The organism is Cyclobacterium sp. SYSU L10401, from assembly GCF_010993705.1.
Classification (GTDB): Bacteria; Bacteroidota; Bacteroidia; order Cytophagales; family Cyclobacteriaceae; genus Cyclobacterium.
In genome coordinates this window covers 1-57,671 of sequence record NZ_WOFO01000007.1, presented here as the reverse complement: position 1 = coordinate 57,671, position 57,671 = coordinate 1, and the positions used below count along the sequence as shown (strand labels likewise).

General features: G+C 43.5%; 56 protein-coding genes (1 of these 56 running past the window's edge). 33 read left to right on the top strand and 23 right to left on the bottom strand.

The window, feature by feature from the left end:
* A protein-coding gene (gene purU / locus GL182_RS16300) for a formyltetrahydrofolate deformylase (RefSeq protein ID WP_163381034.1) crosses the window boundary here: on the top strand, nt 1-636 show its 3' portion. Its footprint begins 219 nt before the window's first position; the window shows 636 of its 855 coding nt (coding positions 220-855); its start codon lies off the left edge, out of view; the stop codon is at nt 634-636.
* Nucleotides 637-679: 43 nt separating this feature from the next.
* Here the strand turns inward: purU and GL182_RS16295 are convergent, their stop codons facing one another.
* The 4 genes from GL182_RS16295 to GL182_RS16280 form a co-directional block, all read right to left on the bottom strand.
* On the bottom strand, nt 680-1,084 hold the full coding sequence (locus GL182_RS16295) for an META domain-containing protein (protein ID WP_163380846.1): 405 nt from the start codon (nt 1,082-1,084) through the stop codon (nt 680-682).
* A 77-nt stretch (nt 1,085-1,161) separates the two neighbouring features.
* Nucleotides 1,162-2,316 carry an alanine racemase gene (gene alr, locus GL182_RS16290; RefSeq protein ID WP_163380845.1) on the bottom strand — a complete coding sequence of 385 codons (1,155 nt, stop codon included), beginning with the start codon at nt 2,314-2,316 and terminating at the stop codon, nt 1,162-1,164.
* Nucleotides 2,317-2,320: 4 nt separating this feature from the next.
* Nucleotides 2,321-3,457 (bottom strand): amidohydrolase, encoded by a 1,137-nt coding sequence (locus tag GL182_RS16285; RefSeq protein WP_163380844.1) that lies wholly within the window; start codon nt 3,455-3,457, stop codon nt 2,321-2,323.
* A gap of 19 nt (nt 3,458-3,476) precedes the next feature.
* Entirely contained in the window at nt 3,477-4,151 is a 675-nt protein-coding gene (locus GL182_RS16280) for a peptidoglycan DD-metalloendopeptidase family protein (protein ID WP_240469862.1), read from the bottom strand.
* 157 nt (nt 4,152-4,308) lie between these two features.
* Between GL182_RS16280 and GL182_RS16275 the strand changes: the two genes are divergently transcribed.
* Entirely contained in the window at nt 4,309-5,265 is a 957-nt protein-coding gene (locus GL182_RS16275; protein WP_163380843.1) for a pyridoxal-phosphate dependent enzyme, read from the top strand.
* Nucleotides 5,266-5,284: 19 nt separating this feature from the next.
* On the opposite strand, the gene GL182_RS16270 is transcribed toward GL182_RS16275, so the two are convergent.
* Genes GL182_RS16270 through GL182_RS16260 form a run of 3 tightly spaced genes read right to left on the bottom strand, consistent with a single transcriptional unit; the run spans nt 5,285 to nt 8,117 of the window.
* Complete coding sequence (locus GL182_RS16270; protein WP_163380842.1) at nt 5,285-6,430, bottom strand: cysteine desulfurase family protein; 1,146 nt, start codon at nt 6,428-6,430, stop codon at nt 5,285-5,287.
* Between the two features lie 14 nt (nt 6,431-6,444).
* Nucleotides 6,445-7,836 (bottom strand): phosphoglucosamine mutase, encoded by a 1,392-nt coding sequence (gene glmM / locus GL182_RS16265; protein ID WP_163380841.1) that lies wholly within the window; start codon nt 7,834-7,836, stop codon nt 6,445-6,447.
* A gap of 50 nt (nt 7,837-7,886) precedes the next feature.
* Nucleotides 7,887-8,117, bottom strand: coding sequence for a hypothetical protein (locus tag GL182_RS16260; protein WP_163380840.1), 231 nt, complete (start codon nt 8,115-8,117; stop codon nt 7,887-7,889).
* Between the two features lie 74 nt (nt 8,118-8,191).
* Between GL182_RS16260 and mazG the strand changes: the two genes are divergently transcribed.
* On the top strand, nt 8,192-9,013 hold the full coding sequence (gene mazG, locus GL182_RS16255) for a nucleoside triphosphate pyrophosphohydrolase (protein WP_163380839.1): 822 nt from the start codon (nt 8,192-8,194) through the stop codon (nt 9,011-9,013).
* A gap of 338 nt (nt 9,014-9,351) precedes the next feature.
* On the opposite strand, the gene GL182_RS16250 is transcribed toward mazG, so the two are convergent.
* The 6 genes from GL182_RS16250 to GL182_RS16225 form a co-directional block, all read right to left on the bottom strand.
* The gene (locus GL182_RS16250) at nt 9,352-10,869 is read right to left on the bottom strand and encodes a GH3 auxin-responsive promoter family protein (RefSeq protein WP_163380838.1); all 1,518 of its coding nucleotides are present in this window, start codon (nt 10,867-10,869) and stop codon (nt 9,352-9,354) included.
* A 16-nt stretch (nt 10,870-10,885) separates the two neighbouring features.
* Nucleotides 10,886-11,617 (bottom strand): LPS export ABC transporter ATP-binding protein, encoded by a 732-nt coding sequence (gene lptB / locus GL182_RS16245; protein ID WP_163380837.1) that lies wholly within the window; start codon nt 11,615-11,617, stop codon nt 10,886-10,888.
* 1 nt (nt 11,618) lies between these two features.
* On the bottom strand, nt 11,619-13,319 hold the full coding sequence (gene recJ / locus GL182_RS16240) for a single-stranded-DNA-specific exonuclease RecJ (RefSeq protein WP_163380836.1): 1,701 nt from the start codon (nt 13,317-13,319) through the stop codon (nt 11,619-11,621).
* A 108-nt stretch (nt 13,320-13,427) separates the two neighbouring features.
* Complete coding sequence (locus tag GL182_RS16235) at nt 13,428-14,024, bottom strand: SPOR domain-containing protein (RefSeq protein WP_163380835.1); 597 nt, start codon at nt 14,022-14,024, stop codon at nt 13,428-13,430.
* 133 nt (nt 14,025-14,157) lie between these two features.
* A complete protein-coding gene (lipA, locus tag GL182_RS16230) occupies nt 14,158-15,036 on the bottom strand; it encodes a lipoyl synthase (protein ID WP_163380834.1) in 879 nt (292 codons plus the stop codon).
* Nucleotides 15,037-15,097: 61 nt separating this feature from the next.
* Nucleotides 15,098-15,832, bottom strand: coding sequence for a hypothetical protein (locus GL182_RS16225; protein ID WP_205603670.1), 735 nt, complete (start codon nt 15,830-15,832; stop codon nt 15,098-15,100).
* A gap of 290 nt (nt 15,833-16,122) precedes the next feature.
* On the opposite strand from GL182_RS16225, the gene GL182_RS16220 reads away from it, so the two are divergent.
* The 3 genes from GL182_RS16220 to GL182_RS16210 are packed head-to-tail and all read left to right on the top strand — an operon-like array spanning nt 16,123 to nt 18,960.
* The gene (locus GL182_RS16220) at nt 16,123-16,671 is read left to right on the top strand and encodes an RNA polymerase sigma factor (protein WP_163380833.1); all 549 of its coding nucleotides are present in this window, start codon (nt 16,123-16,125) and stop codon (nt 16,669-16,671) included.
* Nucleotides 16,652-17,974, top strand: a complete 1,323-nt coding sequence (locus GL182_RS16215) for an outer membrane beta-barrel protein (protein WP_163380832.1) — start codon at nt 16,652-16,654, stop codon at nt 17,972-17,974. Before GL182_RS16220 ends, GL182_RS16215 begins: the two co-directional genes overlap by 20 nt.
* 29 nt (nt 17,975-18,003) lie before the next feature.
* Nucleotides 18,004-18,960 (top strand): FKBP-type peptidyl-prolyl cis-trans isomerase, encoded by a 957-nt coding sequence (locus GL182_RS16210; RefSeq protein ID WP_163380831.1) that lies wholly within the window; start codon nt 18,004-18,006, stop codon nt 18,958-18,960.
* A 43-nt stretch (nt 18,961-19,003) separates the two neighbouring features.
* Here GL182_RS16210 and GL182_RS16205 read toward each other — a convergent pair whose 3' ends face one another.
* The 4 genes from GL182_RS16205 to GL182_RS16190 all read right to left on the bottom strand — a co-directional run bounded on the left by GL182_RS16205 (nt 19,004) and on the right by GL182_RS16190 (nt 22,394).
* The gene (locus tag GL182_RS16205; RefSeq protein ID WP_163380830.1) at nt 19,004-19,462 is read right to left on the bottom strand and encodes a hypothetical protein; all 459 of its coding nucleotides are present in this window, start codon (nt 19,460-19,462) and stop codon (nt 19,004-19,006) included.
* The gene (locus GL182_RS16200) at nt 19,462-20,385 is read right to left on the bottom strand and encodes a calcium/sodium antiporter (protein WP_163380829.1); all 924 of its coding nucleotides are present in this window, start codon (nt 20,383-20,385) and stop codon (nt 19,462-19,464) included. Before GL182_RS16200 ends, GL182_RS16205 begins: the two co-directional genes overlap by 1 nt.
* 14 nt (nt 20,386-20,399) lie before the next feature.
* Entirely contained in the window at nt 20,400-21,050 is a 651-nt protein-coding gene (gene upp, locus GL182_RS16195) for a uracil phosphoribosyltransferase (RefSeq protein ID WP_163380828.1), read from the bottom strand.
* A 69-nt stretch (nt 21,051-21,119) separates the two neighbouring features.
* Nucleotides 21,120-22,394 carry an OmpA family protein gene (locus GL182_RS16190; protein ID WP_163380827.1) on the bottom strand — a complete coding sequence of 425 codons (1,275 nt, stop codon included), beginning with the start codon at nt 22,392-22,394 and terminating at the stop codon, nt 21,120-21,122.
* A gap of 181 nt (nt 22,395-22,575) precedes the next feature.
* Between GL182_RS16190 and GL182_RS16185 the strand changes: the two genes are divergently transcribed.
* From GL182_RS16185 to GL182_RS16135, 11 genes are all read left to right on the top strand, one after another.
* Nucleotides 22,576-23,487 (top strand): M20/M25/M40 family metallo-hydrolase, encoded by a 912-nt coding sequence (locus GL182_RS16185; RefSeq protein WP_240469861.1) that lies wholly within the window; start codon nt 22,576-22,578, stop codon nt 23,485-23,487.
* A gap of 75 nt (nt 23,488-23,562) precedes the next feature.
* Nucleotides 23,563-24,096: a hypoxanthine phosphoribosyltransferase gene (gene hpt, locus GL182_RS16180; protein ID WP_163380825.1), complete on the top strand. Its 534-nt coding sequence runs from the start codon at nt 23,563-23,565 to the stop codon at nt 24,094-24,096.
* Nucleotides 24,097-24,123: 27 nt separating this feature from the next.
* Nucleotides 24,124-24,696 (top strand): adenylate kinase, encoded by a 573-nt coding sequence (locus tag GL182_RS16175; RefSeq protein ID WP_163380824.1) that lies wholly within the window; start codon nt 24,124-24,126, stop codon nt 24,694-24,696.
* 113 nt (nt 24,697-24,809) lie between these two features.
* Nucleotides 24,810-25,799 (top strand): GTPase ObgE, encoded by a 990-nt coding sequence (gene obgE, locus GL182_RS16170; protein ID WP_163380823.1) that lies wholly within the window; start codon nt 24,810-24,812, stop codon nt 25,797-25,799.
* A gap of 80 nt (nt 25,800-25,879) precedes the next feature.
* Complete coding sequence (locus GL182_RS16165) at nt 25,880-26,467, top strand: nucleotide exchange factor GrpE (RefSeq protein ID WP_163380822.1); 588 nt, start codon at nt 25,880-25,882, stop codon at nt 26,465-26,467.
* A 6-nt stretch (nt 26,468-26,473) separates the two neighbouring features.
* On the top strand, nt 26,474-27,583 hold the full coding sequence (dnaJ, locus tag GL182_RS16160) for a molecular chaperone DnaJ (RefSeq protein ID WP_163380821.1): 1,110 nt from the start codon (nt 26,474-26,476) through the stop codon (nt 27,581-27,583).
* Nucleotides 27,584-27,653: 70 nt separating this feature from the next.
* Nucleotides 27,654-28,541, top strand: coding sequence for a hypothetical protein (locus GL182_RS16155; protein WP_163380820.1), 888 nt, complete (start codon nt 27,654-27,656; stop codon nt 28,539-28,541).
* A gap of 57 nt (nt 28,542-28,598) precedes the next feature.
* Nucleotides 28,599-29,501 (top strand): ABC transporter ATP-binding protein, encoded by a 903-nt coding sequence (locus tag GL182_RS16150; RefSeq protein ID WP_163380819.1) that lies wholly within the window; start codon nt 28,599-28,601, stop codon nt 29,499-29,501.
* A complete protein-coding gene (locus GL182_RS16145; protein WP_163380818.1) occupies nt 29,491-30,804 on the top strand; it encodes an ABC transporter permease in 1,314 nt (437 codons plus the stop codon). Before GL182_RS16150 ends, GL182_RS16145 begins: the two co-directional genes overlap by 11 nt.
* Before the next feature lie 124 nt (nt 30,805-30,928).
* Nucleotides 30,929-32,131 carry a sensor histidine kinase gene (locus GL182_RS16140; RefSeq protein ID WP_163380817.1) on the top strand — a complete coding sequence of 401 codons (1,203 nt, stop codon included), beginning with the start codon at nt 30,929-30,931 and terminating at the stop codon, nt 32,129-32,131.
* Between the two features lie 117 nt (nt 32,132-32,248).
* On the top strand, nt 32,249-33,754 hold the full coding sequence (locus tag GL182_RS16135; RefSeq protein ID WP_163381031.1) for a glycoside hydrolase family 32 protein: 1,506 nt from the start codon (nt 32,249-32,251) through the stop codon (nt 33,752-33,754).
* A gap of 42 nt (nt 33,755-33,796) precedes the next feature.
* Here the strand turns inward: GL182_RS16135 and pruA are convergent, their stop codons facing one another.
* The 3 genes from pruA to GL182_RS16120 all read right to left on the bottom strand — a co-directional run bounded on the left by pruA (nt 33,797) and on the right by GL182_RS16120 (nt 36,593).
* On the bottom strand, nt 33,797-35,431 hold the full coding sequence (gene pruA, locus GL182_RS16130) for an L-glutamate gamma-semialdehyde dehydrogenase (protein WP_163380816.1): 1,635 nt from the start codon (nt 35,429-35,431) through the stop codon (nt 33,797-33,799).
* A gap of 76 nt (nt 35,432-35,507) precedes the next feature.
* Nucleotides 35,508-36,203, bottom strand: coding sequence for a YjjG family noncanonical pyrimidine nucleotidase (locus tag GL182_RS16125; protein ID WP_163380815.1), 696 nt, complete (start codon nt 36,201-36,203; stop codon nt 35,508-35,510).
* A 6-nt stretch (nt 36,204-36,209) separates the two neighbouring features.
* Nucleotides 36,210-36,593, bottom strand: coding sequence for an ArsR/SmtB family transcription factor (locus GL182_RS16120; protein ID WP_163380814.1), 384 nt, complete (start codon nt 36,591-36,593; stop codon nt 36,210-36,212).
* Between the two features lie 158 nt (nt 36,594-36,751).
* Between GL182_RS16120 and GL182_RS16115 the strand changes: the two genes are divergently transcribed.
* The 8 genes from GL182_RS16115 (at nt 36,752) to GL182_RS16080 (ending at nt 43,130) form a co-directional block, all read left to right on the top strand.
* Nucleotides 36,752-37,387, top strand: coding sequence for a carboxypeptidase-like regulatory domain-containing protein (locus GL182_RS16115; protein WP_240469872.1), 636 nt, complete (start codon nt 36,752-36,754; stop codon nt 37,385-37,387).
* A gap of 123 nt (nt 37,388-37,510) precedes the next feature.
* A complete protein-coding gene (gene pafA, locus GL182_RS16110) occupies nt 37,511-39,151 on the top strand; it encodes an alkaline phosphatase PafA (RefSeq protein ID WP_163380812.1) in 1,641 nt (546 codons plus the stop codon).
* A 661-nt stretch (nt 39,152-39,812) separates the two neighbouring features.
* Entirely contained in the window at nt 39,813-40,058 is a 246-nt protein-coding gene (locus GL182_RS16105) for a helix-turn-helix transcriptional regulator (protein ID WP_163380811.1), read from the top strand.
* Entirely contained in the window at nt 40,045-40,380 is a 336-nt protein-coding gene (locus GL182_RS16100; RefSeq protein WP_163380810.1) for a HipA N-terminal domain-containing protein, read from the top strand. Before GL182_RS16105 ends, GL182_RS16100 begins: the two co-directional genes overlap by 14 nt.
* Complete coding sequence (locus GL182_RS16095) at nt 40,373-41,365, top strand: HipA domain-containing protein (RefSeq protein WP_163380809.1); 993 nt, start codon at nt 40,373-40,375, stop codon at nt 41,363-41,365. Before GL182_RS16100 ends, GL182_RS16095 begins: the two co-directional genes overlap by 8 nt.
* Before the next feature lie 102 nt (nt 41,366-41,467).
* A complete protein-coding gene (locus GL182_RS16090) occupies nt 41,468-41,962 on the top strand; it encodes a hypothetical protein (protein WP_163380808.1) in 495 nt (164 codons plus the stop codon).
* Between the two features lie 183 nt (nt 41,963-42,145).
* Entirely contained in the window at nt 42,146-42,613 is a 468-nt protein-coding gene (locus tag GL182_RS16085; protein ID WP_163380807.1) for an N-acetyltransferase, read from the top strand.
* Nucleotides 42,606-43,130: a hypothetical protein gene (locus GL182_RS16080; protein WP_163380806.1), complete on the top strand. Its 525-nt coding sequence runs from the start codon at nt 42,606-42,608 to the stop codon at nt 43,128-43,130. Before GL182_RS16085 ends, GL182_RS16080 begins: the two co-directional genes overlap by 8 nt.
* A 594-nt stretch (nt 43,131-43,724) precedes the next feature.
* Here GL182_RS16080 and GL182_RS16075 read toward each other — a convergent pair.
* Nucleotides 43,725-46,118: a glycosyl hydrolase family 95 catalytic domain-containing protein gene (locus GL182_RS16075; protein ID WP_240469860.1), complete on the bottom strand. Its 2,394-nt coding sequence runs from the start codon at nt 46,116-46,118 to the stop codon at nt 43,725-43,727.
* A 203-nt stretch (nt 46,119-46,321) separates the two neighbouring features.
* On the opposite strand from GL182_RS16075, the gene htpG reads away from it, so the two are divergent.
* From htpG to GL182_RS16035, 8 genes are all read left to right on the top strand, one after another.
* Complete coding sequence (gene htpG, locus GL182_RS16070) at nt 46,322-48,202, top strand: molecular chaperone HtpG (protein ID WP_163380804.1); 1,881 nt, start codon at nt 46,322-46,324, stop codon at nt 48,200-48,202.
* Nucleotides 48,203-48,369: 167 nt separating this feature from the next.
* Nucleotides 48,370-48,612 carry an endonuclease domain-containing protein gene (locus tag GL182_RS16065; protein WP_163381030.1) on the top strand — a complete coding sequence of 81 codons (243 nt, stop codon included), beginning with the start codon at nt 48,370-48,372 and terminating at the stop codon, nt 48,610-48,612.
* A 300-nt stretch (nt 48,613-48,912) separates the two neighbouring features.
* The gene (locus GL182_RS16060) at nt 48,913-49,836 is read left to right on the top strand and encodes an endonuclease/exonuclease/phosphatase family protein (RefSeq protein WP_163380803.1); all 924 of its coding nucleotides are present in this window, start codon (nt 48,913-48,915) and stop codon (nt 49,834-49,836) included.
* Between the two features lie 222 nt (nt 49,837-50,058).
* Entirely contained in the window at nt 50,059-50,475 is a 417-nt protein-coding gene (locus GL182_RS16055; protein ID WP_163380802.1) for an RrF2 family transcriptional regulator, read from the top strand.
* A 119-nt stretch (nt 50,476-50,594) separates the two neighbouring features.
* On the top strand, nt 50,595-51,332 hold the full coding sequence (locus GL182_RS16050) for a phosphoadenylyl-sulfate reductase (protein ID WP_262889345.1): 738 nt from the start codon (nt 50,595-50,597) through the stop codon (nt 51,330-51,332).
* Nucleotides 51,333-51,371: 39 nt separating this feature from the next.
* Complete coding sequence (locus GL182_RS16045; RefSeq protein ID WP_163380800.1) at nt 51,372-53,474, top strand: HEPN domain-containing protein; 2,103 nt, start codon at nt 51,372-51,374, stop codon at nt 53,472-53,474.
* On the top strand, nt 53,474-54,250 hold the full coding sequence (cobA, locus tag GL182_RS16040; RefSeq protein ID WP_163380799.1) for a uroporphyrinogen-III C-methyltransferase: 777 nt from the start codon (nt 53,474-53,476) through the stop codon (nt 54,248-54,250). Before GL182_RS16045 ends, cobA begins: the two co-directional genes overlap by 1 nt.
* 4 nt (nt 54,251-54,254) lie before the next feature.
* Nucleotides 54,255-54,830, top strand: coding sequence for a bifunctional precorrin-2 dehydrogenase/sirohydrochlorin ferrochelatase (locus tag GL182_RS16035; RefSeq protein WP_163380798.1), 576 nt, complete (start codon nt 54,255-54,257; stop codon nt 54,828-54,830).
* 597 nt (nt 54,831-55,427) lie between these two features.
* Here the strand turns inward: GL182_RS16035 and GL182_RS16030 are convergent.
* Together GL182_RS16030 and GL182_RS16025 are read right to left on the bottom strand one after the other, a co-directional pair.
* Nucleotides 55,428-56,957, bottom strand: a complete 1,530-nt coding sequence (locus tag GL182_RS16030; RefSeq protein WP_163380797.1) for a cryptochrome/photolyase family protein — start codon at nt 56,955-56,957, stop codon at nt 55,428-55,430.
* A 92-nt stretch (nt 56,958-57,049) separates the two neighbouring features.
* On the bottom strand, nt 57,050-57,262 hold the full coding sequence (locus tag GL182_RS16025; RefSeq protein ID WP_240469858.1) for a hypothetical protein: 213 nt from the start codon (nt 57,260-57,262) through the stop codon (nt 57,050-57,052).
* Nucleotides 57,263-57,671: the final 409 nt, after the last annotated feature.

Below are 57,671 nucleotides of genomic sequence, written 5' to 3'. Positions count from 1 at the left end.
CGGTTTGGAATGGATTATTCCTTGTTTTTCAACTTCCCCAAACCCAGAATGGCATTATTTGTTTCAAAATTATCGCATTGCCTCTTTGATATTCTGAGCAGGTATTACTCAGGGCAGTTTGATGTAGACATTCCTTTGGTGATTTCAAATCATCCGGATCTGGAACCTGTAGTAAAGGCTTTCGGAATTCCCTTTATCTATCTTCCCATCGACAAATCCAACAAAGCATCGCAGGAAGAAAAGCAGATTCATTTGCTGAAGGAAAATGGTGTTGACTTTATTGTCTTGGCCAGATACATGCAAATATTGTCTGCTGAATTTATTAAAAATTATCCCAATCGGATCATTAATATACACCATTCCTTTCTGCCGGCATTTGTGGGGGCCAAACCTTACCATGCAGCCTACAAACGTGGGGTGAAAATCATCGGTGCCACTGCCCATTATGTTACGGAGGAGCTTGATGCGGGGCCCATCATTGAGCAGGAAGTCGCCAGGGTCCGACACCACAATACCGTAGATGAGTTGGTGCAGATCGGACAGGATGTGGAGAAGGTGGTCCTTTCCAAAGCCATCAAATACCACTTGGCACAAAAAATAAAGGTAGTGGGAAACAGGACAATTATTTTTAGCTAATTGGTCCCTCCCATACCTTTAAAAGCAGAGATTGAGGGCTGCTTTAGCTCTTTTCCATTTCTACCAGAATATTTCCTTCCTCATCATAAAGTATCAATATACCGGCACTGTAGGTATACCTGACACTGGATTCAAGATTGGAGAGGAACCTTTTTTCTAAAGTGCTGTCGTCACAGGATTCATTATCTGCATATAAGGTGGAAAATTTGATTTGTTCCCTGTTATAGGTTGCTCCTCCCCTATAGTCATTACATCCGGCAAAACCTCCAATTTCCTGTCCTTCCTCAAAGATAAGGGATAGGTTTCCGAGTTTTTCTTTGGTAGCTGATGATCCCGTCAGGTTAGTCACCTTCCAATCATGTTCAGATAACTCTACAGGCTCTGAACCGCAGGAAAACAAAAGGCTGACAATGGAGAACAATACGAAAGATTTTTGAAGGTATTTCATAATGATATAGACTTTGGTTAACATGTAAAAAGATCTAAATTTCACTATGATCCCACAAATACCATTCTAAAAAGGGGTCAGGAAATAATTTTTCTTGGAATATCGTGTGGAAGCCTGGTCAGAAGTTCGTAATTCACCTGTTGGACTGACTCCCCAAAGGAAGCCACGGTAATTTCATTTCTCCTTTGCCTTCCAATAATGACCACCTCATCTCCTTTTTTGACGGATTTCAAATCTGTTGCATCTACCGAGATGGCATTCATGGTAACCGTACCCACTACGGGCAGAATTTTACCCTGAATCAGGACCTTGCCTAAGTTGCTCAGGTTGCGGCTAAAACCATGACAATACCCTATGGGTACCAGGGCAATGGTCATGTTTCTGGAAGCCATGTAGCTGTTGCCATAACCAACAAAATCCCCGATTTTAACTTTTTTGATACTCATGACATGGCTTTTCCAGCTGATCAGTCTTTTTAGCGGATTTTTCATATTTGGGGCCAGCTGTTTGAATTTAAGCATATAGGTCTCCTGGCTGGGCCAGAACCCATATTGAGCGATGCCGATCCGGACCATATCCATGATGGTCTCCGGATAGCTCAGGGATGCTGCAGAACAGGCGGTATGGTACTTGTCAAAATACAAGCCCTTTTCATGAAACCATTGTTTAAATTCATGATAGGTTTTGATCTGTTCCTGTATCCTTACGTAATTGGCAATGCTTTCTGCACCAGCATAATGGGTGCAAAGACCGCAAAGTTGTAAACTCTCCTTATTTTTAAGCAGCGTTTCAGCCAATACAGTCCGTTCTTCCCATTCGAACCCAGTTCTGTGAAACCCGGTTTCTACCTCTACATGGATTTTAGCTTTCTTTCCCAATACCTTACTGGTATGGATGGCAGCCTGTAGTCGGTCCATTTCGAAAACATAAAAACTGATCTCATTGTCGATTAGATAAGCCATGTTTTCGTTCTCCACCATGCCCATGATCATGATGTCGCTTCCTTTGGTAGACGAATCTTTCACACGAATGGCTTCATCGGTGCTGAAAGTACTGAAATGCCGTATTCCTGCAGCTTCAGCTATTTTCACTGCGTTTTCTATCCCATGCCCATAAGCATTCCCTTTCACTACGGAGGATATGGTCACATGAGATCCGATCTGGCTTTTAATAAATTTGATATTGTTTCTATAGGCACTTTTGCTGATTTCAATGTAGGAGGTATGCACCATGCGGTTAGTGGTTTAATTTTTCGATTACCCTGTTAAAGATGGCTATACCTGCCGGAATAATTTCATCAGGGAAGTCATAATGCCCCTCGTGCAATTGGGGTTGCTTTTTTCCTGCTCCAATGCCAAACAGCAGGCTGTTGGTGAGGTTAGAAAATTTGCCGAAATCTTCAGACCAACGGAAGGGGTTCCGGATATGTTTCGTTTTTAATTGCAATTCCTTTGCTGCTTCATTGACCAATTCCCAGGGGGCAATGTCATTGACCACGGCTTCAAATTCCTCACAATAGCTGATGGTATGTTCAAGTCCACTTTCTTTAACGATCAGTTCGGTGAGTCTTTCGGCATGATGGGTCAGGCTGGCCATGGCTTCGTTTTCAAAGGTCCTTAAGGTGGCCATTACCCGGCCATTACCCGGTGTAGTACCAAAGGCTACTTCACCCAATTGGGCATGAATGATGGTAACCAGAGAAAAATCCGGTAGGCTCTCAGGTATTTTTTGCAGGCCGATGATCAACTTACACATGGCTTCCGCGGGGCTCAGGCCATCCTCAGGATGGGCTGCATGACTGGTTCGGCCTTTGAGTTGTATGGTCATGCCTTTAGATGCAGCTGTAAAAGCCCCTTTTTTTAAAACAATTTCATTTTTTTCATACCCGGGCAAGTTATGCAAGGCAAAAGCATAATCCGGTTTGATCTTTTTGTAATTTTCAGAGCGAATAACCTGCGCTGCACCCAAACCCGTTTCTTCTGAAGGTTGAAAGACAAGTACCACCCGCCCTTTCTTTGGGCGGGTTTTGGCCAGGTGCATCCCTACCCCACAAACAATGGCCATATGACCATCATGGCCACAAGTATGAGATATCCCGGGATTGATACTCTTATGAGCAATTTTCCCTTCTTCAGGGATGGGAAGTGCATCCAGTTCCGCCCTGAGAAGGGTGGTGGGTCCTTTTTGTGTACCATTGAAAACTGCAGCAATACCATATGGACCAAGATCTTCAATGAGGGCATCCGGTTTCAAATCCTGAAGGAAGCCTTTTATGGTAGCAGAAGTGTTCTTTTCACCACCTGAAATTTCAGGTTCCTGATGGAGTTTTTTTCTAAAGGCAATTATTTTTTTTAAAATATCAGAATCTTTCATCAACCATTCATTTTAATTTTTAAAAAGAAAGTACCGGAGGCCCAAGCCATAGGTTAGGGTCAGGGCAATTGTTCAGGTACTTTTCGATTTCTTTTTCCGCACACACACCAGGGTAATCTCCTTCCATATTTTGCATATCATGGATCAGTTGGAAGTGTAAATGGGGAGGCCAGTGGCCATTTTCTTCCGTATCACCCAAATGTCCGATTTTTTCTCCGCCGAAAAAAACCTGACCGGGTCTAAGGTGTTTTAAGTCTTTTCTGCTGAGGTGGCCGTAAAGACTGTAGATAACCTTTTGCTGCCATTGGTGCTCCAATATAAGGGTTGGGCCGTAATTTCCAAAACCCATGTTATCTTTAAAACTATGAACCCTGCCTTCCAGTGGACAATAAACGCTGGTACCGGATCCTGACCATATGTCCACCCCCAGGTGGATGTTTCTGAAAAGGGAATCAGCCTGAGCAAAAACCTGGCTTCTCCTGTATATGGCCCTGTTTTCAGCATATCCACCCAAGGCGTATTTTTTTTGTTTACTTGCCAGAATTCGTTGGATATGAGAAGAAAAAGCATGGCTATCCATCAGATCGATTTCCTGCAATGCCATATTTCCGGCACTCATGTCCATATACATGGCGTTGGATTCATTCAGGCATTCTCCCATGACAGGGAAAAAGGATGAAGTAATTTGGTGCATTTTACCTTTTAACAATTCAGCTGTTTGCTGGTTGAAAATAAATTGTCAATATAGGGATTATAGTCAAATCAAAATATTCCGGCCCTATCTTTTTGCTCGGATTACATAATCTCCTCTTGCTATTGTTGGTTATTCAAATTATATGCAATTTTGGTCAATGGGAAAATGGCAAGATATAGACAAGCAAACTATAAAAGAAACCAGGGCCAGAATTGACCACATGATTCACTGGACACCCTTGTTGCGCTCTTCGGCAATAAACAAACTGGCGGGATGCCAGGTTTTTTTTAAATGTGAGAATTTTCAGAAAGTGGGTGCTTTTAAAGCCAGGGGGGCAGCTAATGCGGTCCTGAATTTATCCGCTACTGATCGTAAAAATGGGGTAGCCACCCACTCTTCGGGAAACCATGCAGCGGCCCTGGCCAGGGCCGCTGCCGAAGCCGGGATTCCTGCTTATATCGTCATGCCTTCTACGGCACCTGAAATCAAGAAACAGGCCGTAAGAGAATATGGAGGACAGATTTTTGAATGCGCCCCAAGCCTTCAGGCAAGGGAAGATCGCCTGAAAGCATTGGTCAAAAGTTATCAGGCCATCTTTATTCCCCCGTACAATCATTGTGACGTTATCGAGGGTCAGGCCACCTGTGCTTTTGAAATTTTCGAGGAGGGTTTGTCTTTGGATGTCTTGATGGCACCGGTTGGAGGGGGAGGCCTGCTATCGGGCACTGCTTTGGCCAGTCAGTTTTATTCCCCTGAGACAGCGGTGATCGGTGCTGAACCAGAAGGTGCTGACGATGCCAAAAGATCCTTTAAGGCAGGAAAAAGAATTCCCATGGAAAATCCCGATACCATTGCCGATGGCTTACTTACCTCTTTGGGCGAAATTAATTTTGAAATTATTTCCCAATATGTGGCGGATATCCTCACGGCAAATGATGAGGAGATAATTGCAGCCATGAAATTGATTTATGAAAGGATGAAGATAGTGATCGAGCCCAGTTGTGCGGTTCCCCTGGCTGTTTTATTGAAAAACAAATCCCTTTTTCAGGGCAAGGAAGTTGGGATCATTTTATCCGGAGGAAATGTGGATTTAAGTAAGCTGCCTTTTGGGTAAAACACGTGTAAACCATGCATCAAGCATATAATTCCCTCAATTTGTTGATGGTATAATCAATTTCTTCCCGGGTATTGAAACGGCTGAAGGAAAAACGAACATTTTCACGGGAAGGGTCGGCTCCAATCTCCTGCAATACATGTGAACCCAGCCTGGCTCCACTACTGCAGGCAGATCCTCCTGAAGCAGATATCCCTGCCAAATCCAGCTGAAACAACAACATGCCTTGGTTGTTGTCGGATGGAGGAAAACTGACATTTAATACCGTGTAAAGGCTTTTTGACAGGTTTCCTGACAAGCCGTTGAACGATACTCCTGGAATGGCCGCCTTTATTTTTTCCTTAAAATATTGTTTCAATGCTTCTACTTCTTTTCGGTGATGTTCCTGGTTTTGCCCGGCAATTTCCAAGGCCTGGGCCATGCCGATAATGGCGGCGATATTTTCAGTACCACCCCGCATGTTTCTTTCCTGCGACCCACCACCGATCATCGGGGGGATTTTTTTGTTTTTATTGGTATACAAAAATCCAACTCCCTTTGGCCCATGAAACTTATGGGCAGAACCCGCAATGGCATGAACGCTGAGCTGCTGCAAATCCAATGGGTAATGTCCTATGGTCTGGACAGTGTCGGAGTGAAAATAGGCTGAATACTGCTGACACAAGTCAGATATGGCTTTGAGGTCCAGTATATTTCCTATTTCATTGTTACCGTGCATCAGGCTTACCATGGTGCTGACCTTTTGGTCAAGCAATTTTTCCAATTCATTCAGGTCTATGCTGCCCTGTGCATCCACCTTCAGTAGGCTCAGCTTGATGTTGTTGCTTTTTGCAGCCTGCTCTACTACATGCAATACAGCGTGGTGCTCCAAAGGTGAAGTGATGATATGCTGAATGTCATATGCTGCAATGGCACCCCAAATGGCTGTGTTATCTGCTTCGGTGCCACCGGATGTAAAAGTTATTTCCCCCGGGCTTACGTGGAGCAGCCCGGCGACCTTCTTTCTGGCTTTTTCCAATGCTACCCTGGCATTTCTGCCGTGACTGTGTACAGAGGATGGGTTGCCAAAATGAGAAGTAAAGAAGGGCAGCATGGCTTCCAGTACACGCTCATCCATTGGGGTGGTAGCCGCATTGTCTAAATAGATGGATGGTTGGATGGGCATAAAAAAGAATCTGTTTAGTCTTTTTCAGCAATTATTTCCTTGATATCCAGCATGATTTTCATGGCAAGGTGTTCTGCTGTAGAAGCTGTTTCTGATTCCGAATAGATGCGTATGATGGGTTCGGTATTGGATTTTCTAAGATGAACCCATTCTTTATCAAACTCTATCTTAACCCCATCTATGGTATTGATGGGGTACTTTTGGTATTTGAGTTTCACCTTCTCCAGGATGTGATCCACATTGATCCCCGGAGTCAGTTCTATTTTGTTTTTGGAAATAAAGTAGTTGGGGTAGGTCGCCCTTAAACGGCTGGCTGTTTTACCAAATTTGGCCAGGTGGGTAAGGAATAAACCTATCCCTACCAAAGCATCCCTACCATAATGGGAGGCCGGGTAAATGATACCACCATTTCCTTCGCCACCGATAACAGCATCTACCGCCTTCATTTGGTTGACTACATTTACTTCCCCTACGGCGGATGCATGATAGACGCCTTTGCGCATTTCTGTAACGTCTCTAAGTGCCCGTGTGGAGCTCAGATTGGAGACAGTATTTCCCGGACGTTGGGAAAGTACGTAGTCAGCCACGGCTACCAGGGTGTATTCTTCTCCAAAAAAACTACCATCCTCGTTCAGAAAGGCCAACCTATCTACGTCCGGATCAACCACAATACCCAGGTCATAACTCCCATTTTTTAGTTTTAAGGAAATATCCCTAAGGTGTTCCGGAAGGGGCTCAGGATTATGAGGGAAATTACCGTTGGGCTCGCAGTACATCTCCTCGATGATTTCGACACCCAAAGCCTGAAGCAATTTAGGTACCACCAAACCACCCGTGGAATTGACTCCATCGACCACAATTTTAAATTTTCGATTAGCAATGGCTGCCGGATCCACCAGTTCCAGATCCAGTACATGTTGAATGTGTAAATCCAGGTAGTCTTCACGCAGGTTGTAACTGCCTAATTTCCGGACTTCAGCAAATTGAAAATCCCCAGCATCAGCCTTTTCTAATATATCTTTGCCTTCCTGGTCGGAGATAAATTCCCCATCAGCATTTAGCAGCTTTAGGGCATTCCAGTGAATGGGATTGTGGCTGGCGGTGACGATGATGCCTCCCCCTGCAGCTTCTCTGGGTACGGCTAGCTCTACGGTAGGAGTGGTGCTAAGCCCCAGGTCAACCACCTGTATGCCCATTCCCTGAAGAGTACTGGCTACCAGGCTGGAGACCATTTCCCCTGAAAGCCTTGCATCCCTGCCGATGACTACCTTTTTGTTATCAGATTTTTCCAAAACCCAGGCGCCATAGGCAGCAGAAAATTTGACGATGTCCAATGGAGATAAGCCTTCACCGGGTTTTCCCCCAATGGTTCCCCTGATACCAGAAATTGATTTGATTAATGCCACGTAAAAGAATTTGGTGAGAAAATATAAAAATAGGCTACAATGGGGATGATTTATTTGAATTTAGCCAATACTTTGTCTACTTCATTGTCAGGGTTGCCACAGGAAGCATCGGTATCTACTTTCTTGCCGCAGTAGCCACATGTTTCCCCTTCTTTGTTCAAGTATGGGTTTTGAGAGGCACAGGTCCCTTTAAACTGCCCGTTTTTTAGAAAGATCAATCTTACGGACATTAAAATGAAAAACAAAGCCAGAAATGCCAATGTTAAATATACGGTTGTCATATCAATATTATTTCTGCAAATTTACGTATTACTTTCAAAACGTTGATACCCAATTTTAAGTTTCCTGCCAATTTATGAACAAGTCCGAAAAAAGGAAATCCCAACTGGCTGCCTTTGACCGTTTGCTCACCATCATGGATGAACTCAGAGAGCAATGCCCCTGGGATAAAAAGCAAACCATTGAGAGCCTGAGGCACCTGACCATAGAAGAAACCTTTGAACTTTCTGATGCGATTCTGGATAATGACCTGGAATCAGTAAGTAAGGAACTGGGTGACATTTTATTGCACATCGTTTTTTATGCCAGGATAGGGTCAGAAAGTCAGGTATTTGATATAGGAGATGTGATCCATCAGCTCAACGAAAAGCTCATCAGAAGACATCCCCATATCTATGGGGATACCCAGGCAGATGATGAAGAAGCGGTCAAACAAAATTGGGAGAAAATTAAGCTGGGGGAAAAAGGAAATAAAAGTGTATTGGGTGGCGTGCCCAGGTCATTGCCCGCCTTGATCAAAGCCATGCGGATACAGGAAAAGGCCAGGGGAGTAGGGTTTGATTGGGAAGAAAAGAAGCAAGTATGGGAGAAGGTAGAGGAGGAAATGCAGGAATTTAAAGCGGCTTTTGATGAGGTGCCTGATGCAGACATGGAAAAGGAGGAAGCCAAAGGGGAATTTGGAGACTTGCTTTTTTCACTCATCAATTACGCCAGGTTTATCGATATCAATCCGGAGGAAGCACTGGAGCGCACCAACAGAAAATTTATCCATCGCTTCCAGTTTCTCGAAAAAGCGGCAAAAGCATCCGGCAAATCTTTGGCTGATATGACGCTGGCCGAAATGGACATTCATTGGGAAAAAGCGAAAAGTGAACCTTTTGAAAGCAAGAGCAAATGATGGTAGCATCAAAAAAAAATTACTTGAATACACTTGCAATTTGCCTGTAACATAAGCTTTTACAAAATGTCCATTTTAAACTTTGTCCACAAATTGTATTTTTTTAATTTGTAGTAAGTAATTAAAAATCAATGAGTTAAATCAATGTTAAAAACCTCTGTGGATAACTATGTAAAAATGTGGATAAAAAACTTGCTTTTTTCATTCCTCAAATGCAGCCAAATAACCCCCTTTTTTTGGTGCATTTGGGTTAAAAGGTGGGTGCCTGTCTGTATATTTATAGGCCTGGATTGATGGACCTTCAAATTCAGAAAAAGGATCTTGTATCGAAGTGTGCTTTACAGCAATTTGGAGATTTCTTCCAGGTAGTCCCGGTTGTTGGACAGTCGGGGCACCTTATTTTGCCCACCCAATTTTCCTTTGGATTTCAGCCATTTTTCAAAAAGACCCTCGGCAGCGAAGTGGACGATTGGAAGTTTGAGCACCATGTCACGGTAACGCTTGGCATCGTAATCCGAATTTACCTTTCGCAGCTCTTCATCCAGCAAGCGGGTAAAAAGTTCATTATCCTCAGGGAATTCGACGAATTCTATGATCCATTCATGGGTGCCCTGTTCCTGATTTTCTCCAAAATAAATGGGGGCAGCAGTAAAGTTACTGATGCTTGACCGGGTAAGTTTGCAGGTGGTTTCTATGGCTTTTTCTGCATTTTCCACGATCAACTCTTCCCCAAATGCATTGATGAAATGCTTGGTTCTACCGGAAATTTTAAAACGGTAGGGACGTGTGGAAGTAAACTTTACGGTATCTCCTATTTTGTAACGCCATAGCCCAGCATTGGTGCTGATCAAAATGGCATAATTTTTACCGGTTTCCACCTGATCCAATGGGATGATTTCCGGCTCATGGCTATTGTGCCCATCCATGGGGATAAATTCATAAAAGATCCCGTAATCCAACATCAACAACAGCTCCTCACTGTTTTTCTGGTCTTGAATTCCAAAGAAGCCCTCCGATGCATTATAAGTTTCCATGTAATGCATGTTTTTTGAGTTAATGAGGTTTTGGAAGAGGTTCCTGTAGGGACCAAATGCCACTGCGCCATGGAAAAAGACCTCTAAATTGGGCCAAATCTCCAGGATGTTGTTGCTCTTGGTAATTTCCAAAACCTTTTTAATGAGGACCAGGGTCCAGGTAGGTACTCCTGTGAGGCTGGTAACGTTTTCCTTGATGGTTTCCTGCGCCATTTTTTCAATTTTCTCTTCCCATTCACTCATCAAAGCGACCTCCAGACTTGGGGTTCTGGCCAGTTGGGCCCATTTGGGGAGATTGCGCATGATGACGGCAGATATGTCCCCGGAAGAACTATTTTTATTAAAATCCAGCGGGTTTGTTTGCAGGCTTCCTCCTATAGAAAGGCTTTTTCCAGTAAATAATTTTGTTTCCGGGTAATTGTTCACATATAAGGAAAGCATGTCTTTTCCTCCTTTGAAATGGCAGTCCTCCAAACTTTCAGGGGATACGGGTATAAACTTGCTTCTAGAGGAGGTAGTACCAGAAGATTTAGAAAACCAATGAATGGGTGTGGGCCATATTACATTTTGCTGACCTTTCATGGTTTGTTGAATATAAGGCATGATGGCTTCATAGTCATGCACAGGGATCCATTGGTTATAATCTTTGTAGGAGGAGATCTTCCTGAAATGGTATTTTTTGCCAAATTCGGTGTCTTTGGCGGTATGAACCAATTTAAATAAAATTTCCCGTTGTATTTCCAGGGGGTTATTTTTGAATTTTTCAATCTGGCCTATCCGGTTTTTGAATATCCAGGTCATAAAAGTATTGATGACTTCCATTAGTGAGGATTTCTGTTTAAATCTTTCTTTTCAACTCGAAATTCTTACCGAGATAAACTTTTCTGACTTGTTCATCGGCGGCAAGTTCTTCCGCTGTCCCTGCTTTTAGAAGTCTTCCTTCAAACATCAGGTAAGCACGGTCTGTAATGGAAAGGGTTTCATTGACATTATGATCAGTAATCAGAATGCCTATATTTTTATCCTTTAGTTTGGCTACGATAAATTGGATTTCTTCTACAGCTATGGGGTCCACTCCGGCGAATGGTTCATCCAAAAGCACGAATTTCGGATCTACCGATAGGGCCCTGGCGATCTCAGTTCTTCTCCTTTCTCCACCCGAGAGCACCATGCCCAGGTTCTTCCTTACATGGGTAAGGCTAAATTCCTCCAACAACTGATCCACTTTTTCTTTTTGCTCTTTTTTGGGAATTTTGCTCATTTCCAAAACAGCCAAAATATTTTCTTCTACGGTAAGCTTACGGAAAACAGAAGCTTCCTGAGCCAGGTAGCCAATCCCAAGTTTTGCCCGTTTGTACATGGGCAAGGGGGTAATGTTTTCATTGTCCAGGTAGACGGTTCCGGCATTGGGTTTGATTAAACCTACTATCATGTAAAATGAGGTCGTTTTTCCTGCCCCATTGGGTCCCAGTAAACCCACGATTTCCCCTTGGGATACGGAAACGGATATGTCGTTGACTACCCGTTTTTTCTTGTAAATTTTAACCAGGTTTTCTGCCCTTAAAATCATTTTAATCAAATTTGATATCTTTCACATACAGCTGAAGGCTGCTTGTGTTCCTGAAGGTGTTTTCTCTGATTTCGAATGCGATATTAAAACGCATTTTACTGTTTAGCATTTCATAATATTTCGCAAAACCAAAACCGATACATACCGGTCTGGTATTTTGCCCGTCCTGTATGATCTCAAAACGAAGGTGTTTGTCTTTTAATATCCTTACATTTTCGGCATGCACCTGATTGACACAGAATACTGGTTCCGGATTGCCCGGTCCAAAGGGTGCCATTTGCTTGAGGATATTATAAAACTTATAATTGATCTGATCCAATATCAGCTCATCATCAATTTCAAGTATGGGTTTCAGGTGAATTTCCTTTACCCGCTCACTGACTACCTGCTCAAATTTTTCCTGAAATGCCGGTACATTTTCAACCGAAAGGGTGAGTCCTGCTGCATATTTATGACCACCGAATTGTTCCAGTAAGTCGCTGCAGGCCTCTATTGCCTCATAAATATCGAAATCGAAAACGGACCGTGCACTGCCGGTAGCTTTATTGTTGGATTCGGTCAATATAATCGTCGGTCGGTAAAATTTTTCTATGCACCGGGAAGCCACTATGCCTATCACTCCCTTGTGCCAGTCTTCTTTAAATAAAACCGTACTTTTAAAAACACCTGAATGCTCGCGGTTCTCTATCATTTCCAGGGCCTCCCTGGTAATGTTTTCATCAAAATTTTTTCGTGCCGCATTGACGTCTTCTACCAATTCTGCTCTCCTGACACCCTCATCAAGGTCTTTGGATATCAATAAGGCTACTGATGCTTTGGCATGTTCCAATCTTCCAGAGGCATTGATACGGGGACCTATCTTGAATACAATATCTGTGATATTCAGTTCTTTTTCTATTCTCCCTTTTAATATCAATGCCTTGATACCTGGCCTGGGATTGTTGTTTAGCCGGTCCAAACCATAATAGGCCAGTATCCGGTTTTCACCTGTAATCGGTACAATATCTGAAGCTATACTGATGGCAACCAGGTCAAGGTAGGTATAAAGGTTTGCCTGGCTCTTTTTCGTGTATTCCGAAAAGGCTTGCACCAGCTTGAAACCCACTCCACAACCACTCAACTCTTTGTATGGATAGGAGCAGTCTTTTCGTTTTGGATCCAGCACCGCAACTGCCTCTGGGAGCTTTTCGCCCGGAGTGTGGTGATCACATATGATAAAGTCTACGCCTAATTCATTGGCCAGGTTGATTTTATCTATGGCCTTTATTCCGCAGTCTAAGGATACTACCAGACTGTAATGGTTTTCAGCAGCATACCTGACTCCTTTATCAGAAATCCCATATCCCTCCTTGTAGCGGTCCGGAATATAGAATGCCACCCTGTCATAAAAGGCTTTGAAAAAACCATAAAAAAGGGCGACTGAAGTGGTCCCATCCACATCATAGTCACCGTAAACCAATATGTTTTCTTGATTTTCAATGGCTTTCACCAGCCTTTTTACCGCCTTATCCATGTCTTTCATGAGCATGGGATCATGGAGCTTATCCAAATCCGGGCGAAAAAAATCCTTTGCCTGCTGAAAATCATGGATATCCCTATTGACCAGCATGTTGGCCAAAGTAGTATTTACATTTATTTCATGGCTGAGGTAAGCGACTGTTTCGGCTTTTGCTTTGTCCTTAAGCTTCCATCTAAAATCCATAGGGCGTAAATTACAAAACAAACAGTCGTTTAAAGATAAAACAGCTTTATTAGTTTTAATAAAAAAATTCCAGGGATACCTAAATGTCAGTTTATGAACAGATTGCCATTAGTCAATGGCTTCCGTCAAAACATCTTTTAGGGGAACCCTTTGTCCATCCTTGTAGGGTACAATCCAGGCTTCCTTCACACCCAGTTTGCGGAGTTTCTTTTTAAATTTATCCGCCATATCATAATCTCTGAACTGTCCAAGAACATATTTGATATAGCCGTCCTGATCAATGATTTTCAGGTCGCTGCCGTTTTCCGTAAGGTCCCGCAAATCAAAATCATCAAAAGCGGCCAATTGAACCCTGAAGACTACTCCATTGTCCCATTCATTCCTTTGGGTTCGGTCTGAATCCGTTTTTGAAGCTTCCATTTCATTATTCATCTTAGATACCTGACTCATTAACCGACTGATTTCATTGTCTTTTCTTTCGATTACCTGATTCAGGTAAGCCTCCTTCTCAGACAAATCGGCTTGCGCTTCGGTTAGCTTCTCCTTATCTTCTACCAGGGACTTGAACTCCTCAGGGCTCATCTCCTTTTTTCTTTCCTTCCAACTGCTATACTCTTCCTTGCTCAAACCACCAATGGATTTTGGGGAGCAATTGAAAAGAAGCCCTGCAATGCCCAATACTAAAAACGTTTTGATTAAAGCCATTTTGATGCCTATTTTATACTTTGTCTTTCTGGTAAATCAACGACATCCTTAAATTACGAAAAATAAACCATTATCCTTTTTTTTGTCAAAAAAAACAGTTTTTATGAACGCCTACGTAAAAAGGACACCAGATTTAAACATTTACATGTCTTTCAGCATGATAGGAAGAGCGAACCAGGGGACCCGACTCGACATACTTAAGTCCTCTTTTTAGCCCTTCTTCCCTGTAGATGTCAAATTGCTCAGGATGTATGAATTCGGCTACTTCTATGTGTCTTCGGGTAGGCTGCAGGTATTGGCCCAAAGTCAAAATGTCACAGCCATGTGCGACCAGATCATCCATGGCCTGATAAATTTCTTCCTCTTTTTCGCCCAGACCAAGCATGATGCCTGTTTTGGTTCTTTTTCCATATTCCTTGGTCAGCTTGATTTGTTCCAGAGACCGTTTGTATTTGGCCTGGGGCCTCACCCTTCTGTAAAGCCTTTCTACGGTTTCCACGTTATGGGAGACTACTTCCTGTCCGGCGCTGATCATTTTGTATAATGCCTCCCAGTTGCCTTTAACATCTGGAATTAATGTTTCGATGGTAGTTTGCGGGGAAAGCTTTTTGGTTTCGGTAACCGTTCTGTACCAAACATCAGCCCCTCTGTCTTTCAATTCATCCCGGTTGACTGAGGTGATGACGGCATGCTTTACCCCCATCAGTTGGATGGCTTCTGCCACCCTTCGGGGCTCATCCTGGTCATATTCGGGAGGCCTGCCAGTAGCCACTGCACAGAATGAACAGGACCGGGTACATACATTTCCCAAAATCATGAATGTTGCGGTACCGGCACCCCAGCATTCTCCCATATTGGGACAATTGCCACTTTCGCAGATGGTATGCAACTTGTGTTCATCAACCAACTTGCGGACTTTAGCGTATTCTTTACCTATAGGAAGCTTTACCCTCAACCAGTTAGGTTTTTTTGTTTTCGTTTGTTCTTTGGAGATTACCGGAAGTTCTATCATATCGGTTGTTTAATTCCATTCAAAATTAGCGGTTTTTCATGAGTTGTCCCAGGTAGCCAGACTATTTTCTAAACCCATAAAAAAGGGTAAAATATACGGACTGAAAAACCTGTCTGTTTTCAGTAGTGGGCATCAGCACGATCTCTTTGGTAAAACCCTCTAATTGGTATCCAAGTTCCACTCCGGTAACGTTTGACTTGAAAAAGCCGAATTCGAAGGCCATGGCTGCTTTTGCATTTCCACCAAAGGCAATTTCTGAACTACCTATACCCTCAAATAGCCTTCCAGGCCCCAATACATTGAAGCGGCTCTGGTGTACTTCGGGATCGTATTGTTCCCGCACCGTTTCTGTACGGTTCAGGGAGTATTCTATATAATAAGGTGCAATGAGTCCAATCGTAGGACCAATGGCGCCTAAAAGAGAAATTTGCACCCCCTGATGAGGAGCTTTCTTAAATACGAGGATTTCTCGACCATATTGCGGGCGTATGGCATAAAGATAATTAGACTTGCCAAAGATGTAGCTATTGCCCAATACCGTAGGGTACCGGACTTCCTTGGGGTTTTTCACATTGGCCAGTTCGAGGTTGAAGAATTGAAATAGATTATCATCTATTCTGGATCCTAATTTAAAGCTGACTCCTCCGATCAATCCCCCGTTGGTGTTTTTATTGATGCCAAAAAGGACCTCATTATCATAATCATAGTCACCTGCGTCTCCCCTTTGCCCGAATGAGGTGTTAATACCGACAAAAATCAAACCCAGGAAAATGTAATATTTCATATTCTTTCTCATATATATGATCATGATTTTAACGCTAAATTTGTGCGCATTGTTACCGTTGCAAGATTAAAAATAATCAGATTATGCCAACAAACAAAAACCGGTCAGGCAGGATAATTGATTTATTTCGGCCAGCAGCCTGAGATAAACGCATCTGTTGAGTGGTCCGCCGTTCAGGCTGACTTGGTTGATAGGCAATATCTGGTAGATTATGGCAGGATAAAAAAAATTTGGATGCCCTTGTAGCGTTTTGGTCAAGTGTATCGTCTGGGTAGGGAACCTATCCTATTAAAGAAAGGCTTTTGGAGAAAGATCTCATACAGGAAGCGCAGAAGCGAGATAAAAAATCGTTGGAAAAGCTTTATAAGCATTTTTATGGCTATGCTATGAGCATTGCACTGAGGTATTCCGGAAGCAGGGAAGAGGCTTGCGAAATCGTCAATGACAGCTTTATGAAAGCCTTTGATAAGTTGGAGCAGTTTTCTCCCGAAAATTCCTTTAAGGGCTGGTTCAGGAGAATAATAATCAATACTTCGGTGGATTATTACAGGAAGAATTTCAAACATTATTCCGCCATGAATATCGAAAAAGCCGAAACAGAGACATATGATTCAAATATCATAGATGAATTATCCAGAGCCGATATTTTAAGGGCGCTGGGAGAATTACCTGAAATATTACGGGTGATCTTCAACATGTATGAAATAGAAGGGTACCGGCACAATGAGATCAGTGAAAAACTGGGTATTCCGGCCAGTACCTGCAGGACATACCTGGCCAGGGCAAAAGAGAAATTGAGAGAAAAAATTATCGCTATAAATCAAATTAAAAATGAAGGAGCAGTTCGATAAGAAACTTGCGGAGAAAATAAAAGCCTCCTTCAGCAAGCATGAGGAGCCTTATGACCCCCAGGCCTGGGAGAAATTTTCCCGTGCCTATTTCAAGCCAAAGAAAAAGGCTTGGTTGGTTTATTGGCCATTTTTTTCGGCAGGTATTGCAGCCAGCTTACTCTTCTTTTTTGTTTATTTTCCTAAACAGGAAAAAATTGATCAGCAGGTGAAATCATTTTCTGATTCCATCACCATAGGGAATGCGCCTTTTCAAAGCAAAACGGAAAAAGATAAGCCGGATGACAGTGCTAAGACCGATTCCGAATCTTTAGCAAATGCTTCAGGCAGGTCTGAAACGGGTTCGTTATCAGACAGCATGGCTATTGATCCTGAAAACCCGGAGGCTTCTGCTTCCGATAGGTTGTCTGAAAACATACCCGCGGTTTCCCCATTGCCTTCATTGGTTAAGACCCTTGCCGAATCCTGGGAAAACTTTCAGACGGATATGGCAAAAAAGCTGGAAAATGTTCCCTTTTTGGCAGATCAGTCTCTTTCGGAAACGCCAACCGGGAAGGCCATATCTGAAAATGATGCAGCAAAAATCATTGAAGAATGGAAAGCTGGTGAAGCAGAAAATGAAGCAGCGGATGCTGGCAAGGAGACGAGGCCTTTTAAGCTGGGTGTCATGCTCAGTCCCCAGGCCAGTTCAAATCCTGTTTCTGGAATGAACCTGGGCGCAGGGTTGATGTCTGAAATTTCGCTTTCCAGTAAATTTAAATTGGATTTTGGACTAGCTTATGCCAATCAAAGTATGGCCCCTCAAAATATGCAGGCCATGCCACAAAATGCATCACCTGGCTTTGACATGAGGGCAAACAGCAATATTATTGATTCCGATTACCAGCTTAATTTTGCTTCCCTGGATTTTCCCGTAAATCTGAAATACAAGGTTTACGACAAAAAGCAAACGGGTATTTATTTGATTACGGGTCTTTCCAGTATGGTGTACCTGGATCAAAATACAGTCGAAACCATTGAAGCACAGTCCCTTTTTAGTACCAACAGTTTTAGCGGGGACCTGGAATATGCTCCCAATGTTCAAAAATTCAGCAATGTTGTTTCTCCCCAATCCGGTGACAAAAATACCGATGTGGCAGGACTGCTTAACCTTTCGTTTGGCTATGAATACCAATTGAACGATGAGTTTTACCTGTCATTTGAGCCTTTCTATAAAGTACCTCTGGGAGGATTGACATTTGCAGACCAGCAGTTTTCCATCGGTGGAATTAACCTGCGCATGAATTTTAACTTGAAAAATAAGTAAACCAATTAATAATAAATTAAAAAATTACCATGATTGTAACGAGTAGAACAGGCTGGCTCTTTGGGTTGGTTATTTTAATGGCTTCCTGTATGGAGGAATCAGAAACAGATCTGGATAGGGCGATGAATAGGGATAACCTCATTATGGAGGAATACATTGCTTCGAATAATATCCAGGCGACCAAAGCACAGTCTGGCTTTTATTATGAAAAAACCCTTAGCCAGCCAGATGCCCCCCAATTTGTGAATGCAGACTATATTGGCATTTATTATGAGGTGAAGACCATTGATGGGCAGTTGATCGATTCCTACCTGGACGAGTCCAAAGAGCCCAAGTATTTTAAGTACAGCCAGGATGGCTTGTGGCCCATTGCGATTACCTATGCAGCCGGACTGGCGCGTGAAGGAGAGGAAATGATGGTGTATACCCCTTCCTACCTGGCATTTGGTAACTATGGGTATGAGCAATTGATTTTACCAGCATCTAACCTGGTGATTCAATTGAAATTTGTAAAGAAGTATACAGAGGAGGAGTTAGAGCAAAGAGAAATAGAAATGATCCAGGCTTTTATCGAAGAAAATGAACTGGAAGGATTTGAAGAAATTGCCGATGGGATATTTTTTAAATCTGTGGAGGCAGGTGACGATTCCAAATCTGAATCCCAATTGGGAAGTAACGTTTCCATAGATTTTGAACTGTTTGAAATGGGTGATGAGGAGCCTACTTTTGAGTCTTATTCTTCCAACCAACCCATTACCTTTTCTATCGGAAATTCTGGGCTAGTATTTTTGGATGAAGGCTTGAAAGGAGTTTTGCCTGATGAAAAAGTAGAGATTTTGGCCACTTCCTTTTCTGCTTATGATAATTCCATACAAATAATTCCTGAAGATATCAGGCTGGACTTAGTAGAAAAAGGGGAGCAGATTGATTTGATCAAACCTTTTACCCCGGTTTGGTTTAAAGGAGAAGTGCTAGCCATACAATAAAATAAGAAAAGGGTAAAAAAAAGAGCCCTGATCGGGCTCTTTTTTATGTCCAAATATTTTTAAAAAAGGGTATTTCAAGCAGCTTTTCAATACTGACGGCCATAACAATGGACCAGAAAAATGAACTCACCAACATGGCTCCTATAATTTTCCTTTTTGCAATGCCAAATGAAGTAAGTACCACCGTCCCACCGATGGGAGTGAGGATCACCGGTGTGAGGAACGCAATTCCAAAAACACCAAATTTTTGCCATACCTTAATGATGTTTCTTGTCCTTTTAGAAAATTTATTTTTCTTTTTTTTGATAATGATGGGCCAGTTTTTTTTAAACCACTCTCCCAGAAAAGTAAAAATAAGTACAGAAGTCATCATTCCGGACACCGTCACAGACACAATTTCCCATAAACCATAACCTGCTGCAGAGCCTAATAATGGGCCTGCAATGAACTTGAAAAGGCATAGGAAGTATATGCCAAAAAAAGTAATCAGGTAATCACTCATCAAATCAGGAAATAAAGGTAGAGTAGGTAACCAATTAAAAGGGCAATGCCATTGATCCGGCTGATGACATAATTGATCCGCATGATTGGGAAAAGGAGAATGGTAAAACCCAGCATCCAGATAAAGTCCGTATTTATAAATTCAGAACCTACCCCAATAGGCTTGATCAATGCAGTAAATCCTATAATGGAAAAAACATTCATGATATTGCTGCCCAGAATATTACCCAGGGCCAATTCGGTTTCTTTTTTTAAGGCAGCCAAAACAGAAGTGACCAATTCGGGGAGGCTGGTGCCTATGGCTATAATGGTCACTCCGATGATGCGCTCGCTTACTCCCAGGGCCTCAGCAATGCTGGTACCATTTCCTACCACCAGATCGGACCCGAAATACAATCCTGCTGCGCCACCAATTAACTGTACAATGGCAAGGGCTACAGGTTGTTTTTTCATTTTGACAGCATCCTCTTCCGAAAATTCCACCCGCTCAATTGTCTTGAAAAAATACAGGTTTAAAGAAACAAAACAGATCAACAAAACAATGCCTTCCAACAAGGATATCCAACCATTAAATGCAAAAGCATAAAACATCAGAGAACTGATTACCGTGAAGGGGTAGTCAAGTTTTAATGTGGATTTTTGAATGTAAATGGGAAATATCACCACACTTATTCCCAGTACCAATGTAATGTTCGATATATTGCTCCCAATAACATTCCCTATGGCGATGTCGCTGGAGCCCTTCAGCGCAGCAGTTACGCTTACCAATAGTTCCGGAGCAGAAGTACCAAATGCGACAACGGTTAAGCCAATCAATCCGGGACTTAATCCCAATCTGGCTGCAATCGAAGAGGCTCCATCTACCAGAAATTTCCCCCCAAAAAGCAGGACAACCAATCCCAAGACCAATAACAGATAGCTCATTTTCTGAAGAGTTATTAAATTTTTGGGCCGAAAGATAGGTCTCCGGCATCGCCCAGGCCAGGTATAATATAGGATTGTGTATTTAATTTCTCATCCAAAGCCCCAGTCCAGATGCGGTGAGGAATTTCCAGGTTTTCATCGATAAACGCTACACCCTCAGGAGCTGCAATCGCACTCACGATTTCTACCTGCCTGGGACTCCCATTGGACAGAAGATGTTGCATGCTTTTGATAAAGGATTTGCCGGTTGCCAGCATGGGATCTACCAGAATGACTGTTTTATCTGTGATATCCGGAGCGGCCATATAATTCAAGCTGATGGTTACCGGGGCTCCGTTTTCCTGGCTTTCATTCCGATATGCGCCAATAAACCCGCTATCAGCACGGTCAAAAAAATTAATTATTCCTTGGTAAAAGGGTACAGCTGCCCGCAAAACCGAGATGATTACGGGTTGTTCAGACAAAAGATTGGAGTTGGTTTTTCCAAAAGGCCCCTCAATTTCACGTATTGAATAGGGTAGAGACTTTGAAATTTCATAGGCTAAAATTTCACCTAATCGTTCCAGATTTTTTCTAAAGCGCATCCTGTCCTTTTGGACCGAGACATCCCTGAGTTCAGCCAGAAAATGATTGGCAATCGAATCTTTTTGGTTAAGGATAAACATGATAGGGCAAATTAAAACAAAAAAACCCGATCTTTTAAGATCGGGTTTTAATATTATCATTTTAGTAGCCTATTTGATTTCAAAGCTTACTCTCCTTGCCATTTGTCTGGCATCAGCAGATGATTTGTCTACACTGGTATCCTCACCATAGCCTTTGTAGCTTAATCTGGATTCAGATATCCCTGAGGCCACTAGCAAGTCATAAACAGATTTTGCTCTACTTTCAGATAGCTTCATGTTGTAATCTTCAGGGCCCAACTCATCAGCATAACCTTTTAGTTCTACCTGAACACCTGGATTTCTTTTCATAAAGTTAGAAACATAATGAGCGGAAGAGGCAGAGTATCCAAGTGGCTTGGAGCTATCGAAGGCGAAGTATACATTCACATAACCATCATTGATCGCTTTGGCAAGGTAATCGACTTCTTCTGTATCGTCAGGAGCACAACCATCCAAAGAGGCTGGACCTGGAACGAACGGACACTTATCTACATGATCAGGAATCCCGTCGCCATCAGAATCCATGGTTGTACCTTGAGAATCAACCCTGGCACCTGCTGGAGTGTTAGGCTCTTTGTCCAGATAGTCAGGAACACCGTCCCCGTCAGAATCTTTAAGCATGTCCTTGATCTCTCCGATCTGAGTAGCTAACTCTTCTTTGGTAGCATACTTGTTTTCTCTCAAATACCAGTCTGCGTGAGAGTCACTGCTTCCCAGATAGAAACTAAGTCCTAAAGTACCTGTCCACCAAACAGAATTTGCTCCATAATAACCATTATCTGTTGCAGGATTGATAGAAGAAGCTCCATCAAATGCTACATCCTGTCTTCCGGCTACAATGTTGCTAATGTCTCCATTAAGAGCAATTTTGTCACTAAGCCTTACCTGAAGCGTTAAACCCGTGATGATGTTGTACTGGTTATCCTGAAAATCAGCCCACTGGTTTTCCTGAGGAGTTAATCTTCCGATTCCTCCACCGAAGTGACCCAATAAGTTAAAGGTTTGGGAGAAAGTCTGCCAATCCATGATCCTTCCAAGATTAGCTACTCCCTGTAAATTCAGGCGGTAGTAATTTGAAGAGAAATCAGGGGTGTCACTTGCATTGCTGAAGCCACCAAAACCAAAATCCAGCTTGGTCCCAAATTTCTCGTTAAACATGTACCTGACGCCCAGGTCAGCATGGCCCAAATTTAAAGTAGGAGAAAAATAACCCGGCGTCATTGGTGCCATTGGTTTATTGAACCCTCCATTAACTTCGACGGACCATTTGTTGAAATCGTCTTGAGCATTAGCACCTAAAGCTAAAGCACCAACCATTAGTGTTGATAGTATTATTTTTTTCATGATAAAAAATTTTTTACAACATTCAGTGTTTTAATTGATTTTGATTGCTATTAGTTATTACTCGGTTATATGATACAAATGTATATTAATTTATGGGAACTTTAAACATCTATCTCAATTGTTTCAATAAAATCGATTTTGAACCCGAAATTTATAAAATTATTTAACATAAACTATGCCAATGAATATTTTATTAAAAGAAATTCTAAACATCAATAGCGTTTCCGGTGATGAATCAGCAATTTCCTCATTTCTGCTCAATATGATAGTAGAACGAAGATCATCCTGGAAAGTTTCGCCCAGGATTTATTCAGGTGATGAATTCCAGGATAATATACTACTTGTTTTCGGAAATCCCAAAACTGCAGCGTTTGCCCACATGGATACCGTGGGTTTTACCGTCAGGTATGAGAATCAACTTGTGCCTATAGGTGGACCGGAAATATCCGAAGAAGTCTGGCTGCAGGGGATAGATCAGGTAGGGCCCATACGATGCAAGGCCCAAGAAAAAGATGGAAATGTCTTTCATGATTTTCCCAGAGGAATTCAAAGAGGGACAATGCTTTCATTCGAACAAAAAATCAATGTAGAAAATGAATTCCTTGAAGCCGCTTATCTGGACAATCGCCTGGGTATTTATACATTGATGGAATTATGCGAAAACCTATCTGATGGGATCCTGGTATTCAGTACCTACGAGGAGCATGGAGGAGGTTCCATGCCATTTCTGATACGATTCATTTATGAGAATTGGGGGATCCGACAAGCCTTGGTGGCGGATGTAACCTGGATTACAGAAGGAATTCATTTCAATAAAGGGGCTGTAATTTCTTTGCGAGACAGTTTCATACCCAGGAAAACGTTTCTCGATAGAATATTGGAAATGGCAGAAGCATCCGGAATCCCATTTCAATTGGAGGTTGAAGCCCATGGAGGAAGTGATGGCAGGGAAATTCAGATGAGCCCTTACCCGATTGATTGGTGCTTTATAGGCGTTGGAGAAGAAAATCCCCACACCCCGCACGAAAAAGCCAGTTTAAGGGATCTGGAAAGCATGGTTAAATTGTACCAATATTTGATGCAAAATTTGTAATGGTTTATAAAATGTCTTTTATTCGGAAAAAATAAAGTCCAAAGCCACCGGATTCTGAGCGGGGGAAAATGTAACATGATCAAGATAGAAGACCTGTATTTTGAACTTTTTATACCTGAAGAGCAGCTTTTGGAGAAAGTTAGCACCCTTGCCGAAGCCGTAAATAAGGATTATTCCGGAAAAAATCCGATTTTATTGGCAGTTTTAAACGGTAGTTTTATGTTTATGTCTGATATTTGCAAGCATATTGATCTGGAAGTGGATGTTTCCTTCATCAAATTGGCCTCCTATTCCGGCACAAGGAGTACAGGTTTGGTTACCAGTTTATTGGGATTGAATACATCCTTAAAGGACAAGGATGTGATCATAATTGAAGACATCGTAGACACAGGCAAAAGCATGGTTTTTCTAATGGATCTGATACAAAGGGAAAATCCTAAAAGTGTGGAAATTGTCAGCCTATTGGTGAAGCCGGACGCATTGGAAGAAGACGTAAGCATAAAGTACCGGGGATTTGATATCCCTGACCTGTTTGTGGTAGGCTACGGCCTGGATTATTGTGGAAAGGGAAGAAATATCAGGCATTTGTACCAGAAAAAAGAAAAATAAAATTCCATACATTTTAAAGAATAATCTATGTTAAATATTGTTTTGTTTGGCCCTCCAGGAGCAGGAAAAGGGACTCAAAGTGAAAAGTTAATTGAAAAATATAAGGTGGCCCACATCTCTACCGGGGATTTATTCAGGAAGCATTTGGGAGAGGGTACCGAACTGGGAAAGTTGGCGCAGAAATACATGGATGAAGGTAACCTGGTGCCAGATGAAGTGGTGATTGGCATGGTGGACGATAAGATCAATTCTTCTACTGACCTGACCGGCTTCATTTTTGATGGATTTCCGAGAACGGTGGCCCAGGCCAGGGCATTGGATGATTTATTGTTGCAAAAGGGCACCAGTATTTCCGGAATGATAGCTTTGGAAGTTCCGGAGGAGGAACTGAAGCAGCGCATCAGGGAAAGAGGAAAAACCTCCGGCAGATCTGATGACCAGGATGAGGTAAAAATCCAAAACAGGATAAAGGTGTATAATGAAGAGACCCTACCTGTGGCCGAATATTATCAAAACCAGGGTAAATTATCCAAAATTCACGGTGTGGGGGCCATAGATGAGATATTTGGCAAAATTTGTGCTGTTATAGATAAATATTAATGTGTACCTTTGTGTACTCTGATTGTGGCTAAGCGTAACGGCTTAGCCATTTTATTTTAAGGCCGGACTTCGGCTAAAGGAATTCGGAGCGGAAAGTTAAAACCAAAATTACAGTGGCAGCATCTAACTTTATAGATTATGTGAAATTTTGTTCCCGTTCCGGAGCAGGAGGAAATGGATCAGTCCATTTCAGAAGGGAGAAGCACGTACCCAAAGGAGGTCCTGACGGAGGTGATGGAGGTAGAGGGGGCCATATCATTTTGAAGGGAAACGCACAACTTTGGACTTTGCTTCACCTTAAATACAAGAAACATGTCATTGCTGAGCGGGGCAAAAATGGAGAGGGAGGAAGAAGAAAGGGTGCTGACGGGCAGGACATCATTCTGGAGGTTCCTATAGGTACGGTCGCCAAGGTGGCTGAGTCTGGTGAGTCCAGGTGTGAAATCACAGCAGATGGACAGGAATTTATTTTAACCCCAGGAGGTAGGGGAGGTCTGGGTAACGACCACTTCAAGACATCTACCAATCAAGCCCCCCATTATGCCCAGCCAGGGGAGGATGGAATAGAGGAATGGATCATTCTGGAATTGAAGCTATTGGCAGATGTTGGATTGGTAGGCTTTCCCAATGCAGGCAAGTCCACCTTGCTTGCCAGCTTATCTGCGGCCCGGCCGGAGATTGCCGATTATGCCTTTACTACCCTGGTCCCCAATTTGGGAGTGGTAGCCTACAGGGACGAAAAATCCTTTGTAATGGCGGATATCCCCGGAATCATTGAAGGGGCGGCGGAAGGAAAGGGTCTGGGGCTAAGGTTCCTCAGGCACATCGAACGCAATTCCATTTTATTGTTTTTGGTCCCAGCAGATGCCACTCATATAGGAGAGCAGTATGCGATTTTATTGGCTGAACTGGAACGTTATAACCCAGAATTACTTGACAAGAAGCGTATTCTGGCCATTTCGAAGGCAGACCTGCTGGATGCTGAACTGATGAAGGCCCTGGAAGCTGAAATTCCTAAAGACATTCCTCACCTTTTCATTTCATCGGTAAGCGGATTTCAACTGCCATTGCTTAAGGACTTGATTTGGAAGTCCTTGCAATAACTGTGTCAGAATGGCATACATTGGGATAATGGCAAGTTAATTGTTTTCATGAAATGGATTTTTGAAAAACGGAAATAGACATGACAGATAAAGCAAAAGAAGAAAAGGAATTGGACCTGGAACGAACAGAAACAGCAGAAAACCCTGTCAATGAAGGGGATGTGAACAAGGATGCTGATTTGGATGTTCAGGAAGAGATAGATTCGGAAGACAAGGGACCTGAAGACAATTTGTCAAAGGAAAATCAGGAATTGAAGGACAAATATGTCAGGTTATATTCTGAGTTTGAAAATTTCCGAAGAAGAACGGCCAAGGAAAGGCTTGACCTGGTCAACACTGCTTCCTTGGACTTGATTCAGGAAATACTGCCTGTTTTAGACGATTTTGAAAGATCTTTTAAAGCACAGGAAGATTCCGGGGAGGATGAACAAAAGCAGGCAGGAAGTAGGTTGATCTATAATAAATTACTGCGGGTGCTTACTTCCAAAGGATTGGAACCTATGGAGGGACTGGTAGGAGAAAATTTTGATGCAGAATACCATGAAGCAATCACGCAGATCCCGGCCCCATCTGAAGCGTTGAAAGGGAAGATAGTGGACGTAGTGGAAAAGGGCTATACAATGGGTGGAAAAGTGGTTCGATTTGCTAAAGTGGTAATTGGAAAATAAAGATTTATGGCAAAAAGAGATTATTATGAGGTGCTGGGTATTGAAAAGAATGCCAGCCCGGAAGAAATAAAAAAGGCCTATAGAAAGCTGGCCATCAAATATCACCCGGATAAAAATCCGGGTGATCCCTCTGCAGAAGACAGGTTTAAGGAAGCGGCCGAAGCCTATGAAGTGTTGAGCAATCCGGAGAAAAAACAAAGATACGACCAATTCGGTCATCAGGGCCTGGGAGGCAATGGCGGATTTGGAGGAGGTGGCATGAACATGGATGACATCTTTTCTCAGTTTGGAGATATTTTTGGTGGAGGAGGTTTCGACTCTTTCTTTGGTGGAGGTGGCAGAAGCGGCCGCAGGACCAAAAAAGGAACTAATCTTCGTGTAAAACTTAAATTGAACCTTCGGGAACTGGCTAATGGCGTAGAGAAGAAGATCAAAGTGAAGCGCCACATGATCGCCGATGGCGTTACCTTCAAAAACTGCGCTACCTGCCAGGGAAGCGGTCAGGTAAAAAAGGTAGTCAATACCATGCTTGGGCAAATGGTTTCGGCCAGTACTTGTCCTGCCTGTGAGGGAAGTGGACAGATTGTAGACAAAAGGCCGCCAAACGCAGATGCCAGAGGGCTGGTCATAAAGGAAGAAATCATACCCATCAATATTCCTGCAGGTGTTGCCGATGGCATGCAGCTAAGCCTTTCCAGTAAAGGAAACGAAATACCTGGGGGAGTTCCCGGTGATCTTTTGATCCTGATTGAAGAAATACCTGATGAGGTTTTGGTTCGGGATGGCAATAATGTGGTTTATGACTTGTACCTGAGCTTTGTAGATGTAGCTTTGGGTGCTTCTCTGGAAGTGCCTACCATTGACGGGAAGGTCAAAATAAAAATTGAACCCGGAACTCAGGCAGGTAAAATTCTGCGCCTGAAAGGAAAAGGAATAAAAGAGTTGAACGGATATGGCAGGGGAGACCAGTTGATCCATGTAAATGTCTGGACCCCCAAAGAAGTGACCAGGGAGGAAAGGGAAAAATTGGAATCACTAAGGGACTCAGAGAATTTTAAACCCAATCCGGGTAAATCAGAAAAAAGCATATTTGATAAAGTAAAAGAATTCTTTTAAAAGAAATGGCCGGACCACGGCTTTTTTTTTTAAAGAAACCTTTTGATATCCCCAACCGTATTAATTCGGTATGTTTAAGGAATTGAATTTTGCCATTTGTCTGGTTATTTGTCTCGTCATTACTTCCGAAGCACAGATTGTAAGGCATTTTGAGGTGAAAGAAAGGGAAGGGATCAATTTGGTTCATCTAAACTTTTCCAGTTACAAAGGGGTGTCTACTATCCAAAGGGAATACAAGGGATTTCCATTTATTGCTGATGCGGAGCTGGGAAAGGTAAATATTCTGCCCACATTTACGCATAGACAGTCGGATGGGGTCCTTTATGCCCTGTTGGAGCATAAAAATGTGGAGTCAGAAAGCCTGAGCAAAAACCTTTCTCACAGACTTTTTTCAAGTGGAGAGGATGATTATGATCACAAATGGGAAGTCGGTTTGGATGCCAACTTCCTCTATGATTTGAGGCTTCATTTTGGGATTGGAAAAGCTACCCTGGACCTTTCAAATCTCCCGGTTTCCAATTGCTTCGTAAAAACAGCTTCAGCCGATGTTTTTTTGAATTATTCCAAGCAGGTACCCAATACAGTCCACATGGACACCATGTCAGTTGCCATCAATATGGGATCCTTATATGCAGATGATTTGCAAATGTCCAATGCCAGGCACCTGATGTTTGATGTCAACTACGGCTCTGTTAATTTATCCTTTGGCGACACCATGGCCGGTGCTACCACGGTGAATGCAATGGTGGGGGCAGGTGCAGTAAATATTAAATTGCCCTCCGCAAGTCTTCCCTATATGGTGAAAATAAAGTCTACGGCCATGTGCAGGACCAAAGTGCCGGGTCACCTGAAAGAAATAGCAGAAAAAACCTATATCAGCAGGGGGTATCAGGCAGACGCCGAAAATCTCATGACCTTTATGATAGATGTTTCTGTGGGTTCAGTATCTTTGGAATAAAGATCCTTTCAAAAGGCTTTTTGTTTATTATAGCCAATTTTAAACCTAGCGATCTATTTGGAAATTTTAAGCGTCCAATCATTGAATAAGTCCTACGGGACACATGTTGCGTTGAAAGATTTTAATCTTTCGGTGGCAGAGGGCCTTGTTTTCGGACTTTTGGGCCCCAATGGGGCGGGCAAGACTACTTTTATCAGGATCGTAAACCAGATTATTGACCAGGATTCGGGAGAAATATTTATCAAGGGACAGCCTCTTAAAATGCGGCATGTTAGGAATATTGGCTATTTGCCAGAGGAGAGGGGCTTGTACAAGACCATGAAGGTTAAGGAACAGCTGCTATACTTTGCCCGCATAAAAGGCCTTGGGAAACAGGATGCCATTAAAAAAATTACCAGTTGGCTGGAAAAGTTGAACCTGACTAAGTGGAAAGACAATAAGATTCAGGACCTTTCCAAAGGAATGGCCCAGAAAGTTCAGTTTATTGCTACTGTCATCCACCAGCCGGACCTGCTGATTTTGGATGAGCCCTTTTCCGGGTTTGATCCGGTAAATGCGGAAATCATCAAAAATGAAATTCTCGAATTGAAACGGCAGGGCACCACCATAATCCTGTCTACCCATAGGATGGAATCTGTGGAATTGCTTTGTGACCACATCGCTATGATCAATCAGGCCAGGAAAATATTGGACGGGCCGGTCAAAGCGATTAAAAATGAGTCCAAAACCAATCAGTTTAAGGTAAAAATGATGGTTGAGGACCAGACCAATATGCCTCCCTGGGGAGATGTGATAGCAGCTGAAGGACAGGTAGAATTTACCACAAGTCTTAATGGACAAGCTCCCAATGCACTCCTGAACGATCTCATGCAGTATGGAGAAATCCTGGGCTTTGAAGAAATCGTCCCCAGTATAGAGGAAATTTTTATACAAAAAATTAATGAGAGTCATGAGGGGTAAAATTTTTTTAGTAATTAAAAGAGAATACCTGGCCAGGGTGAAAAAAAGATCCTTTCTGCTGGCAACCATCATTACCCCTCTCATATTCCCTACTATCCTGGGGCTGTTCTTATGGATAGCCATGTCGGACGTTTCTCCGGATGCTCGAAAATTTATTGAAGTAGTGGACGAAAACAATGCTTATTTTTTAGAAAGCAATGAGTCTTTTGCTTTCTCTTACGGTGGATTGAACCGTGAAGAGGGCAGGAAATTGGTTCAGGAGGGAACCCGTTTTGGGCTTTTGTACATTCCTGAATTGAATTTAGAACAACCCACGGGGATAACTTTTTATAGCGAGGAAACAGCCCCGATATCTATGATTACAAGTTTGGAGGCTGCCCTCAAAAATAAAATTGAGGAATTCAGACTTTTCGCCTCCGGTATAGACCCTGATGTCCTTTCTTCCCTGAAAACCAATATCAAAATAAGGGCTGTCATCGTGGGGGAACCCGGAGGGGAGAGGGTTTCCAATTCTGTAATCAACTATGCGGTAGGCTTTTTGGCTGGAATCCTCATTTATACTTTTATTTTTGTGTATGGCAACCAGATCATGCAAGGGGTCATAGAAGAGAAATCAAGTAGAATCATAGAAATCCTGGTATCCTCCCTAAAGCCATTTCAGTTAATGATGGGCAAAATCATTGGGATAGGGGCCGTGGGCTTGACCCAGTTTTTGATCTGGATATTACTGATCAGTGCCATATCTTCATTGGTGGTAGGGTATTTTGGAATGAAAATGCCACAACAGGAATTGATGGAGATGTCCGGGCAGCAGGAGTTATTTTCAGGTGCAAGTCAGGAGGGGATGGTAGAAATCCTCCAAATGGTGCAGGGAATAGATTTTATTCAGCTTACCCTGACCTTTTTAATTTATTTTATAGGGGGGTATTTGTTGTATGGAGCTTTCTTTGCCGCAATAGGAGCGGCGGTGGATAGTCCTTCCGATGCCCAGCAATTCATGTTTCCGGTTACCATTCCCTTATTGATTGCCTATATGGGGCTATTTATTTTTGTGCTCGATGATCCCAATAGCAAGGTTTCTTTTTGGCTTTCCGTGATTCCTTTTACTTCTCCGGTAGCCATGATGGGAAGGGTGAGCTTTGGTGTGCCCTGGCACCATTTGGCCCTTTCTATAGGATTGTTGGTCACGGGTTTTTTATTTACTACCTGGTTGGCAGGTAAAATCTATCGAATTGGCATTCTGGTCCACGGCACGAAAGTGGGGTATAAAGTGTTGTGGAAATGGATGAAAGATAATGGGTAAGGCAGGTGCCTCCCACCACTTGTCTTTGGCCTGGCATTAATTTTTATTTTTCGGGAGGCAATAATGATTGTTTTCTATTGTTTCTCATTATGAACTTCCTTAAGTTCGGAATCATTAATTGGCAATGAATAAAAAATTTCAAGACCTGACATCTTTGGACCTGTACCAAAACAGGGGAAAGGTAAAATGGGGCGTATTTGTTTTTTCCATCATCATTGGGCTCGGATCCATTTATTATACCAATACCCTGGTAGAGGAACTCAAAATCAGGGAAAAGAGACAGGTGGATCTTTATGCTGAAGCCCTGGAGTATGCTTCTGTCAACTCCGATAACCTCACCTTTGTTTTTCAGGTGATCATTCAGGAAAACAAATCAATCCCCGTGATCACCGTAAATGCTGAGGGCGAGCCAATTGAATACAAGAACATAAACTTCAAAAAAAATAGCTCAGAGGAAGAGGAAAGACAGCAATTACTTGAAGAGCTGGAAACGATGAAAGCTTTGTATGACCCCATACGACTTTCTGATGATGCTTTTATTTTTTATAGAAATTCAGACCTGCTGACCCGCTTACAGTACTACCCGTATGTGCAATTGTCTGTTATTTTGGTGTTTGGGATTCTCGCTTATGCTTTTTTCAATCAAAGCAAAGTGGCCGAACAGAACAGGCTTTGGGCAGGCCTTACGAAAGAAACGGCTCATCAGCTGGGAACTCCCCTGGCCTCTTTGATGGCCTGGATTGATTACCTGAAAAACTCCCCTGTTTTCGATGAAAACAAGGAAGTAATCGTTGAGATTGAAAAGGATATTAAAAAACTGAGCATGGTGACCGAAAGGTTTAGCAATATAGGGAGCAGCCCTGTAATCAAACCTGAAAATGTCTATCAGGTGATTGGGGATGCGATCAATTACCTCAGGCCTCGTATTTCGAGCAAGGTTTCCATTGAGCTCAACTCCCATGCAGAATTCATTTATGCTCAAATGAATCGCTCTTTGTTTGAATGGGTGATCGAAAACATTTGTAAAAATGCAGTGGATGCCATGAAAGGACAGGGAGCCATCAGCATAAATATCGTGAAAGAAAGTGAAAAATATGTTCTGATTGATATCAGTGACACAGGTAAAGGCATAGAGAAAAAAATGTTTGGCAAAGTATTCAACCCTGGATTTACTACCCGGCAGCGGGGATGGGGATTAGGACTTACCCTGGCCAAGCGCATCATCGAAGGGTACCACAAGGGCAGAATATTCGTCAGTTCCTCAGAACTGGGAAAAGGCAGTACCTTTAGGATTGTATTGCTGGGGGTGAGGGACAATGTAGAATAAACCAAAAGAAATCGACACGATTAAAATCATCATTAAAAACACAGGGCAATGATTATTTTAATCGTCAAAGATTCCATGTGGCCATTAAAAATCAATTATAAACACATGAAATGCATCATGAATAAATCTATCATTTGGGGCTTGTTGATTGCAACTGTTTTGCTTTCCTGCCATTCAAAGGTAACTGATGGCTCAGAAAAGGCTCCTGCCTCAAAAAATTACAATGAAGCACACAGGCCACAGTTTCATTTTAGTCCACAGGCCAACTGGATGAACGACCCGAATGGAATGGTTTATCATGATGGCGAATACCATTTGTTTTACCAATATTACCCGGATAGCAATGTTTGGGGCCCTATGCATTGGGGGCATGCCGTTTCAAAGGACATGGTTTATTGGGAACATTTGCCTGTAGCCATTGAGCCGGATAGCCTGGGGTGGATATTTTCAGGCTCCGCCGTCTTTGATGCTGCCAACAGTAGTGGCCTTGGAACACCGGAAAATCCTCCACTACTGGCCATCTATACCTACCATGACCCGGAAGGTGCAGATGCCGGAAGAAATGACTTTCAAACCCAGGGCATCGCCTACAGCCTGGACAAGGGCAGAACCTGGGAGAAATACCCAAATAATCCCGTGCTGGATAACCCTGGGATCAGGGACTTTCGGGATCCGAAAGTGACCCAGATCACTTCCTCTGGGGAGGATAAGTGGATCATGTCATTGGCCGTAAAGGACAAGATCAGTTTCTATTCTTCGGATAACCTCCTTGACTGGAAGCATGAAAGTGATTTTAACCCCGACTGGGCAGCCTATGGTGGGGTATGGGAATGCCCTGACCTGTTTCCCTTGACAAGCCCGGAGGGAGAGCAAAAGTGGGTTTTATTGGTCAGTATCAATCCTGGTGGACCAAACAGAGGGTCAGCTACACAATATTTCGTTGGTGATTTTGATGGAGAGCGGTTTACCACCGACCAAGCTTCCGTGAAGTGGCTGGATTATGGTGCGGACAATTATGCGGGAGTTACCTGGTCCAATATCCCTGATTCTGACGGACGAAGACTGTTTATCGGCTGGATGAGTAACTGGATGTACGCCAATGTGGTGCCTACACAGGTCTGGCGCTCAGCCAATACCTTGCCCAGGAGTCTTGAATTGTATTCAGTCGATCAGGAATACCACCTTGCCTCCAGGCCGGTAAAAGAACTGGAGATGCTCAGAGTAGAAAGTCAGGAAATTTCCGGGCAAACCATAGCACTGGAACAGGAACTGGTGGAACTGCAGCTGCGTACCAATGCGGCTGATTTCATGCTTGAATTCAGCAATCCTGCCGGAGAACGGGTAAGCCTGGAAAAGAAAAGGAAAACGTTTTTTCTGGACCGGACCCAATCCGGATTGGTGGATTTCAACAAGGAATTTCCTGCTAAGCACAGCGCCCCGCTCGGTGACCTGGAAATAGAGGACCTCCAAATATTTCTGGACAGGTCCTCTATAGAAATTTTCATCAATCAGGGGGAGCTGGTGATGACTGAGCTTGTATTTCCCAGGGAAAGCTATTCCCAGCTCCAGCTGCAGGGATTTGAAAATAAAAACCAACTGCATTACCTGAATTCCATTTGGTAAGCAAACATGCCGGAGAAGGCCATGCCTTGCTGTCGGTTTACATCAGGATTCTCCCAGAAAAGGGTATCGGTAGTCCGTCGCACTGACGAAGGTTTCCTTGATAGTCCTGGGGGAAACCCAACGCAGCAGGTTGATCATGGAGCCTGCTTTGTCATTGGTGCCAGATGCCCTGGACCCGCCAAACGGCTGTTGCCCTACCACAGCTCCGGTGGGCTTGTCATTGACATAGAAGTTTCCTGCCGCATGGCGCAATTTGGAAGTAGCCATTTCTATGGCATAACGATCGGTGGAAAAGACGGCTCCGGTAAGGGCATAGGGGGAGGTTTGGTCTACCAGCTCCAATGCCTCTTCAAAATGATCTCCCTGATAGACATAAATGGTCAATACAGGTCCGAAAATTTCCTCTACCATGGTTTTGTAAAGAGGATCCTCAACCAATATCACAGTAGGCTCAATGAAGTACCCCTTGGATTTATCGTAATTTCCTCCTGCTATTATTTCCACATGGGGAGCTTTTTTAGCCGCCTCGATATATCCGCTGATTTTATCAAAAGCTTTTTCATCGATTACTGCATTGATAAAGTTGCCAAAGTCTTCGGTTCCCCCCATTTTCATGGAAGCCAGGTCCTGTAGCAAATGCCCTTTTACCTCTTCCCAGATACCGGAAGGGATATAGGCACGGGATGCAGCACTACATTTTTGTCCCTGATATTCAAAAGCCCCCCTGCTGAGGGCTGTGGCTACGGCTTTGGGGTGGGCAGATTTATGGGCAATGACAAAATCCTTACCACCTGTTTCGCCTACTATTCTGGGGTAGGTTTTGTACCTGGAGATATTTTGTCCGATGGTTTTCCATAAATGTTGGAACACTCCGGTAGATCCTGTGAAATGTAACCCTGCAAAATCGGGATGGGAAAAGATCACTTCTCCTGCCTGGGGTCCATCCACATAGATCAGGTTGATCACCCCATCAGGAAGTCCGGCCTCCTTAAAAACCTGCATCAATACATGGGCCGCATAAATTTGGGTATGTGCCGGTTTCCAGATGACCGTATTGCCCATCATGGCTGGTGCCGTAGGGAGATTTCCTGCAATGGCTGTAAAATTAAAAGGGGTAATGGCAAAAATAAAGCCCTCCAATGGCCTTTGCTCCAGCCTGTTCCAGACACCTTGTCCACTGATGGGAGGTTGCTGGGCATAGATTTCTGTCATGAATTTTACATTGAACCGCAAGAAATCAATCAACTCACAGGCTGCATCGATTTCTGCCTGGAAGGCATTTTTTGACTGACCCAACATGGTGGCGGCATTGATCCTGTCCCTGTAGGGCCCTGCCAATAAGTCTGCTATTTTAAGAAAGATGGCAGCTCTTTGTTCCCATTGCATGTTTTCCCAGGCCGGCTTTGCTCCCAAAGCGGCATTGATGGCTTGGGTCACATGACCCTTGTCTCCTTCATGAAAATGACCCAACAGGTGCTGGTGATCATGTGGCGGGTGAAGGGATGATGTATTGCCCGTCCTTACCTCATCACTACCGATATACATGGGAATATCCACTTGCTGAGCCCTCGCCGTAGCAATGGCTTCCTGAAGGGAAGTGCGCTCAGGGGACCCTGGAGCATAGTTTTTGACAGGTTCATTCGCTGGTTCCGGAACATTAAAAAAGCCTTTTAGCATACCATTAAGTCGTTTTCTTGGTTAGTTTAATTATAACAAATATACAAATTAACAACGGCTTAAAAGAAAGGAGGGTTCAAAGGATGGCCCTGAGTTCGGATAGGTGTCTGATGGTAAAGGTGGGTTCAACCTGATGGGTTACTCCCCGGGGATTATAATAAACCTGGTCGATGGCCGCATTTTTTGCGCCTAAAATATCTGAATCAGGGTTGTCTCCTATCATCAGACAATTTGATGGTTTGGTGCCCAGCTTTTGTAATGCATGAGCAAAAATTCTTTTGTCCGGCTTTCTGAAGCCAGAGCTCTCTGAAGTTACAATCAAATCAAAATAAGGAGCCAGCCCCGAACATTTTAATTTGGAATATTGACTTTCATTGAAACCGTTGGTGATGATGTGCAAGGCATAGTCATCGTTCAGATAGTCCAGGATTTCAAAGCTGTGATCCATGACTTTGGATTTGGAAGAGGTTTGGGTTACAAAATCTCTTTCGAAAGTACCGGGTAGAGACTCAGCAGGCAACTTTGCTCTGGTGAAAACCTTGATGAAGCGACTTTGCTGCATTTCGGCCTGGTCTACCTTGCCCTGATTAAACTGATCCCAAAGCTCGTAATTGGTGAACAGAAAGGCCTCAAAAAACGCTTCAAAAGGAATTCCTCCCAAATCTCCCAGGCGGTAATGTGAAAATAATTCGGATAGGGTTTCTCTGACATTGCTGTCGTAATCCCAAAGTGTGTGGTCCAGGTCAAAAAAAATATGTTGGTACTTTTTCACGTTTTTTTATTTTCTATAGGGGTTGTTTTGAATTTTATTTTTGGCCAGCTCCCTGTTGGAGTAAAGGATTTCATAGATCTCCTGGTCTCTCAACAGGTTTTGGTCTTTCTGAATGAACTTCAGGATCTGTCCCAGTATTTCCTGGGCTTCTTCCAATACATAATAGAAAGTCCATTGATCTGTTTTTCTACTGCCTATTAAACCCGCATGCTTTAAATATGTTACGTGCCGGCTGGTTTTGGTTTGGGTAAAATCCAGTATATGTTCCAGATCAGAAATACACAACTCCTGATTTTGCATCAGTAAATGCAGGATTCTCACCCTCGCTTCCTCCGAGAGGGCTTTAAATACCCGCATACCATAATTCAAACTTATGTTTTTTAAGCGCATTTAATTAACTTTAACAAATAAAACATGTTGAAGTTAATGATTTCAGCTGTATTTCACTTATTATCGTGAAATCATTGGCTTTATAACCAAACCGGCTTGATTTTCTACCGTAATAATTAAAGGAGTAAGTCTACTGAAAAATAAAAGAAGTGAAAAAAATTACCGCAATACTGATCCTTTTTGTAGTCGGATTTTTAGGAATTCACCGGTCTGCCGAAGCACAGGACACCTCCGATCGGAAAGTGGTTCAGCTTTCAGGTGTGATCCTGAATGCAGACAGTACCACGGCCATTCCGGGTGTAAATATTTATGTCCCCAAAAAGGGAAGAGGCACGAGCAGTAACCGCTTTGGCTATTTTTCCATGCCGGTAGTGGCAGGAGACAGTGTGGTATTTTCCTACATAGGCCTGAAACGACAAACCTTGAAGATCCCGGAAGATATTGACGAAGACAAGGTCAGTTATATCCTGACCATGATTCAGGATGAAATAGCCCTTCAGGAGGTACAGGTCATGCCCTATCCTACAGAAGAAGAATTCAAAAATGCCATTCTGGCCGTAAATGTAGATGCAGAACCACCGCTCAACCGGGGCAACCTGAGTCCGCAATTGCTTCTGCGCTGGGCCGAAGAAATGCCCGCATCCGGCAACGAGAATTTCCGACAATTTACCAACCAACAAACCCAGCAAACCATGGACCGGTATGGGCCAAGACCCTTGCCCTTGCTTAACCCTTTTGCCTGGGCTCAATTTATTAAATCCATCAAAAACGGAGACCTGAGAAACAGGGATTGATTCCGACAAAGCTTTGAATCACTTTCCGTCCGTTAATCCAAATTTTTGGAATTGCAGCACCTTTGATGCATTTCTTGAAGGGGCAATCCGGTATATTTGTGCAAATCAGAAACCAATAGTATTATGAAAAAATTAGTTGTCCTGGGATTATTGATCCTTTCTCAAGTGGGGTTTGCCCAGGAGGAGAAATCAGGTTCTTTGCAACGGCCCAAACTGGTCGTAGGGATCGTGGTGGATCAAATGCGTCAGGAATATTTTTACCGTTACCAGGATAGGTTTGTAGAAAACGGTTTTAAACGCCTGTTGAAAGCCGGCTTTGTGATGGAAAATGGGCATTATAATTATATCCCTACCTACACCGGACCGGGGCATGCCTCTGTCTACTCAGGCACCACGCCTGCTACCCATGGGATTATTGGTAATAACTGGTATGTAAGGTCCTTAGGACGGTCCATCTATTGCGCCGAAGACAGTACCGTTACAGGAGTGGCCGGAACTGCTTCAAACGGCGAGATTTCTCCCAGAAACCTGTTGAGCAGCACCATTACGGACGAGCTGATGTTTGCTACCGGAAAGCGGTCGAAAGTGGTTGGGATCGCCATTAAGGATCGAGGGGCAGCCTTGCCAGCCGGACACATGGGGGATGCCTACTGGTACGATGCCAAAACCGGGGAATTCATGACTTCCACTTATTACTACGATGCCTTGCCGGATTGGGCCAAGGCGTTTAACGACAGAAAATTACCTCAGAAATATTTGTCCCAAACCTGGGAACCACTATTTCCGGTAGAAACCTATGTGCAGGGGGCAGCCGATGACAATGAATTTGAATCCCCCTTTATCGGCATGGAAACACCTACTTTTCCCTATGATCTGCCCGCTTTGACAGCGGATAATGGAGGACTGGGTCTGATCAGTACCACTCCCTACGGCAATACCCTCACCCTGGACCTGGCCTATGCCGCCCTGGAAGGGGAGCAATTGGGCAAAAGAGGAGAGACGGACTTTCTGGCCGTGAGTTTTTCTTCTACCGATTATATCGGACACCGGTTTGGCCCCTCTTCGGTAGAGGTGGAGGACAATTACCTACGCCTGGACCGGGAATTGGCGGAATTTTTTGATTACCTGGACCGGGAGATCGGCGAGGGCGAATACCTGGTGTTTCTGACGGCAGATCATGGCGTGGCGGATGTGGTCAGTTACATGCAGAGCGAACGAGTGGCCGCAGGAAGTTTGGATACGCGTTTCGTGCTGACCCAATTAAAAGGATTTACCAATCAGCAATTCGGGGAGGGAGACTGGGTTTCCAATTACTCCAACGAGCAGGTATTCTTAAACCGGGAGCTGGCCAAAGAAAAGGGCCTGGTGCTGGCCGATATGCAAAAAGAAGTGGCCGATTTCCTGCTGCGCTTTGACGGGATCAAGGAAACCTACACAGCGGAGGACTTGAAGCGATTGGAATACAACCATGGAAGAAAGCATTTGCTGCAGATGGGCTTCAACCACAAGGCTTCCGGGGATGTGCTGGTCATATTGGAACCGGCCTGGCTGACCAATTCCGTCCGGGGCACCACCCATGGGACGGGTTACACCTATGATACCCATGTGCCGATTGTATTTTACGGTTGGGGCGTTCCGGCCGGAAGCAGCAGCCGCTATGCCACCATTACCGATATTGCCCCCACACTGGCCATGCTGCTAAAAACCAGGCTCCCCAATGGAGCTTCAGGTCAGCCGATTGGCGAGATTTTGGATACAAAATGATTGTCTATAAGGAGGATTTGCTTTCGAGATTTCCTTATGGCTGAATTGGGAAAGGTCAGCACCTTTCATAACGTACGGCAGCTGGCTGGTATTTACGTATATGGAAATCCAACCGCTGACGAAATCCCTCCGCTGCGGCGGAGGGCAAGGGGGATTTTTTCGTTCATAAAAATAATTCGACAGGTTGTTAAGAAATTGAACCAATCCCAAGCCAGCAGGCCCATGGTGCGCTACTTTTTTCGAAGCAGCGGTCGGTTCAAACAGTGCCGTGTTATAGGAAATTGGAGTTCAACCCACTCCGGGGTTGGGGGTAGGATTTAACGGCTCCAAGACCCCGGGTTTCGCTCGGGGTTATTTTTGTTGAATCGATTCAATTTTATGCTCCTTTCCATGAAAAACCGCTTTTGTAGGGTTCGGGTATTTTCCATTATTTTTTCTGCTTGCAAAATGTGCGCTTCTGCGTTCAATTTTCTGAAATTTCGATTAAGAAGTAGATCCTGCTCTCTTTTTATTGTATCCATACGGGTGCAATTTCTAGATAAAATAAAGAATTACACCCGAAAGGGTATAATAAATGAATGGGTGCTTTAATTTGTACCCGAAGGGGTATATTATCACCTTATTTTATATCTTTGTACCCGAAAGGGTAAATACCATACGAATGAATACAGTAAATAAATATGGGCAACCGTTAAGCCATTTCGTAAAAGAGAAGCGAAAGGCACTAGGGCTTACCCAGCAGGAGCTGGCAGATAAAGCGGGCGTAGGCTTACGTTTTGTACGTGAATTAGAACGAGATAAACCTACCCTGCAAAAGGATAAGGTCAACCAGGTTTTGGTTTTGTTTGGTTTTGAACTCGGCCCGGTGCCAATTAATCGCAATAAACTGATCCATGAGAAAGGCTAAAGTGTATATGTACACCGATTGGGCAGGAATCCTGCAAGAAGATGAGGAAGGATATCGTTTCCAATACAGGGATGTTTATCTGAAAAAAGATAATGCCGAGCCGGTAAGTTTGACACTTCCGCTACAGGAAAAACCATTTCAGGATAAAGTGCTCTTTCCGTTTTTTGACGGTCTGATACCGGAGGGTTGGTTATTGGATATCGCTGAAAAAAACTGGAAACTAAGTGCACGTGACCGGATGGGTTTGTTACTTAAAACATGTCAAGATTGCATAGGTGCAGTGAGCATTGAACCAATGGAAGAGGAAAAAGAAGATGAGTAAAAATTGCTGTCTATATTGCTATAAGGAACTGGATGGAGGCGAAATGGATTTTCACTCAAAATGCAGCAAGAAACTATTCGGCAAGCCTGTTCCTCCCCTATTGGAATATACCAATGATCAGATGCTGGAACTGGCTGAAAAGGTTATACAGCGGCAGTCGTCCGTAACCGGCGTACAGGCAAAGCTTTCCTTAGGGCTGGAAACCATGACTGAAAAAGATACGCCTCAAAAACTGACGATTATGGGTGTTTGGGGCGGATACATATTGAAACCGCCGAGTGAACATTTTCCATGTTTACCCGAGCTGGAAGACCTGACGATGCACCTGGCAGCCATAGCCGGAATAAGGACTGTTCCGCATTCACTGATCCGGTTAAAGTCAGGTGAGCTTTCTTACATCACCAAACGAATAGATAGAAAAGGAAAGCAAAAATTCCATATGGAAGACATGTGCCAACTGACCGAACGGTTAACAGAATCGAAGTATCGGGGTTCCTATGAACAGATTGGAAAAGCACTGGTTCACTTTTCGACCAATCCCGGATTTGACATCATCAACTTTTTTGAGCAGGTTGTATTTTGTTTCCTCACCGGTAACAATGACATGCACCTGAAAAACTTCTCCCTGTTTAAGGATCCGAAAAGGGGATACAACCTGAGTCCCGCTTATGACATGGTAGCTGCCCAATTGGTGGTTGAAGGAGATAACGAAGAATTGGCACTCACCCTTAACGGAAAAAAAAGGAAAATAACAAGAAGGGATTTTGAAGCCGCTATGAGAAGGTTTGAAATCGATCAGAAAGCATTCGATAATATCTTCGAGCGTTTCAAAAAGACGATACCTGAATGGTATGCTTTCGTTGAAAAAAGCTTTCTTCCGGATGAAATGAAAGATGCTTATCAAGTAATGATTGATAAAAAAGCCAGACAGATAGGATTATTTCAGCCCATGCCTAAATCTGATTCGGAATACGGCATTTTTTGACGGAAATCAGGTTGTGACATCAGCTTCAAAAAATACTGAAAACCAGGACAATCCGGTTTTGATCTATTCCAGCCTAGAATTTAATATTAAAACCAATACCCAATGAAAACCAACTATCTGATCGTAAAACTCATCTTTTTTTGGTTTGTTCTGACTAGTACTATAGGCTGTAATTCATCCGGTAAGGACGGAAAACAAATGGTTTTCCCTACCGATTTAACCGTAATTGAGCCAAGCGATTCGGTTAAATTTGATACCAGTTGGTTTGACAGTAAATACAAAGTGGCCGTGTATATGAATAATGTCGGCCGGTCCATAACAACCTTGGACTGGCAACCTGCGATATCAAACAACAAGGAGGTGGCCTTCCTTTTCTATATCTCAGAAGAAGACCCTTCCAAATTGATTCGGCAATTGAGGGAGAACAATTTTTCGCACCCCGTAATTCACGATCCGAATAAAGAATTTTTTAAAGCGAACGGTATCGGGGAGGTGTCTTTTATTTCGTTTTTGCTAAAAGATGATCGCAAGGTAGAAATGGGAAATCCCTCCTTTCCCAACTTTCAGACGAGGCTTGAGGCTTTGACCGAGGAATAATGGGGTAAACCAACGAGTGAATCCATTCGTGATTCCCACCCGTTTTTTAATTTGTATCAATAGTTAAACTATTCGTGATAAATAGGTTAGTTTTTCTTAAAAGTCCAGAGCTGTATTTCCATAAATGGTAAATTTCGTAAAAAAAGTTTCCAATTAATGTAAACTTTTTTCTAGTTTTATCGTATGAAAATCATAGAAACGTCAACTGGTGAAAAACGTTTAGTGGACATTTTACCGGTTGAAATAGACGAATTTAAAACATTTAAAAAGGAACGGTACTTTTTTGACTGGAAAAAGGAGAAGCATCAGGAGGTATACAAATTGCAGATTAAAGGTATGAGTGACGTTTTTGGGCTTGTCTCTATTGAAAGGATTCCTGAAGAATGGAGAATACATATCAGACTATTGACAGTCTCAAAGGAAAACAAAGGAAAGGAGAAAAAATACGACAAAATCATAGGAAATCTGATGGCATTTGTAGCAAAAATAGCGCTTCGGGAATTCGGAGAATTGGCATGTGTTTCCCTGAGACCTAAAAGTCAAATTGCCCGACACTATATGGAGACATATAACATGAATTTAACTGGATTGACATTGAGTATGGAAATTCCTCAAATTTTAGCCTTAATAAATTTATACGACAATGACTGAAAATACCAAAGATAAGTTGGATACAGAGTTTGGTGTAGATTCAAGATACAGCTCTGAAAAGGAGCGTAAATCCGATGCTGCTGCTTTGATGGAAGCCAGGTTAAGGAGGATGAAAAATTTGTCAAAAGAGAAAATTACCAAGGCAAAACTTATGCAATTGAAATTAAGGATGGACGAATACATTAAGCACCCGGCGCATGATAATCACAGCAATTTTTTAGAGTTTTTAAAATCGTATATCGATACCTTATACTCAAAGAGAAGTGATTTTGCACGAGATATAGCGGTTACTTCGGTAAGTTTGAGTCAGGTAATTAACAAGCATAGGGAACCTAAAGAGGAGTTTCTCCTGAAATTAATGATACATTCGGAGAAGGTTTATGCGGGTTTTTGTGCGTTTCCCAAGGAAATCTGGTATCAGGTTTACTATCATGAAAAGATATGTAATACCATGTCCAATCAAAAAGAATGGCGACCTGAAATCGAAAAGGATATTCGGGTAAGTGCAGTATTGTAATAGTAAGCTATTCGGAAAAATTGGATTAACTTTCTTATAAATTGAAAAAGGGATAAACCGACTTTAACGATTAAAGTTTAATTCGGGTCGCACGGGGTGTTATTATGATAATTCCTGTGGGTAAGCCTACGCATTGGAGCAATCCTGAAGGTATTTTATTTTTGCCTTGCAGATTGTAATAAATATAGGCGGTGAAGGGGAGTGAAAGGCAATTTTGAAGGCAGTGTGGCTAGTAAGTGCTAATTCTTGTCGTACTTTTGGCTTGATCCAAAAGAGTACCAAAAGATCAAGACAAAAAAATCCTTCTCCCCACATCCCCCCGCACCCCCGGTTTTTTGACGGCCCACCCGCTTTATAACTTTTTTGGAGCTTCATTTAAGATAGGAGGTTGGGTAAAAAGGGACTTGTTTGTTAGGATTAAATTTCCAATTCGATATGGTAGCACAAGGATTTCCTTCCTAAGGAAATTCCCATATGGAATTCATTTTTAAATTAATGAAAATCAAATCCTGATTTTGGCCATTTTTCATACTTCTCAGGATTCGGAAAAATGGGAAAAAAGAAAATAACGATTTTGCAATGGCACCATCCTGGTTAAAAAAGCGATTTTGACTCCCCTTTTTCCAGGTCTATTTCCCATTCCTTTCCCTGATATAATACCTTAGTCTTTCCACCAGTAATTGCCAGAATTTCAGCTTGTTTAAGTACCCAGTTTTCCCATTCCATACTTACCTCAAAATCCCCCCTTGCTTTCAGTCCGGTTACCTGGCCCCTAGCCCATGCTTCGGGTAGTGCCGGTAATAAGCGGATGATTCCATCTTCATGCGACTGCAGGAGCATTTCGGCAATACCTGCTGTGGCCCCAAAATTGCCCTCAATCTGGAAAATCTTTCCGAGCAGATCAAACATATTGGGAGCCAGTTGGGTGGCCATCATTTGATGGATGTGATCCAGGGCCTCGTCTCCCTGCTGTAAACGCGCATAAAAATTGATAATCCATGCCCTGCTCCAGCCGGTTTGTCCGCCGCCACCAAAGGCCAGTCGTCTTTCGATGGTTTTTTCGGCCGCCTTGAACAATTCGGGTGTTGCTGCGGTGATTTGATTGGACGGGTACAAGGCATACAAGTGAGACATGTGCCGGTGGCCCGGCTCCGCCTCCTCATAGTCCTCGTACCACTCCTGAAGGGTGCCGTCCTTGCCAATTTTTATTGGGGGTAATTTAGCGCTTGCTTTTTCTATTTCCGCTGTCAATTGCTGCGCTCCCAGGATTTCTTCTGCTTCCAGGCAGGCCTTAAAGATGTCATTTATTATTTGGATGTCCATGCTGGCAGCCGTGGTGTTTCTCGTTGGCTTACCGGTAGTTGGATCTATATAGGCGTTCTCCGGTGAGTAGGAAGGAGACGTGACCAGTTCCCCTTTATCGTTCTCTTTCAGAAAGTCTAAAATAAACCGGGCTGCACCGGCAATGACCGGGTAGGCCGTTTCCTTTAAATAATGCTGATCCTGGGTAAATTCATAGTGCCTCCATAAGGAAAGGGACATCCAGGCGCCTGCCAGCGGATTGGAATAACCATTGGTAACCTGAGATTCCTTGGTCGACCCGGAGGGGGTGGTTCGTCCAAACGGATTGCTTACGTGATGGGCCATCCAGCCGGAGGAGCCAATAAAATTTTTTGCGGTAGTGCTGCCGTTTTCCGCCAATTTTACCATAAAATTAGACAGGGGAACAAAGGCCTCGGATAAATTGGTCAGGTCGGCAGGCCAGTAGTTCATCTGTAAATTGATGTTCAGGTGAAAATCCGATTCCCAGGGAGCCCACATTTCCTTGTTCCAGATGCCCTGAAGGTTTGCAGGTAGAACGGCCCTGTTGACAGAACTTCCCATCAGGAGGTACCTTCCGTATTGAAAAAACAGTTCCGTAATGTGGTTGTCATTCGTCCCTTCCCGCACCTGCTCCAGCCGCTTATCGGTCGGAAGGCTGTCCCGATGCGGGCTGCCTAAGGAAAGCGTAACCCGGTTAAACATGTCACGGTGCTCAGAAACATGCATTTCCCGGGCTGTCTCGTATGGTGTTGCTTTTGCTTCTTCCAGTAGCTGTAAAGCAGTCGCTTTGGCGTTTATGTTGCGGTCAAAATTCAGCTTGGCTACATTGTAATCCGTCGCTGCACTTAGGATCAGGGTAAAGCCGGTACTGTTTTCAATGGTAAGCGTTTTTTCATTTCCGCATATCTTTCCATTATCCAAAACGGCTGCGATTTGGGAAGAAAACTTCATGTGATGCCCCGGTTTTCCGGAACCGCCCACATTGTCATCGTAACCATCGGGATCATCAAATACCTGTCCGTCCATGAATAGAATATCTTCTTCTCCGACGCGTTGGACGATGTCTTTCTCCCGTTCAAAACGAATCGTGCTGCTAACAGGCACCCCATCCAAACTCTCAAAGCGATAAAAAATGACATTTTTTTTGTTGGAGGAAAAAGCCTCTCGGCGGTACCTTTTCCCTGCTATGGAATAAGTAGCCGTGACCAGGCCCGTTTCCATATTCAGTGATCGGCGGTAATTCTCCGGGGAACGTTGATGGTCAAAAGAAATATACAATTCACCCAGAGGCTCATAGGAACGTATGGAGGTAGGGGAGACGGCCAGGTATTCCATGGCGTAGTCCAGGGCCTCCTGGTAGTTTCCTTCCAGGTTTAACCGCTGAAATTCAGCATAATGCTGGCGCACGTTTTCGGGGTACGGGTCTTCCGGCATACCGGCCCAAAGGCTTTCTTCATTGAGCTGAACACGCTCCTCCTGCAGCCCTCCATATACCATGGCACCCAATCTCCCATTGCCAATGGGAAGGGCTTCCAGCCAGTCTTCGGCAGGGGAAGTGTACCAAAGTTCCATCCTTGGTGCGGGATCTACTTCATTACCTGCTATTTGGCAGGTACTGGCAAGGGGAGTGAGGCTGATGAATAGCAGCAGGAGCAGCTGTCGCATGTTGGGTTGGTTTTGATGATTTCGCATACTACCAAAATAGGATGAATAGTTTAAGGAAATCTGTTAACTTTTCCTGCAATCGGCAGGGGATTTATTAAACCGGATCCGGTACTGACAATTTGACACGAAAATAAAATTGGAACAAGACTTGAACAAGGCAAGATTACAATAAAGACTTTGTTTACATAAAAATAAAAAATACCATGCAGGAAAAAGGTACCATTTCGATTCATACCGAAAATATTTTCCCCATTATCAAGAAGTTTCTCTATTCGGATAATGAAATTTTTCTCAGGGAATTGGTGTCCAATGCGGTGGATGCCACCCAGAAAATCAAAAGGTTGGCCGCTTTGGGCGAGTACAAAGGAGAACTGGGTGATCTGACCATCGACGTCAGTTTTGATAAAGACAAAAAGACCATTACCGTCTCAGATAAGGGACTGGGCATGACCGCCGAAGAAATCAAAAAATACATCAACCAGATTGCCTTTTCCGGAGCCTCCGAATTCGTGGAGAAGTTTAAAGATGCCAAGGATGCCAATGAGATCATTGGTAAATTTGGTCTTGGTTTTTATTCGGCCTTTATGGTGGCCGATACGGTGGAAATCCATTCCCTCTCCCGCAAGGAAGGAGCGGAGCCGGCCAAATGGGTCTGTGATGGCAGTACAGAATTTGAAATCAGCCCAGGCGACAAAACCGACCGGGGAACGGATGTGATCCTGCACATCAATAGCGAGTCCGAGGAGTTTTTGGACAAGTGGAAGCTGCAGGAAATTTTGGACAAATACGCCAAGTTCCTGCCCGTACCTATTCGCTTTGAAACCAAAACCGAAAGTGTAGAAGACGGCGTGGACGATAAGGGGGAGAAAAAATGGAAATCAGTAGAGGTGGACAATATCATCAATACCACCAATCCCATCTGGACACAGGCACCAAGCGAGTTAAAAGACGAGGACTACCTGAAATTCTACAAGGAACTGTACCCCATGAGCGAGGATCCGCTTTTCTGGATCCATCTGAATGTGGACTATCCATTTAACCTTACCGGAGTCTTGTATTTTCCCAAGGTTAAAAAAGATTTTGAACTGCAACGCAATAAGATCAAATTATTCAGCCGGCAGGTGTTCATTACCGATGAGGTAAAGGATATCGTACCGGAATTCCTGATGCTATTGCACGGGGTGATCGATTCTCCGGACATTCCGCTGAACGTTTCCCGTAGCTTCCTGCAGGCCGACAGCAACGTCAAGAAAATCAACAACTACATCACCAAAAAAGTGGCGGACAAGCTGGGTGAATTGTTCAAAAAAGACAGAAAGATTTATGAAAGCAAATGGGGTGACATTGGTCTTTTTGTGAAATATGGCATGATTTCAGAAGATAAGTTTTACGAAAAAGCAAAGGATTTTGCCCTGTTTACGAACACAAAAGGGGAGTTTTATACCCTGGAAGAATACCGGGAAAAGGTAAAGCCCTTCCAAACCGGTAAAGACGATAAGTTGGTATACCTGTATGCTACCGATACGGACAAGCAAGACACTTTTATCCAATCGGCCAATAAAAAAGATTACGACGTGTTGCTGATGGATTCGCCTATTGACAGCCATTTTATCCAGCACTTGGAAGGCAAATTGGAAAATGCCAGTCTGAAGCGGGTGGATGCTGATGTGGTGGACAAACTGATCGAGAAGGAAGGCGGATATGAAAACCTGCTTACCGAGGAGCAATCCAACAAGGTGAAGGAGATCTTTGAAAAGGCCATCGACAGCAAAACCTATTCGGTGGAAGTTCAAGGTTCCAGTCCGGAGGAATTGCCCGTCACAGTAACCATGGACGAGTTCATGAGAAGGATGAAGGACATGGCCCAAAATGGAGGCATGGGATTCTATGGTGCCATGCCAGACAATTATAAGGTGGGCGTAAATGGCAATCATCCGGTTATTGACCGGATTTTGAAATCAGAAGACGCTGCGGAGCAGGAAAGACTGGCCAAGCAGGCATTTGATCTGGCCTTGCTTTCTCAGGGATTGCTGAAAGGCAAGGAGCTTACCGCCTTTGTGAAAAGAAGCGTTGAGTTGATCTGAGCGTAAAATATATTCGTAGAAAGGGAAAGCGGGGACAGTGCCTTGCTTTCCCTTTTTTGTTTACACGTCGATCGTAGAAAGATTGGAGTTGCTGAATGGCAGCATAAAGCTGAATTGGTGCCATTTCAACGGGCTTAGAAAGTCTCACGGTAATATCCTAACCGTAAATCCGTACGTTCTATTGCAGGAAACTTAAATTGGTAATCGAGATTGATGGGGATAGCCACTTTTATGCTGAGTCTGTTGTTGAAGATCAAAGCAGACAACTGATCTTGGAAAAAATGGGTTGGTTTTTTTTACGATTTTTGGATAGAGAAGTTAAGAAATCCATGCCTTTTGTCCTTCAGGAAATTGGCGCCTTTATCGATGATTGGGAAGTAAAAAATGGTGTTTCCAGAGCGGATTTTTAAGCTAAACATCTAAATGTTCTCGAAAAAATCCCCCTCGCCCCCTTAAAAGGGGAATTAGTTCAAGTTGGGTTGTTAGGTTCGTTTATATCAATGCGATTTGTTTCAGGAATTTAGGATTAACCAGGTGTAATATCGTACCTGAAAACTCGAACGATATACAATCCCTCTTGCCACCGGGATGAAATTAAAAAACAGTGATTGGTAGAAACGGATTAGCTGTTTATATTTACCATTATCTCAGACCCATTTAATCCAAATCGGCTGCACATCTCCTCCCCAATTTCTTAATGACAGCAACCAATGAAACGACTAATCCTCTATGCCTGCCTTGCCGCCTTTCTACTTATGGAAACAGCTGCCTGGGCGCAATCCGATACAAAGACGCTGAAGGTGATGGCCTGGAACATTTTGCACGGCGGAAACGACCTTCCCGACGGCCCCGACCGGGTGATAGACATCATCCGGGAAATTGACCCGGACCTGGTACTTATGGTTGAAACCTACGGCTCCGGACCCCATATAGCGGAGACCTTAGGGTATCATTTTCATCTGATAGCACCTGAGGGCACCGACCCGGATGACGAAAGCGTCAACCTTTCCATCTATTCCAAATACCCTTTTGGGGAGCGAATCGATACCGGATATCCGTTTTATCTGGGCGGCCGGGAAGTCCTGATCGATGAGCAAAAAATCAATGTTTTTTCGAACTGGTTTTACTATTTGCCCTGGGATGACGCCCCGGAGCAGATGGGGAAATCAGTCGATGAACTGCTGGCCTGGGAAGCTGCGGGAAAACGAACCGAAATGATCCAAAACGTGCTGCCCTACCTCAAAAAATATGCTGCTGCCACCGATTCGGTTCCCATGATTTTGGGCGGGGACATGAATTCCCCCTCCCACCTTGACTGGAACGAGGAAACCCAGATGCGACACAACGGACTGATCGTCCCCTGGTATGCCACGAAAGTATTGGAGGAAATGGGCTTGAGGGATTCGTTTCGGGAAGTGCATCCCAATCCCATCTGGCATCCCGGCATTACCTGGGATGTAAAGGAAAAAATGGATTCCCACCGCATCGATTACATTTTTTATAAAGGGGATTTAAAACCGCTGGCATCTACGTCGTACATGGCCTATATTGGTGATACCATTCGGATTAACCAAAAGGAAATACCGTACCCCTCAGACCATGGATTTGTGGTGACCACCTTTTCTTTGGAATAATCTTTTTTAAAACGTGTGAAATCAAACAATAACCTGCTGATTCAATGTAAAAAATACTTGCCTTTTTACCTCCATTGGAAATTATCAATCATCCGGTTTTATATCATCTTGGAAGGATTAAATTCCATAAGATCGCCTCTTTTTTCATAAATCATCCGATAAACTGCTCATTTTTAATGAAAGTGATTATCTTTAATCAATACAACCATTTTTGCACGACGCATGCTTTCAAAAAAAACCAAATATGCTTTTCATGCCCTGACTTATCTGGGAAAAAACAAGGATCAGGGGGCCATATTGATTTCCGAGATATCTGAAAAACACAATATTTCCCATAAATTTTTAGAAAATATCCTGCTAGAGCTGAAAAAAGCCGGTTTCTTAGGAAGTAAAAAGGGCAAGGGAGGGGGATATTACCTCATCAAGGAGCCCAGAGAAATTCCCCTTTCACGCATCATCAGATTGCTGGACGGCCCCATTGCCCTGCTGCCTTGTGTGAGTCTCAATTATTACGAGCCTTGTGAAGAATGCGAAAATCAGGAGCAATGTGGCTTAAACAAGGTGATGATAGAAGTCAGGGATGAAACACTCAAAATACTGGAAATGAAGACCCTGCAGGATATTTTATCCAACGAATAAATTTTTTTCCATTTACTCTATATAATTTGTAGGTTTTATGTACTTTTGTATTTGCAGCCCTGTATATTGTGGGGCCATTGATATGCGGTGGGGGGTACAGATCCCAGCAAAAAAGCAAATTGAAATACGTAATGGAAGCAAATAAAATTAAGGAACTGATCCATAGAATGGAAAGTCTGTCCATTGAGCAGGCAATGGCTTTGCTGACAGATCTTTTTCCCGAGAAAGTGGTATTCTCCACTTCTCTTGGGCAGGAAGATCAGGTGATTACCCAAATCATCGCCAATAATAACCTGCCGGTAGAAATATTCACCCTGGATACCGGCCGGTTATTTTACGAGACCTATGATCTGCTTGCCCGGACCATCGTCAAATATGGCGTGGACATCAAGCCTTTCTATCCGGATACACAGGCCGTTCAGGACCTGGTCACCAAAAATGGCATCAATGGCTTTTACCATTCCATAGAAAACAGGAAATCTTGTTGCTATGTAAGAAAAGTGGAGCCCCTCAAGCGTGCTTTGAAAGGCAATAATGTCTGGATTACGGGATTGCGGGCAGAGCAAAGTCCAAACCGGGAAAACATGCAGCTCCTGGAATGGGATGAGGGAAACCAGATCCTGAAATACAATCCCCTGCTGCATTGGACCATGGAAGAAATGCTTTCTTATATCCATACCCAAAAGATTCCTTACAATCCCCTGCACGACAAGGGATTCGTCAGCATTGGTTGTGCTCCCTGTACCCGGGCGATTGAACCCGGTGAAGATCCACGCGCCGGAAGATGGTGGTGGGAAGCTTCACACAAAGAATGTGGCCTTCATGAGCAAGAGAAACAGGTGGCCAACAAATCCTAATCAACAAAAAAACAGGTTAAAAACCGAAATATCAGTACCATGCAAAGTTTCAGAACCGAAATAGAAAATCCAGTTGTAGAAAAAGATATCGTCGAATTGGCGGATAAAATCAACCTTTTTCGAAACGGAAAAATAGACGAAGAAAAATTCAGAAGCCTACGGTTAGCCCGGGGAGTTTACGGGCAACGGCAGGAAGGCGTGCAAATGATCCGGATCAAACTTCCATTTGGCCGGGTGACGTCCTCACAGCTCAACCGAATCTGCGATGTTTCTGAAAAATATTCTACCGGAAGATTGCACATTACCACCCGGCAGGACATTCAAATTCACTATGTCAGCCTGGACAGGACACCTGAACTTTGGTCCGAACTGGAAAAGGACGATGTCACCATCCGTGAAGCTTGCGGCAATACCGTAAGGAATGTAACCGCCTCGGAAACAGCGGGCATTGACCCCAGTGAGCCCTTTGATGTGACGCCCTATGCAGATGCTACCTTCAAGTACATGTTGCGTAACCCCATTAGCCAGGAAATGGGTAGAAAATTTAAGATCAGCTTTTCTTCCAGTGACGAAGATACGGCCCTTTCCTATATGCATGACCTGGGGTTTATTGCCAGGGTAAAAGGCGAAGGCAAGTCGGCTGAAAGGGGCTTTAAGGTGCTTTTGGGCGGAGGTTTGGGCTCACAACCCCGCCATGGAGATGTGGTCCACGAGTTCCTGCCCACGAATCAGTTGATTCCGTTTATAGAAGGAGTGGTTCGTGTTTTTGACCGGCATGGAGAAAGGGCCAAGCGAATGAAAGCCCGAATGAAGTTTCTAATCACCAAATTGGGAGTTGAAGAATTCTTGCAATTGGTGAAAGAAGAACAAGCTGCCCTGCAGCACCAGTCATACCCGATAGATGTAACGGATTTTGAAGCATCAAAATCATTGCCTGAACCGGTGCTGCCTGATTTTACTGTACCCACAGATGAAGATTACAGGCGGTGGAAATTAACGAACGTGCTGCCTCAAAAGCAGCCGGGATATTTTGCAGTGGGCGTTAAAGTTCATTTGGGTGATTTCTATACCAAAGAGGCCCGTCAGCTGGCAACGCTAATCAGAGATTATGCCAATGACGAACTGCGGTTTACCCTGCGGCAGAACTTTCTGATCAGGGATGTAAAGGAAGAATTGCTTCCCTTTTTCTATCAGGAGCTCAAAAAACTTGGATTGGCAGACTATGGTTACAATTCCATAGGAGACATTACGGCTTGCCCCGGCACCGATACCTGTAACCTGGGCATTGCCAGCAGTACCGGAGCAGCAGACGTGATGGGCAAGCTTATCATTGATGAATATCCGGATTTATTGCTGGACAAGGACCTTACCATCAAGATCTCGGGCTGTATGAATGCCTGCGGACAGCACAACATGGCCTCCATAGGCTTTCAGGGCATGTCCATGAAGGTGGGTAAATCGGTATTGCCGGCTTTACAGGTACTGCTCGGGGGAGCTACCCTGGGAGAAGGGCAGGGCAGGTTTGCCGATAAGGTAATCAAAATTCCGAGCAAAAGAGGCCCCCAGGCCTTAAAGATGCTTTTGGACGATTTCAAATCCCAGGCTGAAATAGGAGAAAAATATGCCTTCTATTATGAGAGAAAAGGGCAGATGTATTTCTACGAAATGCTCAAGCCACTGGCCGGTACAGATAATATCACAGATTCTGATTTCATAGACTGGGGCAATGAGGAGCCTTATGTAAAAGCCATTGGAGTAGGAGAATGTGCCGGTGTGGTCATAGATTTGGTATCCACCTTACTACTGGAAGCCAGGGAGAAACTGGCCGATGCAGAAGATAGTTTGAATGCAGAAAAGTGGGCGGATGGGATTTATCAGGCCTACACCAGTATGGTGAATGCGGCAAAGGCGATTTTAACGGCTGAGGGAGTAAATACCAATAGCTACGCCAATATTGTTTCCGAATTTGACAAGCATTTCATTGAGAGTGATAAAATCAAACTGAATGCTACCTTTGCAGATCTGGTTTATCAAATCAGGCAAAATCCACCTACAGCCACTTTTGCAGGTGAATATTATAAAACAGCTGAAAGCGTATTTGAAGCGATCAGTGAATTCAGGTCAAAAGAAGTACATGCGTGATGAATGAGATCAGACCAAGGGTGACATTGGTAGGAGCGGGTCCCGGAGATCCGGAATTGATAACCTTAAAGGGGGTGTTGGCATTGAACAAGGCCGATGTGGTCTTGTATGACGCCCTGATAGACCGGACCCTGCTCAACCACGCTCCGGATAAAGCCATCAAGGTTTTTGTGGGAAAAAGGCATGGCAGCAGGCAACATCCACAGGATGAAACCAACAAGCAGTGTGTGTATTATGCACAGAGATATGGGCATGTGGTCCGGCTGAAGGGTGGAGATCCCTTTGTCTTTGGCAGAGGGGCAGAAGAGCTGGATTATATCCACCAGTTTGGGATTGCCACGGATGTTGTTCCCGGCATTTCCTCCACGGTAGCCGTGCCGGCATCTGCAGGCATACCGGTGACCAAAAGAGGGGTTTCAGAAAGTTACTGGGTGATAACCGGAACTACCTCTAGTGGGGCCTTATCCAATGACCTGAAACTTGCCAGCCAATCCAGTGCAACGGTGGTTTTGTTGATGGGTACCAGAAAGCTGGATGAGATTGTAGGGGTATATGAAGATCAGGGCATGGCCGATAAGGCCATCGCCATCATCGAAAGGGGTACTACCCGGGAAGAAAAGGTGGTAGCCGGTACCATCTCGGACATTCAAAAAAAGGTAAGGGAAAACAAGGTTGGTGCTCCGGCCGTTATCATTATCGGTGAAGTGGTCAAAGAAAGTCCCCAATTAAAAGCCCTATTTGAAGAAGTTGTGTACGACCATAAGATGATTTCCTGAGCCAATGAATGAATTGTATCCCATTTTTCTGAAAGTACATCAGCTGGAAACCTTGCTGGTAGGGGCTGGTTTTGTGGGTCTGGAAAAGTTAACCTTTCTGCTCAAATCCAGCCCTCAGGCCAAAGTGACGGTAGTATCTATAGAAATATCCGATGAAATCAGGGAAATAGCTGAAAAAAATGCCAATATTCAGCTGGTCCAGAATGCCTACCATCCACGCTACCTGGAGCGCAAGCACATGGTGATTGCTGCGACCAACTTTCCAGAGGTCAATAAGACGATCTACCAGGAGGCGAAGAGCAGGTATTTGCTGGTCAATGTGGCAGATACGCCTGAATATTGCGACTTCTATTTGGGTGGGATTGTGACCAAGGGAAATGTAAAAATTGCTATTAGCACCAATGGTAAAAGCCCCACTACGGCAAAGCGCCTGAGGCAATTGCTGGAAGAAACCATTCCGGAGGACATCAACGAAATGGTGGAGAACATCAACCGGTACCGGGATACCCTGAAGGGAGACTTTGAATACAAGGTGGAGGCGCTGAATAAGTTGACAGAAGGATTGATCAAAAAAGATTAAAGGAATAATAGACAAAAAAGGGGCGTTTAGCCCCTTTTTATTTTCTCACTTTTTAAATTTTTGATATATGTTTTTATCAGTTTTAATTTTTCGTTTTCATTCAGCCTTAAATTTTGCTGAAAAAACGTGTCCAGACTCCAGTACATTTTTTTAAATGTTTATTTAACATTAAATATAACGGGTTTTCTGAATAATTTGTTTAACCAACCTATAAATTTTTCTCATACCTGGCATTAGATCATTTAATATGCGATAAGGATGTAATCTACACGCAGTTGAGTCACCACAGATTACACCGATTAGCACAGATAAATAAAATGCTACCGGGGGCCTATGCCAATCACCTAGTTATTTCCGGAGTCATAAACAGATAAAACCTGTAAAAAAGCCGCTTGTATTGCTAACTCTGTGGGTTTTAAAGAATGTTTTTTTACGGCTGGTCTTTGGTTTCCAGCATTATAAATGCCTCGATGGGGTAACTAATCGGAAATCTGGGATGTAGTTTCAAACTCCACCCGGTACGGGTAAATAGATCGCTACCAGGGATTACAAATCCCTTCTATCTAAACCTCGGAATTACAAATTTCGAGGAGCGGGTTAAAGCTCATCCAGGTTCTCCAAATAACTTTCCGCCTGCGCCAGGATTTCATCCTTTTGCTTCATTTTCGAAAGGGTTTTATATACGAAGCCGATACGGGGATTTTTTTCAAGTTTGTCCCGGTTCCTTTCATAAAATGCCCAGTACAAGCTATTAAAAGGGCATGCCTTATCTCCTGTTTTTTTGGTTTTGGAATAATGGCAGCTACCACAATAGTCACTCATTTTGTCGATGTAGTTGGCAGTAGATACATAGGGCTTGGTACCTGCAATGCCGCCATCCGCAAACTGACTCATGCCCCGGGTATTGGTGATTTCCACCCATTCAATGGCATCTACATAAATCCCCAGGTACCATTGGTCCACCTCATCCGGATCAACTCCGGCCAGCAAGGCAAAATTTCCAGTGACCATCAGCCGCTGAATGTGGTGCGCATAGGCATGCTCCAGGGATTGTCCGATGGCATGTTTGAGGCAATTCATTTTGGTGTTCCCATCCCAAAAAAATGCCGGCAGGGGCCGTTTGTGGGAAAAGAAGTTCATCAGAGCATAATCCGGCATCTTCGCCCAATAGATCCCCCGCATAAATTCCCTCCAGCCGAGTATCTGACGGATAAAGCCCTCTACCTGTGCCATCCCATACTTTTCCGGAGCCTCCTCCCTGTAGGCAGCAGCCTTTCGGATCACTTCCAGGGGATGCAGCATTTTGCTGTTTAGGGCAAAGCTGAGCCTACTGTGGAACAGGAATGGGTGTTGGGAATGCATGGCATCCTGATACTGGCCAAAATGGGGCAACAACTTGTCGCAAAAATGCTCCAGCAATTCCATGGCCTCTTCCCTGCAACAGGGCCATTGAAAGTTTTTGGGGTCTGCTTCTCCGATGGTTTTAATACCGGCAGCTTTGATGCTATCGTGCAGCTGGCTCAAGTCTCGCTTGAAAACGGGGGGTGGCGGGATTTTTACCTCTTCCCGGTATTTGTTCCTGTTTTCCTGGTCAAAGTTCCATTTTCCCTCCGCCGGCTTTTTGCCCTGCATGAGGATGTCATGTTTGACACGCATAGACCGGTAAAATGATTCCATCAGGAAAGTTTTTTTACCCGAAAAGAATGATTTTACGGCCTGCCTGTCGCTTAAAAAGTGTTCGGCATCAAAACTTTTTGTTTCGATATCCAGCTGTTTACAGATGTCATTGAGTTGCCTATCCAACCTGTATTCGTCAGGAAGGATATAATTAAAATGTTTGAAATTATCCCGTTGGATAATAAAGCGGATGTTTTTTTCCAGCTCCTGCCGGTTTTCGGTTTGATCTATTTTCAGGTAGATTACCTGATGCCCTTCTTTTTTTAGCCATTCGGCAAACATCCGCATGGATTGAAAAAAGGCCAGCACTTTCTGTATGTGGTGCCGGACATAATCCGTTTCCTGCTTCATTTCCATGATCAGGTAAACCACTGCCGCATCCTTTTTTTTAAACCAGGAATGCTGCCGGTTCAGCTGGTCACCCAAAATGAGTCTTAAGGTTTTTTCCATTTTCGCTTTTTTGGTCTACCCAATAAAGCATCCTTTTTCTCCAATTGTTTACATAATATCAGCCATTAACATGTATGCATATGAGCTAAAAATCAGGAACTCATCCTGTGATCGGAATCGAGCAGTTCTATGTAGTCACTGAAATAGTGATTGAAAGTGATGATCAGGTGATTCAGATCACCGGACTTCATTTCCTCCTGGATGCTTAAGGTATCCATTCCCAACGCTTCACTTAATGTCTCGGCATATTCCAGCAGGTCTTTTCCTATGATAGTTACATCTTTTTGGTCAAGATGGATCTGCATGATTGCCTTTGTTTTGGACGCCATCATTTCTATGCTATGTTGAAAGTTAAATTATCTGTTTTATCGTACCTCTCGGGTAATTGATACCCAACCCAAATTCTACCAATCAAAAAATTGACTGCCTCTCTATTACAAACTAGTATTTTTGTTCTATGCAAAGCCTTTTTTGCAATTTGCTTTTTGAAATATTATTTTATGTAATTGAAACACCTTTTAATGATATGCTTAAATTGTGTTATATTTTTATAAATAATAGAATAAAATTTGAATTTGCAAATTGTCTAAAAAAATAATTTTTGGATGGTTTTATGAAATAAAACCATCCTTTATTTGGTGGAGATAAAAATGAATTTTCTCACGCTAAATTTGAAACAAGTACCGGAAAGGAGGGAATGAAAAAAGGGCGAAA

Excerpts from the sequence above, each read along its gene's own strand:
- GL182_RS16295 (WP_163380846.1), bottom strand. The coding sequence starts at position 1,084 with ATGAAATACCTTCAAAAATCTTTCGTATTGTTCTCCATTGTCAGCCTT.
- alr (WP_163380845.1), bottom strand. The coding sequence starts at position 2,316 with ATGGTGCATACCTCCTACATTGAAATCAGCAAAAGTGCCTATAGAAAC.
- GL182_RS16285 (WP_163380844.1), bottom strand. The coding sequence starts at position 3,457 with ATGAAAGATTCTGATATTTTAAAAAAAATAATTGCCTTTAGAAAAAAA.
- GL182_RS16280 (WP_240469862.1), bottom strand. The coding sequence starts at position 4,151 with ATGCACCAAATTACTTCATCCTTTTTCCCTGTCATGGGAGAATGCCTG.
- GL182_RS16275 (WP_163380843.1), top strand. The coding sequence starts at position 4,309 with ATGGGAAAATGGCAAGATATAGACAAGCAAACTATAAAAGAAACCAGG.
- GL182_RS16270 (WP_163380842.1), bottom strand. The coding sequence starts at position 6,430 with ATGCCCATCCAACCATCCATCTATTTAGACAATGCGGCTACCACCCCA.
- GL182_RS16260 (WP_163380840.1), bottom strand. The coding sequence starts at position 8,117 with ATGACAACCGTATATTTAACATTGGCATTTCTGGCTTTGTTTTTCATT.
- mazG (WP_163380839.1), top strand. The coding sequence starts at position 8,192 with ATGAACAAGTCCGAAAAAAGGAAATCCCAACTGGCTGCCTTTGACCGT.
- GL182_RS16250 (WP_163380838.1), bottom strand. The coding sequence starts at position 10,869 with ATGGAAGTCATCAATACTTTTATGACCTGGATATTCAAAAACCGGATA.
- lptB (WP_163380837.1), bottom strand. The coding sequence starts at position 11,617 with ATGATTTTAAGGGCAGAAAACCTGGTTAAAATTTACAAGAAAAAACGG.
- recJ (WP_163380836.1), bottom strand. The coding sequence starts at position 13,319 with ATGGATTTTAGATGGAAGCTTAAGGACAAAGCAAAAGCCGAAACAGTC.
- GL182_RS16235 (WP_163380835.1), bottom strand. The coding sequence starts at position 14,024 with ATGGCTTTAATCAAAACGTTTTTAGTATTGGGCATTGCAGGGCTTCTT.
- lipA (WP_163380834.1), bottom strand. The coding sequence starts at position 15,036 with ATGATAGAACTTCCGGTAATCTCCAAAGAACAAACGAAAACAAAAAAA.
- GL182_RS16225 (WP_205603670.1), bottom strand. The coding sequence starts at position 15,832 with ATGAGAAAGAATATGAAATATTACATTTTCCTGGGTTTGATTTTTGTC.
- GL182_RS16215 (WP_163380832.1), top strand. The coding sequence starts at position 16,652 with ATGAAGGAGCAGTTCGATAAGAAACTTGCGGAGAAAATAAAAGCCTCC.
- GL182_RS16210 (WP_163380831.1), top strand. The coding sequence starts at position 18,004 with ATGATTGTAACGAGTAGAACAGGCTGGCTCTTTGGGTTGGTTATTTTA.
- GL182_RS16205 (WP_163380830.1), bottom strand. The coding sequence starts at position 19,462 with ATGAGTGATTACCTGATTACTTTTTTTGGCATATACTTCCTATGCCTT.
- GL182_RS16200 (WP_163380829.1), bottom strand. The coding sequence starts at position 20,385 with ATGAGCTATCTGTTATTGGTCTTGGGATTGGTTGTCCTGCTTTTTGGG.
- upp (WP_163380828.1), bottom strand. The coding sequence starts at position 21,050 with ATGTTTATCCTTAACCAAAAAGATTCGATTGCCAATCATTTTCTGGCT.
- GL182_RS16190 (WP_163380827.1), bottom strand. The coding sequence starts at position 22,394 with ATGAAAAAAATAATACTATCAACACTAATGGTTGGTGCTTTAGCTTTA.
- GL182_RS16185 (WP_240469861.1), top strand. The coding sequence starts at position 22,576 with ATGAATATTTTATTAAAAGAAATTCTAAACATCAATAGCGTTTCCGGT.
- hpt (WP_163380825.1), top strand. The coding sequence starts at position 23,563 with ATGATCAAGATAGAAGACCTGTATTTTGAACTTTTTATACCTGAAGAG.
- GL182_RS16175 (WP_163380824.1), top strand. The coding sequence starts at position 24,124 with ATGTTAAATATTGTTTTGTTTGGCCCTCCAGGAGCAGGAAAAGGGACT.
- GL182_RS16165 (WP_163380822.1), top strand. The coding sequence starts at position 25,880 with ATGACAGATAAAGCAAAAGAAGAAAAGGAATTGGACCTGGAACGAACA.
- dnaJ (WP_163380821.1), top strand. The coding sequence starts at position 26,474 with ATGGCAAAAAGAGATTATTATGAGGTGCTGGGTATTGAAAAGAATGCC.
- GL182_RS16155 (WP_163380820.1), top strand. The coding sequence starts at position 27,654 with ATGTTTAAGGAATTGAATTTTGCCATTTGTCTGGTTATTTGTCTCGTC.
- GL182_RS16145 (WP_163380818.1), top strand. The coding sequence starts at position 29,491 with ATGAGGGGTAAAATTTTTTTAGTAATTAAAAGAGAATACCTGGCCAGG.
- GL182_RS16140 (WP_163380817.1), top strand. The coding sequence starts at position 30,929 with ATGAATAAAAAATTTCAAGACCTGACATCTTTGGACCTGTACCAAAAC.
- GL182_RS16135 (WP_163381031.1), top strand. The coding sequence starts at position 32,249 with ATGAATAAATCTATCATTTGGGGCTTGTTGATTGCAACTGTTTTGCTT.
- pruA (WP_163380816.1), bottom strand. The coding sequence starts at position 35,431 with ATGCTAAAAGGCTTTTTTAATGTTCCGGAACCAGCGAATGAACCTGTC.
- GL182_RS16120 (WP_163380814.1), bottom strand. The coding sequence starts at position 36,593 with ATGCGCTTAAAAAACATAAGTTTGAATTATGGTATGCGGGTATTTAAA.
- pafA (WP_163380812.1), top strand. The coding sequence starts at position 37,511 with ATGAAAAAATTAGTTGTCCTGGGATTATTGATCCTTTCTCAAGTGGGG.
- GL182_RS16105 (WP_163380811.1), top strand. The coding sequence starts at position 39,813 with ATGAATACAGTAAATAAATATGGGCAACCGTTAAGCCATTTCGTAAAA.
- GL182_RS16100 (WP_163380810.1), top strand. The coding sequence starts at position 40,045 with ATGAGAAAGGCTAAAGTGTATATGTACACCGATTGGGCAGGAATCCTG.
- GL182_RS16095 (WP_163380809.1), top strand. The coding sequence starts at position 40,373 with ATGAGTAAAAATTGCTGTCTATATTGCTATAAGGAACTGGATGGAGGC.
- GL182_RS16090 (WP_163380808.1), top strand. The coding sequence starts at position 41,468 with ATGAAAACCAACTATCTGATCGTAAAACTCATCTTTTTTTGGTTTGTT.
- GL182_RS16085 (WP_163380807.1), top strand. The coding sequence starts at position 42,146 with ATGAAAATCATAGAAACGTCAACTGGTGAAAAACGTTTAGTGGACATT.
- GL182_RS16080 (WP_163380806.1), top strand. The coding sequence starts at position 42,606 with ATGACTGAAAATACCAAAGATAAGTTGGATACAGAGTTTGGTGTAGAT.
- GL182_RS16075 (WP_240469860.1), bottom strand. The coding sequence starts at position 46,118 with ATGCGACAGCTGCTCCTGCTGCTATTCATCAGCCTCACTCCCCTTGCC.
- htpG (WP_163380804.1), top strand. The coding sequence starts at position 46,322 with ATGCAGGAAAAAGGTACCATTTCGATTCATACCGAAAATATTTTCCCC.
- GL182_RS16060 (WP_163380803.1), top strand. The coding sequence starts at position 48,913 with ATGAAACGACTAATCCTCTATGCCTGCCTTGCCGCCTTTCTACTTATG.
- GL182_RS16055 (WP_163380802.1), top strand. The coding sequence starts at position 50,059 with ATGCTTTCAAAAAAAACCAAATATGCTTTTCATGCCCTGACTTATCTG.
- GL182_RS16045 (WP_163380800.1), top strand. The coding sequence starts at position 51,372 with ATGCAAAGTTTCAGAACCGAAATAGAAAATCCAGTTGTAGAAAAAGAT.
- cobA (WP_163380799.1), top strand. The coding sequence starts at position 53,474 with ATGAATGAGATCAGACCAAGGGTGACATTGGTAGGAGCGGGTCCCGGA.
- GL182_RS16035 (WP_163380798.1), top strand. The coding sequence starts at position 54,255 with ATGAATGAATTGTATCCCATTTTTCTGAAAGTACATCAGCTGGAAACC.
- GL182_RS16030 (WP_163380797.1), bottom strand. The coding sequence starts at position 56,957 with ATGGAAAAAACCTTAAGACTCATTTTGGGTGACCAGCTGAACCGGCAG.
- GL182_RS16025 (WP_240469858.1), bottom strand. The coding sequence starts at position 57,262 with ATGCAGATCCATCTTGACCAAAAAGATGTAACTATCATAGGAAAAGAC.